This is a genomic window from Citrobacter sedlakii NBRC 105722, assembly GCF_000759835.1.
In the GTDB taxonomy this organism is placed as follows: domain Bacteria; phylum Pseudomonadota; class Gammaproteobacteria; order Enterobacterales; family Enterobacteriaceae; genus Citrobacter_A; species Citrobacter_A sedlakii.
Genome location: NZ_BBNB01000018.1, coordinates 1 through 57,671 on the forward strand (window position 1 = coordinate 1; position 57,671 = coordinate 57,671).

Genomic DNA, 57,671 nt, shown 5'->3' on the forward strand with positions numbered 1-57,671 from the left:
TATTTCGGGCTGACAAGAGGAAATTTAAAATAATTTATCAACCGCGCAATTTTTATTCTTTACGTTTATTTAACCGGCGATTTGACGGTTAACTGGGCGATTTCCCGGGCAAAACCTGCAACCTGCTCCCAGTCGGTATAGATCACTTCTTTGTTGGTGTCCGTTTCGCCGCCTGACATTTTCATAATCAGTTTGATCATTATGCGGTCATACCAGCGATAGCGCGGGTAAAGCAACGCGCCGGCGATCACCGCACAGCGGTCAGGGCGCCACTGCGAGCTCATTAAAAATTTACGCGCGTAACTGTTAGTCTGCGGCGTGCGCTTTTCCGGTTTACGCGCCACCAGATTTACGGAATAGAACGCGCTCGGCATCCCGTTCAGCCGCGTCGCATGTTTTTTTACGAACTCCTGAAAGGCTGTATGGTAATGCCCGTAACGTATAGACGCGCCAATAACTACGCGATCGTAGCTGTCCCATTCAGGTTCTTCGGTACGGTGCAAATTCACGACGTCTGCCCAGATGCCCAGTTCTTTCAGTTCTGACGCCAGATACGAAGCGATTTCGCGCGTTTGTCCATCCCGGGTTGAAAAAAGAATCAGTGTTTTCACGTGTTACTCCATTATTCACGCCAGAAGGTCGGGGTAAAAAGTACCAGCAAAGTGAAGACCTCAAGACGGCCAAACAGCATATTGGCAATCAGGATCCATTTCGCCACCGGATTCATACTGGCAAAGTTGTCCGCGACGACACCCAGCCCGGGTCCAAGGTTGTTAAGTGTAGCCACCACGGAGGCAAACGCGGAAAAGTCGTCCACGCCAGTCGCGATAATCGCCAGCATACTGACAATAAATACCAGAGCATACGCCGAGAAAAAACCCCAAACCGCTTCGAGGATACGTTCCGGCAGCGCACGGTTCCCCAGCTTAATACTGTAGACCGCATTCGGATGCACCAGTCGCTTCAGTTCTCGGTTCCCTTGTTTGAACAACAGGAGGATACGGATCACCTTCAGCCCCCCGCCTGTCGAACCGGCGCAACCGCCGATAAACGCGGAGCACAACAGCAGCACTGGCAGGAACAGCGGCCAGCGCGCAATACTGTCGGTAGTGAAGCCCGCCGTCGTCGCCATCGACACCACCTGGAAAAAGGCCTGGTTGAGCGTCGTTAGCGCAGAGTTATAAACATCATGGAACCACAGCACGATCGTGCAGATGACCACCAGCGTAAGCTGCACGCCAACAAACATGCGAAACTCCGGGTCACGCCAGTACACTTTGAGGCTACGTCCGCTTAACAAAGAGAAGTGCAAACCATAGTTACAGCCGGAGATTAATAAAAAGATAGCGATAATCGTGTTAATCGTTGGGCTGTCAAAATAGCCCACGCTGGCGTCGTGCGTAGAAAACCCGCCGATGGCGATAGTGGCGAAGCTGTGCCCGATAGCGTCAAACGCGGGCATCCCGGCAAACCATAGCGCCAGCGCGCAGGCCACGGTCAGCAGGACGTAGATCAGCCACAGCGTCTTTGCCGTCTCCGCAATACGCGGGCGCATTTTGTTGTCTTTTAGCGGCCCGGGCATTTCAGCGCGATACAACTGCATCCCCCCGACGCCAAGTATCGGCAGAATCGCCACCGCCAACACGATGATCCCCATCCCGCCAAACCACTGCAGCATCTGGCGATAAAAAAGAATCGCGTGCGGTAACGAATCCAGACCCACCAGTGTGGTGGCGCCCGTTGTGGTTAAACCGGAAAATGATTCAAAAAACGCATCGGTAATGGTGAGGTTCGGGCTTTCCGAGAAAATAAACGGTAACGCACCCACGCTACCCAGCACGGTCCAGAACAACACCACAATCAGAAACCCTTCGCGCGATTTCAGTTCACCTTTCTCGCGGCGGTTAGGCCACCACAGCATTGAGCCTATCGCCAGCGCGACAAAGAACGTTTGCGTAAATGCACGTCCCGCCCCATCACGATAGATGAGGGCTACCAGTCCGGGAATAATCATCGTCCCCGAAAATAAGATGACCAGTAGTCCAACGATTCGGGTAATGGCGCGAAAATGCATCTCTGCCGCTTCCTTAGTTCTTCAAAATGAGGGGGGATTATTCTTCAATCGCTAACAAATGCAATGAACCGCGGCTAAAATCCGCCAGCCTTGCTGAAAATTCGGCCACTTTCGCATAAGGAAGCGCCACCCTGAGCCGAACGAACGCCTGGTATTCACGCGTGACGATGTTGCCGTCATGCTGAGCCAGAAGTGTTTCCACCCCAGCCAACTGCGCGTATTCACACTGCAAAGTATATTCGGTTAACGGCGTCTTGCGCTGTGTTGTTAGCTGACGCAGCGCCTGGTTGACGCCGCCGCCGTACGCTTTCACCAATCCACCTGTTCCGAGCAGGATCCCACCGTAATAGCGCACCACCACGGCGGTGATTTCCCCAACGCCGCAGCCCATCAGTTGGGCAAGCATTGGCTTGCCCGCCGTGCCCGCCGGTTCGCCATCGTCGGAAAACCCCAATTGCTGCGAATCATCCGGCGCGCCTGCCACCCACGCCACGCAATGGTGACGGGCATCCGGATGCGCCGCTTTCACTGACCCGACAAAGGCTTTCGCCGCCTCAACGCCATCGGTATGCGCCAGAAGCGTAATAAAGCGGCTTTTTTTGATCTCCTCGACTACAGTGACCGGCGCCGCAGGAATTAACCAACTGTCCATTACGCCAGTTTCAGATCCCGCGTCATGTTTTCCACGCCGTTATCATGAATCACTACGTTATCTTCGATACGAATGCCGCCGAACGGTTTCAGCGCTTCAATTTTCTGCCAGTTGAAATGCTTGCTGTACTGCCCTTCGCGCCACGGCGCAAGCAGCGACTCGATGAAGTAAATCCCCGGCTCAATGGTCAGGACCATGCCAGGCTGGAGCACGCGGGTACAGCGCAGGTACGGATATTTTGACGGCGCGGCAAGATGCGTACCGCTGTCATCCTGCATAAATCCGCCAACGTCGTGTACCTGTAACCCCAACTGATGGCCGATTCCGTGCGGCATAAACGGCCCGGTAAGATTATTCTCCACCATCGCTTCTTCGCTCATATCCGTAACAATCTGGTGCTTACGCAACAGCTTGGCGATGCGTTGATGGAACTGGATGTGATAATCAACGTAGCTGACGCCCGCCTTCATGGTGGCGATCAGCGACAGCTGTTCATCGTTAACGTCTTTTACCAGTTGCGCATAATCGTTGTCGCTTTTCGCCGACCAGGTACGTGTGAGATCTGCCGCGTAACCGTTGTACTCCGCGCCCGCATCCAGCAAAAAGCTGCGGATTTCAGATGGCGCCTGATGATCCAGTTTGGTGTAATGCAGTACAGAGGCGTGTTCATTGAGTGCGACGATATTGCCGTAAGGCACATCGGTATCACGATGTCCGGTGGCGGTCAGGTAGGCCAGATTAATGTCGAACTCACTCATGCCGGAACGAAAGGCTTCCTCTGCGGCACGATGACCATTCACCGCCATTTTCTGCGCTTCACGCATACAGGCCAGCTCATAGTCTGTTTTATAGGCGCGATAATAATGCAGGTAATCAATCACCCCTTTCGGGTTGATATTGCTGGCCGCAATATCCAGTTGCAGCGCGCGCTCGGGAACCGGGCCAATATAGCCGATATTGCCGCGTGCAGCAGGCAGTTGGCTACCAATGCCCTCCGCTTTTGGCAGCGCAATGACTTCAATTTCTTCTGTCCAGAAGGAGGTCGGCAGCGGTTCCACATTGTGCCAGTAATCCACCGGTAAATAGAACCACAGTTTCGGTTTGTTTACGCCATCCACCAGCAGCCAGCAGTTCGGCACCTGCGTCACTGGCACCCACGCCTTAAACTGCGGATTCACTTTAAACGGATAGGGATGATCGTCGAGGAAAACGTTAACCAGCTCGCCGGAATGAATAAGTAACGCATCGAGTTTGAAGCGCGCCAGCGCGTCACGTGTCCGTTCCTGTAGGGTAACGATATGATTTTTATAGAGTGCGGCCAGTGATTCCATTTTCTATCCTTCTGCTTTTTTGACCTCAAGTCTCCGCATCTTAGCACAACGACCCGAAAGAGCGTGATTTCTGCCGACCGTGATCGGATCGGCATTTTTTTAATCACTTGTTTGCATTTCTTTAACACAAAATACACACTTCGATTCATCTGGTACGACCAGATCCCCATGCGGATTCAGGAGACTGACATGCTTTACAAAGGCGACACCCTGTACCTCGACTGGCTGGAAGATGGCATCGCCGAACTGGTGTTCGATGCCCCCGGCTCAGTCAATAAACTCGACACTGCGACCGTCGCCAGCCTCGGCCAGGCGCTGGATGTACTGGAAAAGCAGACAGATTTAAAAGGGCTGCTGCTGCGTTCTGAGAAAGCAGCCTTTATTGTCGGTGCGGACATCACCGAATTTCTTTCACTGTTTCTGGTTCCCGAAGAACAGTTAAGCCAGTGGCTACATTTTGCCAACAGCGTCTTTAACCGTCTGGAAGACCTGCCGGTCCCTACCCTTTCCGCCGTCAACGGCTATGCGTTGGGCGGCGGCTGCGAATGCGTGCTGGCGACCGATTACCGTCTGGCGACGCCCGATCTGCGCATCGGTCTTCCGGAAACGAAGCTGGGCATTATGCCAGGCTTTGGCGGCTCCGTCCGTATGCCGCGCATGCTGGGCGCCGACAGCGCGCTGGAAATTATTGCCGCCGGTAAAGACGTTGGCGCAGAGCAGGCGCTGAAAATCGGCCTGGTCGATGGTGTGGTGAAGGCGGAAAAACTGACGGAAGGCGCAATAGCGGTACTGCGCCAGGCGATTAACGGCGATCTGGACTGGAGAGCGAAACGTCAGCCAAAACTGGAACCCCTTAAACTCAGTAAGATTGAAGCCGCCATGAGCTTTACCATCGCCAAAGGCATGGTCGCGCAGACGGCGGGCAAACATTACCCGGCCCCTATGACAGCGGTGAAAACCATTGAAGCGGCGGCGCGCTTTGGCCGCGAAGAAGCGCTGAACCTGGAAAATAAGAGCTTTGTTCCATTGGCGCATACCAACGAAGCGCGCGCGCTGGTTGGCATCTTCCTGAACGATCAGTTCGTAAAAGGCAAAGCGAAGAAGCTGACCAAAGACGTTGAGACGCCAAAGCAGGCTGCCGTGCTGGGCGCGGGTATTATGGGCGGCGGTATCGCTTATCAATCGGCATGGAAAGGCGTGCCGGTGATCATGAAGGATATCAACGACAAATCGCTGACGCTGGGAATGACCGAAGCCGCCAAACTGCTGAATAAACAGCTGGAGCGCGGCAAGATTGACGGTCTGAAGATGGCGGGGGTGATTTCGACGATTCATCCGACGCTCGACTACGCTGGCTTTGATCGCGTGGACGTGGTTGTGGAAGCCGTTGTGGAAAACCCGAAGGTGAAAAAAGCCGTGCTGGCGGAAACAGAAGAAAAGGTCCGCCCGGATGCTGTACTGGCGTCAAACACGTCCACGATTCCCATTAGCGAACTGGCAAGCGTACTGAAGCGTCCGGAAAACTTCTGCGGGATGCATTTCTTTAACCCGGTGCACCGTATGCCGCTGGTCGAAGTGATCCGTGGCGAACAAACGTCTGATGACACCATCGCCAAAGTGGTGGCGTGGGCCAGCAAAATGGGCAAAACGCCCATCGTCGTTAACGACTGCCCGGGCTTCTTCGTTAACCGCGTGCTGTTTCCGTACTTTGCCGGATTCAGCCAACTGCTGCGCGACGGCGCGGATTTCCGCAAAATCGACAAAGTGATGGAAAAGCAATTTGGCTGGCCGATGGGTCCGGCGTATCTGCTGGACGTCGTGGGCATTGATACCGCCCACCATGCGCAGGCAGTGATGGCCGCAGGTTTCCCACAACGTATGCAGAAAGATTATCGCGACGCGATCGACGCCCTCTTCGACGCCAACCGTTTTGGTCAGAAGAACGGTCTGGGTTTCTGGCGCTATAAAGAAGACAGCAAAGGTAAACCGAAAAAAGACGACGACGCGGCCGTGGACAGCCTGCTCGCCGACGTCAGCAACGCGAAGCGTGATTTCAGCGACGACGAAATTATCGCCCGCATGATGATCCCAATGGTCAACGAAGTGGTGCGTTGTCTTGAAGAAGGCGTCATCGCCAGCCCGGCGGAAGCCGATATGGCATTGGTGTACGGCCTGGGCTTCCCGCCATTCCACGGCGGCGCGTTCCGCTGGCTGGATACGCTCGGCAGCGCGAAGTATCTCGACATGGCGCAACAGTATCAGTCTCTCGGTCCGCTGTATGACGTGCCGGAAGGGCTGCGCGACAAAGCGCGCCATAACGAACCCTACTATCCAGCAGTTGAGCCAGCCCGTCCGGTTGGCGAGCTGAAAACGGCTTAAGGAGTCACAATGGAAAAGGTTGTCATTGTTGATGCGATTCGCACCCCGATGGGCCGTTCAAAAGGCGGCGCGTTCCGTAACGTGCGCGCGGAAGATCTCTCCGCGCACCTGATGCGTAGCCTGCTGGCGCGTAACCCGGCGCTGGATCCTGCCGCGCTGGACGATATTTACTGGGGCTGCGTACAGCAGACCCTGGAGCAAGGTTTCAACATCGCCCGCAACGCGTCGCTGCTGGCGGAGATCCCGCACTCGGTTCCGGCAGTTACCGTTAACCGCCTTTGCGGTTCGTCAATGCAGGCGCTGCATGACGCCGCGCGGATGATCATGACCGGCGATGCGCAGGCTTGTCTTGTCGGCGGCGTGGAGCATATGGGCCATGTGCCGATGAGCCACGGCGTGGATTTCCATCCGGGTCTGAGCCGCAACGTCGCCAAAGCCGCGGGTATGATGGGGCTGACCGCAGAGATGCTCTCCCGCATGCACGGCATCAGCCGTGAAATGCAGGACGCGTTTGCCGCGCGCTCGCACGCCCGAGCCTGGGCGGCAACCCAGTCTGGCGCGTTTAAGAATGAGATCATCCCGACCGGCGGTCACGACGCGGACGGTGTGCTAAAGCAATTGACTTACGACGAAGTGATCCGTCCGGAAACGACCGTCGAAGCGCTGTCCACCCTGCGTCCGGCGTTCGATCCGGTCAGCGGTACGGTAACGGCAGGCACTTCGTCAGCCCTTTCCGACGGCGCAGCCGCGATGCTGGTGATGAGCGAGAGCCGTGCGCGGGAACTGGGCCTGAAAATTCGCGCCCGCGTACGTTCAATGGCGGTGGTGGGGTGCGATCCCTCGATCATGGGCTACGGTCCGGTTCCGGCGTCGACGCTGGCGCTGAAGAAAGCCGGGCTGACCGCCAGTGATATCGGCGTGTTTGAGATGAACGAAGCGTTTGCCGCGCAGATCCTGCCATGCATTAAAGATCTTGGGCTGATGGAGCAGATTGACGAGAAGATCAACCTGAACGGCGGCGCGATCGCCCTCGGTCATCCGCTCGGCTGTTCAGGCGCCCGCATCAGCACGACGTTAATCAATCTGATGGAACGTAAAGATGTGGAATTTGGTCTGGCGACAATGTGTATCGGCCTGGGGCAGGGCATCGCGACAGTATTCGAGCGTGTCTAGGTGAGTTCAAGGCCCGGCACGCTCCGGGCCACCAGAAAAATCACCGGAGGGCGTCTCCCTTCACCGGGCATTATTTAGTTGCCGTTCTTCCCGCCTGTCAGGGGCGGGTTTTTTATTGCTTAAATGAAAGCGAACGCATCGCCAAACAGACGATCGGCTCGCGCGCTGCGCTCGTTACAGAACAGGTCGCGCGCAATTTTCGCCATCTCAAAGCGACCCGCGATATAAATATCATGTTCTGCCAGCGTACCGTGATCCTGCAACACGGCGGTTAATACCGTCCCCGTGCGCCCGCGCCAGCCCGCTTCAGGCTGTTCAACCACCGGCTCCACGCGCAGGTTCGGGTGCTTCAGCGTCAGCGCTTCCAGCTCTGAGAGATCGTAGAGGTGCTTTTCTTCGCGGCCACCCCAATAAATGGTCACCTCACGGTTCGGGTTGCGCGCCAGGGCCGTCAACAGTATTGAACGCGCGTAAGAAAATCCGGTACCGCCGGCAATCAGGATCAGCGGGCGCTCTTCATCGTCGCGCAGCCACGCTTCACCGTGCGGAATATCAACGACGATCTCATGATCTTTAAGAATGCGATCCATCACCGCTTTGGCATAGAGGTTAATTTCAGACGCGCCAATATGAAGCTCAATAAACCCCTGTTCGTCCGGCGTTGACGCCATTGAGAACGGACGTTTATCCCGTTCGTCCATCACCACCATCAAATACTGACCGGCACGAAAGGAAAATGCCGCGTCGGGCACTAAACGAACGCGGTATACGGTATCGGTGATAGCTTCTACCGAGGTCACTTTACAGCTTAAGGTTGTCATGCGCTCCCTCTATGGGTCTATAGGGCAAAACGTTCGCGCCTCAGGCGCCTTTACCGTGATTAAAGATGGCCAGTTCATCCCATATCGCGTCAACACGCGCGATAACATCCGGGTCTTTTTTAATGGGACGCCCCCACTCGCGTTGGGTTTCACCAGGCCATTTGTTCGTGGCATCCAGCCCCATTTTTGAACCCAGCCCGGAGACCGGCGAAGCAAAATCCAGATAATCGATTGGCGTGTTTTCGACCAGCACCGTGTCCCGTGCAGGGTCCATACGGGTGGTGATCGCCCAGATGACGTCGTTCCAGTCGCGAGCGTTGACATCGTCATCGCAGACGATAACAAACTTGGTGTACATAAACTGGCGTAAAAATGACCAGACGCCCATCATGACGCGTTTCGCATGTCCCGCGTACTGTTTTTTCATCGTCACGACGGCCAGACGGTATGAACAGCCTTCCGGCGGCAGGTAAAAGTCGACGATTTCCGGAAACTGCTTTTGCAGAATGGGGACAAAGACTTCGTTCAACGCTACGCCAAGTACCGCCGGTTCATCCGGTGGACGACCGGTATAAGTGGAGTGGTAAATGGCGTCTTCACGCCGGGTAATATGCGTGACGGTAAAGACCGGGAAGCTGTCCACCTCGTTGTAATAGCCGGTATGGTCGCCGTATGGGCCTTCCGGCGCCATCTCACCGGGCTCAAGGTATCCTTCCAGTACGATCTCCGCGCTGGCTGGCACTTCGAGATCGTTAGAAATACATTTAACCACTTCGGTTTTTGTACCGCGCAGCAGACCGGCAAAAGCATATTCGGACAGCGTATCCGGCACTGGCGTCACTGCGCCAAGAATCGTGGCCGGATCGGCCCCCAGCGCCACGGAAACCGGGAAGCGCTCGCCAGGGTGCGCCGCACACCACTCCTGATAATCAAGTGCGCCGCCGCGATGCGACAGCCAGCGCATGATGAGCTTATTTTTACCAATCAACTGCTGACGATAAATGCCCAGATTCTGCCGCTCTTTATGCGGCCCACGGGTCACGGTAAGCCCCCAGGTAATGAGCGGCGCAGCATCTTCCGGCCAGCAGGTCATAATGGGAATGCGGTTCAGATCGACGTCATCACCCGTAATAATCTTCTGCTGACAGGGCGCGCCACGAAGGCGCTTCGTCGGCATATTCAGCACCTGTTTGAACTGCGGAAGTTTGTCAAAGAGATCGCGAAAGCCCCTCGGCGGTTCCGGTTCTTTCAGAAAGGCCAGCAGCTTACCCACTTCACGCAGTGCGGAGACATCATCCTGCCCCATCCCCATCGCGACGCGCTTTGGCGTGCCAAACAGGTTACAGAGCACCGGCATGGAAAAGCCTTTAGGATTTTCAAACAGCAGCGCGGGTCCGCCAGCACGCAGCGTGCGGTCAGCAATTTCAGTGATTTCCAGGTACGGGTCAACTTCAAGCGTGATGCGTTTAAGTTCGCCCTGTTGTTCAAGCAGCGTCAGGAAGTCGCGTAAATCGTGATATTTCATGGCGTCCATTATAGCCTCTGGGTAAGCGCCTCATTATACGGCGTTCATCATCGTGATGCTGTATTTTTGTTAAATTAGCGTGAACTCAGGCAGCCAACAAAGAAGCAGCCGGAATTACGCCGGGTATAATTAACTTAGCGCATAGCTTTTGCTATGCTTGCGCCCCGAACAAGCGGATAAGAGTCATTATGCAATCCTGGTATTTACTGTACTGCAAGCGCGGGCAACTTCAGCGTGCCCAGGAACACCTCGAAAGACAGGCGGTCAATTGCCTGACGCCGATGATCACCCTGGAAAAGATGGTGCGTGGAAAACGTACCGCAGTCAGCGAACCGCTGTTCCCCAACTATCTGTTTGTGGAATTTGATCCGGAAGTGATTCATACCACAACGATTAACGCCACGCGAGGCGTCAGCCACTTCGTTCGTTTTGGCGCTTCCCCGGCCACCGTGCCCCCCAGCGTCATCCATCAGCTCTCCGTGTATAAACCGGAAGGCATTGTGGATCCGGAGACGCCTTACCCGGGTGACAGCGTGATCATCACCGAAGGCGCCTTTGAAGGGCTTCAGGCAATCTTCACCGAACCAGACGGCGAAGCGCGCTCTATGCTGCTGCTTAACCTGCTGAATAAAGAGGTGAAGCAGAGTGTGAAAAACACGGGTTTCCGTAAGCTATAACGCTCTTGCCGACCCGCATCCGGTTCACAGCGCGATGCCGAACAGCGTTCTGACATTGGTATCCGTTGTGGCGGCAAGCCACTGCGGATCGTCCCCGCGCCAGTGCGCGATACGCGCGAAAATATGCGGCAGATGCGCCGGTTCATTGCGCCGCGACGCCGGTTTCGGCGACAGATCGCGCGGCAATAAATAGGGTGCATCGGTTTCGATCAGCAGCTTATCCGCAGGAATAAACGGCAGTATTTCACGCAACGCCAGCCCGCGGCGCTCATCACACACCCAGCCCGTAATGCCTATGTATAACCCTCTGTCGATGCACGCCTGCATCTCCTGGCGTGTGCCGGTAAAACAGTGCAGTACAGCGCCCGGGAGCTTATCCAGCCACGGATCGAGCAGCGCCAGGAAACGCGTATGCGCGTCACGGCAATGCATAAAAACCGGCATCTGTAATTCGGCGGCTATCCGCAACTGTGCGTCGAAAGCTCGCTCCTGCTCTTCTGGCGTGGAAAAGTTGCGATTGAAATCAAGACCGCACTCGCCAATCGCCACCACCTCCGGTAACGCCGCCAGGGCGACAATGGCTTCCTCCGTTGACGGTTGCCATTGGCTACTGTCGTGCGGGTGAACGCCGGCGGTGGACCAACATTGGGGATAATGTTGCGCAAGACGCTGCGCCTGCTGACTTTCATGGAGATTCGTGCCGGTAAGAAGCATGCCGTTCACGCCAGCGGCAAGCGCTCGCGCCACCACCTCGTCCCGGTCTCTGGAGAACTGCGAACTGGTCAGGTTTACGCCAATATCAAACATGCTTCTCTCCATATGAAAACCGCCCTGACGGGCGGTTATATTTAATCTTCGGTCTTTCCGGCTCTTGCAGCGTCTGCTTCTGCTTCCGCCTCGTTATCTTCATCCCGCGTTTGTCGTTTGCCGACGTAAAAACGCGAAAAGAAAACGCCGACTTCAAACAGGCAGTACATAGGTATTGCCAGCAGCGTTTGAGAAAAAACGTCCGGCGGCGTAAGCAGCATGCCAATTACAAAGGCGCCAACCAGCACGTAGGGACGTTTTTTACGCAGATCGTCCGGCGTGGTAATACCTACCCAACACAACAATACGATGGCAACCGGCACCTCAAAGGAAATACCAAACGCCATAAACAGCGCCATGACAAAGCTGAGATAGCTGGCAATGTCGGTCGAGACCTGTACGCCTTCCGGCGCAGTGTTAGCCAAAAAGCCAAACGCCAGCGGGAACACCACGAAATAGGCGAACGCCATACCAATATAGAACAGCAGCGAACTGGAGATCAGCAGCGGTACCACCAACCGTCGCTCATGTTTATACAACGCTGGTGCAATAAACGCCCAGACCTGATACAGGATCACTGGTGCTGACAGGATCAGCGACACCATGAAGGTCAGTTTGATTGGCGTGAAAAAGGGTGATGCGACGTCCGTCGCGATCATGGTCGCACCCTGCGGCAACTGTTTTATCAGCGGCGCGGAAACCAGGTGATAGATGTCATTAGCAAAATAGACCAATGCCAGAAAAATCACGATAACCGCAATGATGCAGTTAAGCAGGCGTTTGCGCAGCTCGATCAGGTGCGTGATAAGCGGTTGAGTATCTTCTACAGCCATGTTTACGGTTTATCACTCGACGTGGTGGAGGCGCCTGCAGCAGGCGCAGCGGATTTCGGTTCAGCGTCTTTCACGCCAGCGACAGGCTTCTCCGCCGCCACAGGTTTTTTATCCTCGGCAACCGCAGCCGTTTCCAGAGCCTCGGGGGCCTGTTCAGGCGCGCTGGCCTGGACTTCTGCCGTCGCCGGGGTAACCCCTTCATGCTGCTCTTCGTTCCCTTTGACTATCGGGTTATGGATAGTATGCGCTTCATCACTCGCCTTTTCCGGCTCGTTAGCGCTGTAGGAACGTTTCATCGACTCTGCCGCCTGACGCAGTTCGTCCATTGAGGCCTTCAACTCAGGCGTCAGGTTTTCGAGGCTCGCTTTCTCAACTTTTTTCAGGCTGTCCTGAAACTCCTGGAGCTTCAGTTCCTGCGTCAGTTCATTCTGAACGGTCGTGGCGAGAGAGCGCAGCGCGCGAACCCAGCCCGCTATCGTTTTGACGGCTACCGGCAGTCGCTGCGGCCCCAGCACGACGAGGCCGATAATAAATACCAGTAACAGTTCGCTAAAACCGATATCAAACACGAATTACACCTGCTCTTTATCGTGGCGCTTGGCGTCTTCTGTTTTAGCGTCTGCGGGTTTGTCAGTGATTGACTTCGCGGTGAAGTCAGCATCCTGACTGGTTTTTTCCTGTTTCGCATCATCATCACTCATGGCTTTTTTGAAGCCTTTAATGGATGCGCCGAGATCGGAACCGATAGAACCGAGCTTTTTGGTGCCAAACAACAGGACAACGATGACGGCAATGATCACCAACTGCCAAATACTGATACCACCCATACATGTTCCTCAGTGATAGATGATGAAATAATTAGGCCCGTAGTATACGTTACATAGCCCGCGATGAGCGATGAAAAAATCAGCGAGTTTTGCGCCAGCCAACGATCCAGGCGACGAGGCCGCCCGCCATTAACCAGCCGGGCATATAGCCCCATTCAGGACGACTAATCAGCAGGAAGGTCCCACTTAATAGCAGCGTGGCGCCAATACCGAATAAATAACGGGACTGACCCTGACGGACATGGTTCTCATGAAGCTCGCGCGCAATCTTATCAACACTGTGCTGTAAATATTTGCCCTGGCGCAAACTGTCGTACACCAGTTCAGGCAGTTCCGGCATTTTTTCGACCCAGAACGGCGCTTTTTCCTTAAAGGCTCTGACCAGAGCAGGAATACCGACCTGATCTTTGATCCAGGATTCGAGAAAAGGTTTCGCCGTTTTCCAGAGATCGAGCTGCGGATACAGCTGACGACCCACGCCTTCAACGTACAACAATGTCTTCTGCAATAATACCAGTTGCGGCTGCACTTCCATGTTGAATCGACGCGCCGTATTGAAAAGGTTTAACAACACGTGGCCAAACGAGATCTCCGCCAGCGGCTTTTCAAAGATAGGCTCACAGACCGTGCGGATAGCGAACTCAAACTCTTCGACGTTGGTATCCGGCGGAACCCAGCCTGAATCGACGTGTAATTCCGCCACTTTGCGGTAATCACGGTTAAAGAAGGCGATGAAATTTTCCGCCAGATAACGTTTATCTTCTTTGTTTAACGAGCCGACAATACCGCAATCAATACCTATATACTGCGGATCTTCCGGGTGCTCATAGCTCACGAAGATATTGCCGGGGTGCATGTCCGCATGGAAAAAGCTGTCGCGAAACACCTGGGTGAAGAACACTTGCACACCGCGTTCTGCCAGCAGTTGCATGTTGGTGCCGTTCTTTTCCAGCGCCACGACATCGGAAACCGGAATACCGTAAATGCGCTCCATCACCATCATGTTCTCACTGCAATAGTCAGAATACACTTCCGGGACGTAGAGCATCGGGCTGCCTTCAAAGTTTCGGCGCAGCTGGATAGCATTAGCCGACTCGCGCAGCAGGTTCAACTCATCGATTAGCGTCTTCTCGTACTCGCGTACCACTTCCGTTGGACGCAGACGACGACCATCCGGCAGCAAGCGGGGCACCCAGCGCGCCAGGCGGTAAATAAGCTTAAGATCCGCTTTGATGATCGGCAAAATGTCCGGGCGGATAACCTTAATGACCACCTCTTTGCCGTTCGATTTCAGCCTGGCCGTATGCACCTGGGCGATGGACGCTGACGCAAGCGGCTTGATCTCAAAATCGTCAAACCAGGCTTCAACGGGCAGTCCGCCCATCGCCGCTTCGATTTGCGCTTTCGCCAGCTTGCCGTCAAACGGCGCGACTTTGTCCTGCAACAGCGCAAGCTGGTCAGCAATTTGCGGCGGGAAGAGATCGCGGCGGGTAGAGAGCATCTGTCCGAACTTGATCCACACTGGCCCTAACTCTTGCAGTGCCAGTCTCAGCCGCTCTCCCAGCAGTTTGTCTTTATGACGGTTTGGCATCCAGAACAGGCCATATCGCCATAACCGTAGCGGCAGCGTGATCCGCATTCTGGGGATGAGCTCATCAAGTCCGTAGCTTAAAAAGGTGCGAATGATGAAATATAGGCGCCGTACTTCACCTGGCGTCATTTAGCCTCCAGTTTTTCCAGCCGCTTCGTCAGCGCATCAACAGCGCGTTCCACCGCTGCCGTTTCTTCCGCAAACCAGGCGACCTCAAGGGGTCCGGGCGCCATTCGCCACTCTTCCGTGATTGCTTCGGCGACATAGCGCTGTTGGCGTTGAATGCCGTGACGGAGAAATCTGGCCCCACCGCGCAGGGCTTTACCGATCCCTTCCGCCGCGATATCGCCAGTGTAGGGCGCGATCAGCTCGGCAGGATCGAATTCCGCTAAATCGGCAAGGGCGACAAAATTCTGAACGACCTGAATATCACCCTGAACTTCCAGTTCGCCACTGCGAATCAGCGCGGTGAGCTGCTGACGGTCGCGCAGTTCAGGCAGCACGCTGGCGTAGGTAATGACGGTGCAATCAGCCTCGCCCGCCCACTCACCCAGCACATCAACCTGACGCTCGCTGAAAACCAGAATCAATGATGTCGAAAAGCCTTTTAGTTCCACGCGCAGCACTTTACCCAGCAGGCGCGTTCGCGCGGTTTTCAGCGCTGGTGAACGGTACAGGAACGTATTGAGCAGACTTTCCATTCCTGCGGTCACTAAGGGTTTAAAAGGCATCCCCGCTCTCCTGTCAGAACTTATAGCCGCGATGCAGCGCTACCACACCCGCCGTCAGGTTGTAATAATCGACGCTTTCAAACCCGGCGTCCTGCATCATCGCTTTCAGCGTGTCCTGATCGGGATGCATACGAATAGATTCCGCTAAATAGCGGTAGCTGTCCGCATCGTTCGCCACCATGGATCCGATGCGTGGTAGAACGTGGAAAGAGTAGGCATCGTAGGCTTTGCTCAGCGGCTCGATAATCGGCTTAGAAAATTCCAACACCAGCAGGCGTCCGCCGGGTTTCAGCACGCGGAACATGGAGCGCAGGGCTTTGTCTTTGTCCGTGACGTTACGTAGACCGAAGGAAATGGTGATACAGTCAAAGGTGTTGTCCGGAAAGGGCAGCGCTTCCGCGTTAGCCTGAACGTATTCGACGTTGCCGATAACCCCGATGTTACGCAGTTTTTCACGGCCCATCTTAAGCATGGAGTCATTGATATCCGCCAGAATCACCTTGCCGGTTTCACCGACCAGGCGAGAGAACTTGGCCGTCAGATCGCCCGTCCCTCCGGCCAGATCAAGCACCGTCTGACCGCGGCGTACGCCGCTGCAGTCGATAGTGAAGCGCTTCCACAAGCGATGAATGCCAAATGACATTAAATCATTCATGACATCATATTTTGAGGCCACAGAATGAAAAACGTGGGCCACCATGTCTGCTTTCTGTTCTTTAGCGACAGTCTGAAAACCAAAGTGCGTCGTTTCTTGTGAATTATCCACCATCTCAGTGCCTGCTCATCAAAAAATTGTTCGAGAAGTGTAACAGATTGGGGCTATTTGCCCTACCCTTCTACCCGTTCCGGCGACGCCAAACGGGCTAAATCGATTGCTGTTTGACGCCGCTATCGTCTGAATGAAGCGTGTTTTCAGGTGCTTCGGGCACCGCGCGCAAACGGTATTCTTCATCCTGCGACGTCGCCTGTTCCGCCAGTTCCGGATTAATCTCGCGTTTGATTTCCACGCCTAACCCCCGAAACGCTTCTGCCTGCGCCAGCACGTTGCCACGCCCCGACGTCAGCTTTTTCATCGCCTGACGGTAGTTGTCCTGCGCTTTCTCGAGGCTTTGCCCGACAGACGACATATCATCCACAAACAGCCGCATCTTGTCGTACAGTTTACTGGCTCGTTCGGCAATTTGCTGCGCATTGCGGCTTTGATGCTCGTAGCGCCACAGGTTGGCGATGGTCCGTAACGCCACCAGCAACGTCGTAGGGCTGACCAGCATAATGTTATTTCTCAATGCCTCGGTAATCAGTTCGGGCTGTCTGTCCAGCGCCAGCAAAAAAGCAGGCTCGACGGGGATAAACATCAGCACATAGTCCAGCGAGCGCAGCCCTGGAAGCTGCTGGTAATCTTTACGCCCAAGCAGGCGAATATGGTTACGCACGGATGCGATATGCTCCTGGAGCGCGCTCTCACGGGTGACGTCATCTTCCGCGTTGAAATAGCGCTCATAGGCCACCAGTGTCATTTTAGCGTCGATCACGACATCTTTGCCCTGCGGTAAGCGGACAATCACGTCGGGCTGCATCCGCGAACGGACATCATTTTCTATGCTGACCTGCGTTTCGTACTCATAGCCTTCGCGCAGGCCGGAAGCTTCCAGCACGCGGGTAAGCACCACCTCACCCCAGTTGCCCTGGGTTTTATTGTCGCCTTTCAGCGCGCGCGTGAGATTGACCGCTTCCTGCGCCATCTGCGCATTGAGCTGTTGCAGATTACGAATCTCATGCGCCAGCGTATGCCGCTCGCGCGCCTCCTGACCAAAGCTGTCCTGAACCTGGCGGCGAAAACCGTCCAGTTGCTCACGCAACGGCGTGAGCAGGCTGTTAAGGCTCTGTCGGTTTTGCTCGTCGACCCGGCGGTTGCTTTGCTCAAAAATCCGGTTCGCCAGGTTTTCGAACTGCTCGCTGAGGCGCTGTTCGCTGTTGATCATCTGACGAATTTTGTCTTCCGCATGCTGCTGCGTCGCTTCCATTCGCGTCGTGACTTCCCGCAGATCCGCTTCCAGCGAGGTGTTAATACTGCGCAGACTGCGAAGCTCATTGTTCAGCAGTTCGCACTCGTCGCGCCAGTGATCGCTTTGGGCAAGCTCCTGTCTGGCCGCGCTTAGCGCCGCCACCATCTCTTCACGCTCGCTAAGCTGATCGGCTTTTTGCTGTGCATGTTGATAACTGGCGATCAGCCAGCCCAGCGCAACGCCTACCAACGCTAGCACTGCATAAATTATGAGAGAGATATCCAAAATGCCTCCTGCCGCAACCACTCACCAGCACAAAATAGAATTGTGCTGTATAAACGTCCAGTTTGAAAGGGATTTCCTGCGAGGCGTTACGCAAAATAAAAAGGCCGAACGCGTCGGCCCTGGAGGGAAAAACAGAAAATTAGATCAGGCGACGCGCCGCTTCCACCACGATTTTCACCGCATGGCTTTCGGTTTGCTTCATGGTCTCGGCGTTCGGTATCTCTTGCTGAGTACGGTTGACGATAACCCCGGCAACCATTCCCGCACGCAGACCCTGGCTGGCGCACATGGTCAGCAAAGTTGCGGACTCCATCTCATAGTTCATGACGCCCATCGCCTGCCATTCTTCCATCGAGCCTTTAAAGCGGCTCACAACGCGACCAGAATAGGTGTCGTAACGCTCCTGCCCTGGATAGAAAGTGTCAGAGGACGCGGTTACGCCTACGTGCGTGGTCGCCCCTATTGATTTCGCCGCCTCGACCAGCGCGGTGGTACAGTCAAAATCTGCCACCGCCGGGAATTCCATCGGCGCGAAGTGCAGGCTTGCACCGTCGAGACGCACAGATGCCGTGGTCACCAGAACATCGCCCACATTGATATGCGGCTGAATCGCGCCGGTGGTACCGATACGCAGGAAAGTACGAATGCCCAGCTGTGCCAGCTCTTCTACGGCGATGGAGGTGGACGGGCCGCCGATACCGGTCGAGCAGACAATCACAGACTTGCCGTCCAGCTCTGCGCGCCAGGTCGTAAATTCGCGATGCGATGCCAGCTTAACCGGCTTATCCATCAGCGCGGCGATCTTTTCCACACGCTCCGGATCGCCTGGAACGATTGCAAGCGTAGCCCCTTGTAAATCGCTTTTGGTGAGGCCGAGATGAAAAACATCAGACTTGGACATATAAAACTCCTCTGTGATTCGGTTTTAGTCAGAAGAAGCAAAAAGATACTCTACCGAAGGATGCAGGTGATTTTCGTGACCATAATCACCATGAGGGAAAACAGTTGCATTGAATTACGCCGATTAAGTGATTCCGATCACAATTAGTTGTCAACCCTGCCTTCCATTGCACAAAAATTGAGCCAATTCAGGCAGTGTGCTTTAGTGAAGGCTGTCTATAGTTAACATTGCGCTATGTATTTTAAGGGTACGGAGAATACCATGACCTCAACACAACAAACGGGCTTTGCACCTGCGGCCTCTCCCCTCGCCTCTACAACGGTTCACACTCCGGACGACGCCATTATTGCCGGTTTTACCTCCATCCCTTCTCAGGGAGAAGATATGCCGGCTTATCAGGCGCGACCAAAACAAAACGATGCGCCCCTGCCAGTGGTCATTGTAGTGCAGGAAATTTTTGGCGTGCATGAACACATTCGCGATATTTGCCGCCGGCTGGCGCTGGAAGGATATCTGGCTATTGCGCCAGAGCTCTATTTTCGCGAGGGCGATCCGAATGATTACAGCGACATCCCGACGCTGTTCAGCAATCTGGTCAGCAAAGTGCCGGATGCACAGGTGCTGGCCGATCTTGACCACGTCGCCAGTTGGGCGGCCCGCAACGGCGGCGATCCGCACCGTCTGATGGTGACCGGTTTTTGCTGGGGGGGACGCATTAGCTGGCTGTACGCCGCGCATAATCCACAGCTCAAAGCTGCCGTCGCCTGGTATGGGAAACTGATGGGTGAAAAGACCCTGAACTCACCGAAGCATCCGGTCGATATCGCCACGGATTTAAATGCGCCAGTGCTGGGGCTGTATGGTGGTCAGGATACGGGGATCCCGCTCGATACGGTTGAGACAATGCGCCAGGCGCTGCGGGCGGCAAACGCGAAAGCAGAGATTGTAGTCTATCCGGATGCCGGACACGCATTTAATGCCGATTACCGTCCGAGTTATCATGCGGAATCCGCGAAAGATGGCTGGCAGAGAATGCTGGCGTGGTTCAGCCAGTACGGTGGGAAGAGAGCGTAATGATTAAAAGCCCGGTGGCGGCTACGCCTTGCCGGGCCTTTGTTACAGGGTTGGCAAAGGTATTAACCCTGACGCAAATTCTGCGCTGCCTTCACCATGTTCGCCAGCGCCGCACGCGTTTCCGGCCAGCCGCGAGTTTTCAGGCCGCAGTCCGGGTTGACCCACAAACGTTCCGCCGGGATGCGCTGGGCCGCTTTTTGCAGCAGGGCTTCAATCCACTCCACGCCTGGCACGTTCGGGGAGTGAATGTCATACACGCCCGGCCCAATTTCGTTCGGGTAGTCGAACTCTTCAAATGACTCCAATAGCTCCATGTCTGAACGCGACGTCTCAATGGTGATCACATCCGCATCCAGCGCGGCAATCGAGTCCATGATGTCGTTAAACTCGCAGTAGCACATGTGGGTGTGGATCTGCGTGTCGTCCTTAGCGACGGCGGCGCTGATGCGGAACGCTTCCACGCCCCACTGTAAATAGGCATCCCAGTCGCTGCGACGCAGCGGCAGACCTTCACGTAGCGCCGGTTCGTCAATCTGGATAATACCAATGCCCGCCGCCTCCAGATCCGCCACTTCATCCCGCAGCGCCAGCGCGATCTGTTTGGCGATGGTTTCGCGGGTTACGTCTTCGCGCGGGAAGGACCAGCAGAGAATGGTCACCGGACCGGTTAACATGCCTTTTACCGGCTTGTCGGTCAGCGACTGAGCGTACTTCGCCCAGTCGACGGTAATCGGCGCAGGACGGCTGACATCACCAATCACCACCGGCGGCTTCACGCAGCGCGAGCCGTAACTCTGCACCCAGCCGTTCTGGGTAAAAACAAAGCCGTCAAGATGCTCACCAAAGTACTCCACCATGTCGTTACGCTCAGCTTCGCCATGGACCAGCACGTCCAGCCCTAATCGCTCCTGTTCAACAATCGCCTGCTTAATGTGTTCGGCAATACCGGTGCGGTAGTGATTCACATCCAGATTACCTTTTTTGAAGTCCAGTCGCAGGCCGCGGATTTCCGTGGTTTGCGGGAAGGAACCGATGGTGGTCGTCGGCCAGGCGGGTAATTTGAAACGCGCACGCTGGGCTTCGGCGCGCACTTCATACGGATTCTGACGTTGACTGTCCTGCGCGGAGATCGCCGCCAGACGTTTTTCTACCGCCGCATTATGTACGCGTGTTGACTGCTGACGCGCCTGAATCGGTACGCTCCACTCGCGAATCGCCGTCGTGTCGCCGCTGTTCAGCGCATCGCGCAGCAGGGCCAGCTCTTCACATTTTTGCAGAGCAAAGGCAAACCAGCTTTTCACCTCCGCATCCAGACGGGTCTCTACGCTCAGATCGATCGGGCTGTGCAGCAGGGAGCAGGAAGAAGCGATCCACAGCTCACGTTTGTCCACGATGTCCTTAATTTGTGCGTATTTTTCCGTTAGATCGGCGCGCCAGACGTTACGACCGTTTACCAGACCTGCAGACAGTAGCCAGTCAGCGGGCAGACGCGTATGCAGTTCCGCCACATCGTCTTTACCGTGTACCAGGTCAACGTGCAGACCCTGTACCGGCAGCGCAGTAATGGTGTCGAGATTCGGCGTCACGCCCTCGAAATAGGTGGTGAGCAGCAGCTTCACCTGTCCGGTGAGCGCGTCATACGCCGGTTTAAAGGCATCGAGCCAAACCTGGGGCAGCTCCAGCACCAGCGCAGGCTCATCGATTTGTACCCACTGAATGCCGCGTTTGCCCAGCTCAATCAGCACCTGTTTATAGACCGGCAGAATATCGTTCAGCAGGCTGAGACGGTCAAATTGCTCGCCTTTCACTTTACCCAGCCACAGGTACGTTATCGGACCCAGCAGGACCGGTTTCACCTGGTGGCCCAGCGCCAGCGCTTCGTCTACTTCGTCCAGAAGCTGGGTCCAGGTCAGTTTGAACTGCTGACCTTTTACGAATTCCGGCACCATGTAGTGATAGTTAGTGTTAAACCATTTGGTCATTTCTGCCGCCGCAGCCGGTTCACCGGTCGGCGCGCGACCGCGACCGATGCGGAACAGGGTATCGATATCAACAGAGCCGTCTTTATTCTGATGACGCGCCGGCACGTTGCCAAGCAGCAGGCTGGTGGTCAGCACATGGTCGTACCAGGCGAAATCGCCTACCGGCAGCAGGTCAATACCGGCCTGTTTTTGTTGATCCCAGTGGCGCGCGCGCAATTCACGCCCTACCGCCAGCAGCTCTTCACGGGACGCGTTGCCCGCCCAGTAGCTTTCTTGCGCTTTTTTCAGCTCGCGACGCAGGCCGACGCGAGGAAAACCGAGGGTGTGATTAATAATTGTCATTTTTATAACCTCATAATGTGTAATCCGAAGGATTTCGGATTTAGGGAAGGCGGCAAACTTGCTCATCCCCAGCAGCTTACTGAAGTAAGTGACTGGGGTGAGGAAGTGCAGCCAACGCACCATAAATTCGAAAGACGCAGGATTTAGACGTCCAGATGTTTACACATCTATATTTGGCGGTTACTGTATATTCCTCAAGCGCAATTTGCTCATGCCGAAGTGAAGGACTTTCATGATCGAGATTAAACACCTGAAAACGCTCCAGGCGCTGCGGAATACCGGGTCGCTCGCCGCCGCCGCCGCGACGCTGCATCAGACCCAATCCGCCTTGTCTCACCAGTTCAGCGATCTGGAACAGCGCCTTGGCTTTCGGCTGTTTATCCGTAAAAGCCAGCCGCTGCGCTTTACGCCGCAGGGTGAGATATTGTTACAGCTCGCCAACCAGGTATTGCCGCAGATTAGCCGCGCGCTGCAGGCCTGTAATGAACCGCAGCAAACACGCTTGCGCATCGCGATTGAGTGCCACAGCTGTATTCAGTGGCTGACCCCGGCGCTGGAGCAGTTCCGCGCGAAGTGGCCGCAGGTAGAGATGGATTTTAAATCCGGGGTGACGTTTGATCCGCAGCCAGCGTTGCAGCAGGACGAACTGGATCTGGTACTGACCTCCGACATTCTGCCGCGCAGCGGGCTGCACTATTCCCCGATGTTTGATTTCGAAGTGCGGCTGGTACTGGCGCCCGATCACCCGCTGGCCAGTCAAATCCAGATCTCACCGGAAGATTTAGCCAGTGAAACGTTGCTGATCTATCCGGTACAGCGCAGCAGACTGGACGTCTGGCGACATTTTCTGCAGCCCGCAGGCATCAGCCCGGCGCTGAAAAGCGTTGATAACACGCTATTGTTGATTCAGATGGTAGCGGCAAGAATGGGCATCGCCGCCCTGCCGCACTGGGTGGTGGAGAGTTTTGAGCGCCAGGGTCTGGTGGTCACCAAAACTCTGGGCGATGGGCTCTGGAGCCGCCTTTACGCCGCCGTGCGCGACGGCGAACAGCGCCAGCCAGTGACCGATGCGTTTATTCGCTCGGCGCGCAGTCATGCCTGCGATCACCTGCCGTTTGTGCGGAGCGCGGAGCGACCCACTTTCGATGCACCCACAGAGAAGCCAGTATCACAACCGCGCCTGTGATAAAGCTCGGCCAGTGAGGCTGTTGATGCCAGATCGCCAGATTAACCAGCAGCCCGGCAGGCACATGCATGTTATTCATAATGCCTAACGTGCCGGCATCCACCTGCGTCGCCCCCACGTTCCACATGAAATAGCCGATACCTGACGCCGCCACGCCGAGGAAGACCAGAATGCCCCACTGCAGCGTCGTTTCTGGCATCTTCTGCGCATTGCCAAGCAAAGACCACGCCGCCACCGCCACCAGAAACGCGCCGACGTAGAACCAGGCGAACGCGTTGTACTGCGGCATAGGGCGGGTTTCCATTAGACGCTTGTAGCCCACCATGCCGATGGCAAAGCTGATATTGGAAAGCTGCACCAGCAGAAGGCCGGTCCAGAAGTGATCGGTGACCTGATCATAACGGATAATACCCGCGCCGATCACCGCCAGAAGGGCGCTAAACGCATATCCCCAGCGCAGGCGGCGTTTGCTCATCACGTCATAAATCAGCGTGATATAAAGCGGCGTCAACACGGTAAACAACAACAGTTCCGACACGGTCAAATACAGATAGGCGTGGAAACTCAACATATACATAATGCCGAGCTGCATCGCGCCCACCAGCATATACAGCCCGACAGTTTTCAGGCTGTGGCCGCGCGTGCGCAGAAACGGTAAAAAGACCAACGCCGCCAGGCCAACCCGCACCAGCACGGCGAAATAGCTGTCGACGTGTCCGGCAAGGTATTCGCCGAACAGGCTAAAAGAAAACGCCCACAGGATGGTGGTAATGATGAGTAACGCCACAATGGAACTCTCCGGGTTCAAGGAGTATCCATTGTAGCGAAGAGTTAGGTTGACAACTGACTAACTAACGAACAATCACCTTAACGCAAAAACAGATTGCGCAGATAATGCGGCACCGCATCATCGGCATTAATCCCAATCACTTCCAGCTCAGCATGTAAATCTTTCAGACGCTGGTGGGCGTTGCCCATAATGCAGCCCTTGCCAGCCATCGACAGCATTTCCGCGTCGTTCATGCCATCACCAAAGGCGATGCAGTCGGTCAGGCTGTAGCCCATCGCCTTCGCCACGGCTTCCAGCGCGTGGCCTTTCGATACGCCGCCTGCCATCACCTCCAGACAGGTGAGCGTGGAAAAACTGACGTTCACGCGGTCCCCCCAGCGCGCGTTGATCGCCTGTTCCAGTGGCAGCAGCACCTCATGGCTGTCGCTGGTGAAGAATACCTTGCTGATGCCTTCCGGCTCCAGCAGCGCCGGCTCAAACAGGGAGTAGTTAAAGACTGCCTCTTTGAAAAAACGCATTTCATCCGGGCGGTGACGGTTCATAAACCATTCATCGTCACGATAGACATTCGTGATGATATCCGGGCTTGCGTTCACCACACCAAACAGATCGCTGGCGATATCGCGATCCAGATTATGGGTAAACACCAGATTGCCGTCCATATCATGCACCCGCGCACCGTTAGAGGTGATCATGTAGGACTTAATTTCCAGATTATCGCGGATTTGTCCCACGTCGACGTGGTGGCGACCGGTGGCAAAAACAAAGTTAACGCCACGCGCGGTCAGCAGTTTCAGTGTCTCTTTAGCGTAAGGAGATAGGGTATGGTCGGGCGAGAGCAGCGTGCCATCTAAATCAGACGCAACAACCTGATACATATAAAAATTCAACCTCTAAGCAAAGCGGTTTCCGCTGGTGAGTTATGCTTGTTGAAAAAATCAACAATAGCGTGAAGCGCGACTGAGCGCATGGCGTCCTTTTCAAAAAGGATCTCATGGTACGCGCCTTTGATGACAAGCGGTTGACCCCCTTCGACCGGGTGTCCCGCCGCGGCGCGGATTTCACAAAAACGGTAATGCATGCGGTTATCCACCACACGCTCTTCTTCGGCCTGGATCAGCAATGTTGGCGTGGCGTCGTCGCCCGCCCCGGCCAGCACGTGTTCTGCCGCCAGGATGCCTTCACGTACCCAATGGTAGGTCGGGCCGCCCACGCGCAGCTGTGGCTCATCGGCGTAAAACCGCAGGTTACGCCGATAACGCTGCCGACTGTGCGTTAACAAATTCATGCCAAACGGCAACGCCCGCCAGCGCCCGGTGCCAATCGCATAACCTTCACGGATGCGGGGATGCCCCTCGGCCCAGTCGAGAATATGGCGAACCATCCAGTCGGGCAGGCGCATCACAATACCAAACATCGGCGCGCACAGCGCGATCGCGTCGCACTGGTTTGGATGACGTTGCAGAAACAAAGTCGCAATCGCGCCGCCCATTGAGTGCGCCAGAATGTAGCGCTTCCGCCACGGTCCCGGCTGCACTTCCTGTTCCCAGAACGCCGTTAAATCATCAACATAATCGTTGAAGTTATCGACATGACCACGGTGCGGATCCGATAACATGCGCCCGGAACGGCCCTGCCCCCGGTGATCAATGATCAGGACATCAAAGCCAAGATGAAACAGGTCATAGGCCAGTTCGGCATATTTAACGTAGCTTTCAATACGCCCCGGACAAACCACGATCACCCGATCGTTTTGCTCTGCGCGAAAACGGACGAAACGTACCGGCACGCTGTCTACGCCCGTAAATTCCGCTTCCTCCCGCTGGCGCCAGAAATCGGTCAGCGGTCCCATTGAGAACGCCGCGAACGCATTTTCTCTCGTTTCCCAGTCTTTTTGCTGCTGAAACATCAGGTATCCAGCCTCGTTTACCAGGTAAAATCATTTTTTTGTCGTTGCCTGACACAACCGCACAACAGTAGCGTATTGTGGCATAAAAATAGACAATCAGGGAGTTTCCGATGACTTTCGAATGGTGGTTCGCCTACCTTTTGACGTCCATAATTTTGAGCCTTTCACCGGGCTCCGGCGCCATCAATACCATGACCACCTCCATTAACCATGGCTATCGTGGCGCAATGGCCTCTATCGCCGGGTTACAGGCGGGCCTGGCTATCCATATCGTGCTGGTCGGCGTCGGACTGGGAACGCTGTTCTCACGGTCGGTACTCGCATTTGAGATACTGAAATGGGCGGGCGCGGCCTATCTGATCTGGTTGGGCATCCAGCAGTGGCGTGCAGCGGGGGCCATTGATTTGACCACCATGGCGAATACCCAATCCCGCGGACGTCTGTTTCAGCGCGCCGTCTTCGTCAACCTGACCAACCCGAAAAGCATCGTTTTTCTCGCCGCGCTGTTTCCGCAGTTCGTCATGCCGAAGGAGCCGCAGCTGATGCAGTACATCATTCTCGGTGTGACGACGATTGTCGTTGATATTGTGGTGATGATTGGTTACGCGACGCTGGCGCAGCGAATCGCGCTCTGGATCAAAGGACCGAAGCAGATGAAGGCGCTGAATAAAGTGTTCGGTTCGCTGTTTATGCTGGTAGGCGCGCTACTGGCTTCGGCAAGGCATGCGTGACAAACGGAGTCGCGCTCGCAATACCTTGTTGACGATCAGAACGGTGGAATATAGACCGTCGAACCAGACAGCAAAGAAAGAAACAGGGTTCATTCTTTGCTGTTGAACGCAGTGTTGCTGGATAGACTGACTCAGCGGTTTATGCTGGAGCAGATGAGCGGACAACAAATTACCGTGCTGGTAAGGCGGGAAATAAATCAGCGCGAAATGATCAAATGGATGCCAAAGCCCGCAAACAGCGCGCCGGCAAAGCCGTCGATCCATTTCGCCAGCCGCTGATAGCCGCGACGCATCTGTGGCAGCGCAAACAGACTCGCCACCACCGTAAACCACGCGAATGTTTCCACGATAATCAGCACAAAGATACCCCAGCGCGCGGCGGTACCCACGTTATCGCCAACAAACAGGGAAAACACCGAACCGAAATAGATTATCGCTTTTGGGTTCGCCAGATTGGTCAGCAATCCCTTCAGAAAACTGCGTCCGCTCTGCGCCAGTTCAACCTGCGGCGCGGGCGCGGCAGTATCCTGCTTTTTCAGCGCGCCGCGTAGCATCTGGTAGCCCATCCAGCACAGATACAGACCGCCGCCGACCATAATAATAGTATGCAGCCAGGCCATTTTTTCAATAATCAGATGCAGGCCAAGCAGCGCGATACCCGCCCAGACCATAACGCCACAGGTAATCCCCAGCACGCCCATCATCGCTTCTTTACGCGAGCGGCTGACGGCAGTCTGCGAGACGAAAAAGAAATCCGGACCCGGACTCATGAGCGCGACAATGTGCACCATCGCCACGGTGAGAAATAACATTAGCATGATCGAAATACTCGCGGGGGAAACAGTTCAGTGAGTCACCATCCTGGCACTTTTTTGCCTGGCTGACTACTCCTCGTCGTCACCGTCTACGTGAGCGCGAATCAGCGCCATAAATTCTTTACCGAAGCGTTCGAGTTTACGCATCCCGACACCGTTGACGCTGAGCATTTCGCTGGCGGAAACCGGCATCTGTTCGGCCATCTCAATCAGGGTGGCATCGTTAAACACCACGTACGGCGGGATATTTTCTTCGTCGGCGATCGCCTTACGCAACTTGCGCAGTTTTGCGAACAACTTGCGATCGTAATTGCCGCCGAAGGATTTCTGCATAACCCGCGGCTTAAGGGCTACGATACGCGGTACGGCAAGCTGAAGCGGCACTTCGCCGCGCAGCACCGGACGCGCCGCGTCGGTCATTTGTAACGCGGAATGCTGGGCGATATTTTGCGTCACCAGGCCCAGGTGGATCAGTTGACGGATCACGCTGACCCAGTGCTCATGGCTTTTCTCGCGTCCCATACCGTAGACTTTGAGCTTGTCATGTCCCAGTTCACGGATGCGCTGGTTGTTGGCGCCGCGGATCACCTCAACAACATACCCCATGCCAAAACGCTGGTTCACCCGGCCTATCGTCGAGAGGGCAATTTGCGCGTCCTGCAGGCCATCGTACTGTTTAGGCGGATCAAGGCAGATATCACAGTTGCCGCACGGCTCCTGCCGCCCTTCACCAAAGTAGTTGAGCAATACCAGGCGACGACAGGTTTGCGCCTCGGCAAACGCGCCCATCGCATTCAGCTTATGTCGCTCGATATCCTGCAGTTGCCCCTGCGGTTTTTCTTCCAGGCAACGGCGCAACCACGCCATATCCGCCGGATCGTAAAACAGCATGGCTTCCGCAGGCAGGCCGTCACGACCCGCGCGTCCCGTCTCCTGGTAATAGGATTCAATGTTGCGCGGAATATCAAAATGCACCACAAAACGCACGTTGGGTTTGTTGATGCCCATGCCGAACGCCACGGTCGCCACCACGATTTGCAGGTCGTCGCGCTGGAATTTCTCCTGCACGTCCGCACGCACGTCATTTTCCAGCCCCGCATGGTACGCCGCAGCGCTAAGCCCACGGCTTTGCAGGCGTGCGGCGGTATCTTCCACTTTCGCCCGGCTGTTGCAGTAAATGATGCCGGACTTGCCGCGCTGCTCCTGCACGTAGCGCATCAGTTGATCGAGCGGCTTAAATTTCTCCATCAACATGTAGCGAATGTTGGGCCGGTCAAAACTGCTGATCTGAATTAAGGGGTCGTTGAGGCCTAATAAACGGACGATATCCAGCCGGGTGGTTTCATCCGCCGTGGCGGTCAACGCCATGAACGGCAGCGCGGGGAAGCGCTGGCGAAGCTGGCCTAACGCCGCGTATTCCGGGCGAAAGTCGTGGCCCCACTGCGAAATACAGTGCGCTTCATCAACGGCCAGTAAGACGGGATTCCAGTGGGCAAGATGCTCGAGGAAGTTATCCAGCATCAGACGTTCAGGTGCGATATAGAGCAAACGAATCTTCCCGGTACGGCATCCTGCCATCACCTCATGTTGCTGTTCACGCGTCTGGGTCGAGTTCAGGCAGGCCGCCGCCACGCCGTTCGCCAGCAGCTGATCGACCTGGTCTTTCATCAGGGAAATCAGCGGCGAGACCACCACCGTTAACCCATCAAGGAGCAAAGCAGGGATTTGATAGCACAGGGATTTCCCGCCGCCGGTCGGCATAACCACCAGGCAGTCGCGTCCGGACATCGCAGTGTCGATGATCGCTTCCTGGCCCGGGCGAAACTGTTGGTAGCCAAAGGTCTCCTGCAAAACCTGTTTAGCTCCGGACTCCAGATTCAACACTTCCGCCTGCGCCACATTCACCCCGTTCGCCATCAAATAAAACAGGCGCTATTTTCAGCGCCTGAGAGAGAAACTGCAATGTTTAATCGATCAGAAGATATCGTTAAGCATCACGCCGACACCCACTCGCGTCTGGTTGAAGTTGTAATCGATAAGCGACTCGCCATAGCCGCTGTATACCTGGGTGTAAAGCCGAACGTGCTTCGTCAGCGGATAGCTCAGACCCAGTTCAGCGCCGCCGTAGCCGGTGTTCCAGTTATACTGTCCTTTCGCGCTCAGCACCGCATCGCCGAGGTGATACCCGATTTTCAACTGGTAATAGCCCATATATTTGGTGATATCGGGGTTATCGTCGGTGCTGCCGATGACGTACCACGGTTTCACCTCCACCAGCCAGTTGCCGTTTTCCGCCATCAGGCGCGTGTAAAGACGGTTCCAGCTACGTGAGGTTGGGTCCGAACGCCCGTTGGAATCATGGTTGTACCCCATTTCCACGTCGCGCAGCGTCCAGCCCGCAAAGCGATAATCGGTTGCAAAGCCGAGAAAAAGTTGTGGCTCGTAGTTGGTTTCACGAAACGGCGAGGACTCTTCGCTGTTGGAAAGCTGCCACCAGGATTTCTGAGTATACGACGCCCCCAGGACTGAATGGGGTCCCAGGATCCCTCGCCACAGCGGGAATGCCAGGCTCAACTGGAATTTCACTTCGTCTTTGCGGGCGTTTTCAGACCAGTTATAAGTGCTGATCGCTTCTTTATTTAAGTCGCTGGTACTGGTGTAGATCAGGTAGTTGGTGTCGTAAGGGTAAAGCGTGAACGGATTGTCATGCTCCACCAGCATATTGGCGATGATACTGCCCTGTACCGACGGCGTGTCATGCACCTCTTTTACTGTCGCTTCTTGCGCAAAAGCGACCACTGGCAGCATAGCTGCCGTCCATAAACCACCCAGAATCGCCCGCATTCTTGTTGTTCTCCTGAACGAAATAGTTAAGTTTTGAATAAAAATTGTTTCCGCCATTCTACATATTTACTGGTGTTGCGGTTAGTTATCCCGTCTTAAAGTAGAAATCAACAAACAAGAAGCATAACATCAACATTTCATTAACCAATGGAGTGACGGAATCGTATGTCTGCTGTACTCACCGCGGAGCAAGCCCTGAAGCTTGTGGGCGAAATGTTTGTCTACCACATGCCGTTTAACCGGGCGCTGGGGCTGGAACTCGAACGCTACGAAAAAGAATTTGCCCAACTGGCGTTTAATAATCAACCGATGATGGTCGGTAACTGGGCGCAAAGTATTTTGCATGGCGGAGTGATCGCCTCAGCGCTGGATGTTGCCGCCGGACTGGTTTGCGTAGGTAGCACGCTGACACGCCATGAAACCATCAGCGAAGACGAGCTACGTCAACGGCTGTCGCGAATGGGGACCATCGATTTACGCGTCGATTACCTGCGTCCGGGCAGGGGTAACCGTTTCACCGCTACCAGCAGCTTGCTGCGCGCCGGGAATAAAGTCGCCGTGGCGCGGGTGGAATTACACAATGAAGAGCAGTTATACATTGCCAGCGCCACCGCCACTTATATGGTAGGGTAAAACACGATAAACTGTTGTTACATTTCAGACACGAGTTTTCCCGATGGATGCAAAGCAAACGCGGCAGGGCGTGTTACTCGCTCTTGCCGCTTATTTTATTTGGGGCATCGCCCCTGCGTACTTCAAACTGATTCATTACGTTCCTGCGGATGAAATCCTGACGCACCGGGTGATCTGGTCATTCTTTTTTATGGTGGCGCTGATGAGCGTCAGCCGTCAGTGGTCCGGCGTCAAAACGCTGCTGCAGACACCGAAAAAGGTGTTCCTGCTGGCGTTGTCTGCCGTGCTGATTGGCGGTAACTGGCTGTTGTTTATCTGGGCGGTGAACAATCACCACATGCTGGAAGCCAGCCTCGGTTACTTCATTAATCCGCTGGTCAATATCCTGCTGGGAATGATTTTCCTCGGCGAACGCTTTCGCCGGATGCAGTGGGTGGCCGTGATTCTGGCGGTGTGCGGCGTGCTGGTGCAGTTATGGACCTTTGGGTCGCTGCCAGTCATCGCGCTGGGGCTGGCGTTTAGCTTTGCCTTTTACGGTCTGGTCCGTAAAAAGATTGCCGTGGAAGCACAAACCGGCATGCTGTTTGAAACGCTGTGGCTGTTGCCAGTGGCGGCGATTTACCTGTTTGGTATTGCGAACAGCACAACCAGCCACATGGGGCAAAACCCGCTGTCACTTAATCTATTGCTGATCGCCGCAGGCGTCGTGACTACCGTCCCGCTGCTGTGCTTTACCGGCGCCGCAACCCGTTTGCGCCTCTCAACGCTGGGCTTCTTCCAGTACATTGGCCCGACGCTGATGTTCCTGCTGGCAGTCATGTTTTACGGCGAAGTGCCGGGGGCAGATAAGATGGTGACGTTCGCGTTTATCTGGGTGGCGCTGGCGATTTTTGTCGCCGATGCGATTTATACCCAGCGCCGGACGCGTAAAGGCATGTGATTTACCCGTCCCCCTGACCCTCTCCTGTCTGGAGAGGGAACCCGCCAGGTTTTACAGCCAGTTCTTACGTTTAAAGTACAGATACGGCGCCAGCCCCGCGAGGATCATGAAGATAATCGCGCCAGGGTAGCCAAAGCTCCATTTTAGCTCCGGCATAAACTCAAAGTTCATCCCGTAACTGGATGCCACCAGCGTCGGCGGCAGGAACACCACGGAGACCACCGAGAAGATCTTGATGATGCGGTTCTGCTCGATGTTGATAAAGCCCATCGCCGCCTGCATCAGGAAGTTCACCTTCTGGAACAGAGATTCGTTGTGCGGTAGCAGGGATTCGATATCGCGTAAGATCTCGCGCGCCTGCTCCAGTTGACCACCCGGCAGACGCGCTTTGCGTACCAGGAAGTTCAGCGCGCGCTGGGTATCCATCAGACACAAACGCACCTTCCAGCCGATATCCTCCAGCTCCGCCAGCGTCGAAAGCGCTTCATCATATTCATCGCCCTGATGCCCTTCCATGATCACACGGCTAAGCTGTTCCAGGTCGCTGTAGATGTTTTCAATTTCATCCGCCAGCTGTTCGATTTTGGTTTCGAACAGATCGAGCAGCAGCTCATAGGCGTTACCGTCGACCATCGCCTGGCTACGGGCGCGCATGCGGTATAAACGAAACGCGGGCAGTTCGCGCTCACGCAGGGTAAACAGACGGCCATCGCGAATGGTAAACGCCACGGTGGAGTTACCGGCGTGATCTTCCGCGTCTTCAAAGAAGAAGAAGGAGTGGATGTGCAGGCCGTCTTCGTCTTCAAAAAAACGCGCGGATGCTTCGATGTCTTCCAGTTCGGGGCGGGTTGCCAGGCTCTGCCCCAGCTCGGATTGTACGCGCAAACGCTCGTCATCGTCCGGTTCGACCAGGTCGACCCACACGGCATCAATCAGGGTTTGTGATTCTTCGACTTCCAGCCGGCTCAGTCGATTGTTTTCCAGTTGAAATGCGCTCAGCATGACCGGGACTCCCAATGCGTAAAAATATCGGACAGTTCGGTGGGCACACAGAAACAAATTGGGTTTCAGACCATAAAAGCCTGACTCAGCGCGACGGGAAAAAATGCAGGTCGCTGACAACCGCTAAGGCCATCAGCAAAAAGGGATAGCCTTAGGAGTTGATCCTGGATGACAGGATAATGAGCCAGTATCTACTGGGTGTGTCCAAGGCGAATGTCCTCTTAGCGTAATCGTGCGCGCATGTTACGCCAGCAAAAATTTGCCGTCAACTCGCAACGGAACGCGAAAAAGTAATAATTTCCCCTTATGTAAAAAGGTTAGCAGAGAGGGGGGATTTATCTATGATTTCAGAATATTAAGCGGCGTTGTGGAAGCGAAAAGCGTCTGTCTGATAAGACTGCCGTCATCCGGGAATAAGCCAGGCCGGACGATGGCATAACTCCCTTATCCGGCCTAAGAATCAATGCGTTAGCGCCATCAGACCGTTTCCAGCTTCGCGTATGCCGCGACCAGCCATTTTATCCCCTGTCCCTGGAAGGCGACCTGTAACCGGCTGTGCTCGCCGCTGCCTTCCAGATTCACAATGGTGCCGTCACCGAACTTCGCATGGCGCACGCGCTGGCCCAGCTTATACCCGGTATCGTTTTCTGCAAGGGGCGCGCCCATCCGCTGATGGCTGACCGGACGGCTGACCGTCGCCCGCAGGCGGACTTCTTCCACACACGCTTCCGGTAGTTCGCCGATAAAGCGCGACGGGCGGTGATAGACCTCTTTACCATACAGACGGCGGGTTTCGGCGTAGGTCAGGGTAAGTTTTTGCATCGCGCGTGTTACGCCAACGTACGCCAGGCGGCGCTCTTCTTCCAGACGCCCCCCTTCATCCAGCGACATCTGGCTGGGGAACATCCCCTCTTCCATGCCGACGATAAACACCTGTGGGAATTCCAGCCCTTTCGCGGAGTGTAACGTCATGAGCTGAACCGCGTCCTGCCAGGTATCCGCCTGCCCTTCTCCCGCTTCCAGCGCCGCGTGGGAAAGGAACGCCTGCAGCGGCATTAAATCTTCATCTTCTTCGTTGTAGCTGAACTGACGCGTCGCCGTCACCAGCTCCTCTAAGTTTTCAATACGGGTTTGTCCTTTCTCGCCTTTTTCCTGCTCGTACATAGTGCGCAGCCCGGAATCTTTAATCACCCGGTCAGTCTGCACGTGCAGCGGCATATCGGCGGTTTCCTGCGCCAGCGCGTCAATCAGCTCCATAAAACGCTGGAGCGCACTGGCGGCGCGTCCGGCCAGCGCTTTTTCTTGCAACAGGTCGCGACAGGCCTGCCAGAGAGTAAGCTGGCGATCGCGCGAGGTCTGGCGCACCACGTCAAGGGTGCGATCGCCAATTCCGCGGGTTGGCGTATTGACCACGCGTTCAAAAGCGGCGTCGTCATTGCGGTTCGCGATCAGGCGCAGGTAAGAGAGTGCGTCTTTAATTTCCTGACGTTCGAAGAAGCGCATACCGCCATAAATTCGGTACGGCATGCTGGCTTGCAGCAAGGCTTCTTCCAGCACGCGCGACTGGGCGTTGCTGCGGTAGAGAATGGCGCACTGTTCCAGCGCCCCACCGTTGTCCTGCCAGGTTTTGATGCGGTTAACCACAAACCGCGCTTCGTCCAGTTCGTTGAAGGCGCAGTAAAGCGAGATAGGCTCACCGTCAACGCCGTCGGTCCACAGTTTTTTCCCCAGTCGACCGTTGTTATTTTCAATCAGGGCGTTGGCCGCGCTCAGGATGTTGCTGGTCGAACGGTAGTTCTGCTCCAGACGAATGGTTTGCGCGCCGGGGAAGTCGTTGAGAAAGCGCTGGATATTTTCTACCTGCGCGCCGCGCCAGCCATAAATGGACTGGTCGTCGTCGCCCACAATCATCACTTTTCCGCTATCGCCCGCAAGCAAACGCACCCACGCGTACTGGATGTTATTGGTATCCTGAAATTCGTCCACCAGAATATTGGTGAAACGCTCGCGGTAGTGCTGAAGGATATGCGGTTTATTAAGCCATAGCTCATGGGCGCGCAGCAGCAGTTCGGCAAAATCCACCAGTCCGGCGCGATCGCACGCTTCCTGATAGGCCTGATACACCTTCTGCCAGGTCTGCTCTACCGGATTTCCAAAACTCTGTAGGTGGTGTGGCCGCAACCCTTCGTCTTTCTGGCTGTTGATGAACCACATGGCCTGGCGCGGCGGCCACTGCTTCTCGTCAAGGTTCATCGCCTTGATCAGGCGCTTGAGCAGACGCAACTGGTCTTCACTGTCCAGGATCTGGAAATCCTGCGGCAGGTTGGCGTCCATGTGGTGCGCACGCAGCAGCCGGTGTGCCAGCCCGTGGAAGGTCCCCACCCACATTCCGCCCTGGCTGGTGCCCATCAGTTGGCCGATACGGTGGCGCATTTCCGCCGCCGCTTTGTTGGTGAAGGTCACCGCCATAATCGAATACGGCGAGTTGTTCTCCACGGTCAGCAACCAGGCGATACGGTGTACCAGAACGCGGGTTTTACCACTCCCCGCCCCGGCGAGAACCAGCATGTTGCTGCGTGGCGCGGCCACCGCTTCGCGCTGTTTGTCATTGAGGCTGTCGAGCAGGTAAGAAACGTCCATTGGCACCGCCGCGTATAAGTAGGTAGGGCGGATAAGCGTAGCGCCTTCCGCCAAAAAAAGCTGGGTATATATACAGAGTTCTGCTGGTGATTATATCAGCGTCGTGAGGGATGCCAACCGTGAAATTTCCATATGCGGCAACAAGCGGCTGTCATAGGTCTGCATCAGGTCGGCATTTTGCGGTTTGATCCAGCAGGCCTGCAAACCGCTGCGGATCGCTCCGGCAACATCGGTGGTCAGATCGTCGCCCACGTGCAGTATCTCGCCGATCGGTACGTTGAGTTTTTCCGCCGCCAGAAAGTACATGTCGCTAAACGGCTTTGAGCGACCATCCGGACCTGCGCGCAGCACAAATTCAAAATAGTCGCCAAGACCAAACAGTTCCGGCTGGGCGTTACCGTTGGTGATCGCCACCAGCGGCCATTTCTTCGCTAACGCCTTCAGCGTGTCATGCGTGGCTTGCGGCACATCGACCTGACTGCGCCATTTAGCAAAGTTCATCATCGCCGCATTTGCGCCTGCTATCGCGTCTTCCGCCGGGAGGCCTGCGTTGAGCATTGCCCGTTCCACCGCGCGATGCCGCCAGCGGGTCACATCGTGATAGATGTCCGGTTCCGCCTCGCGCACAACCTGGCGCAGGCGTTGCAGATCGGCATTCTGAATCGTGCGCAGCGCCGGATGATAATTTTGCACAAAGGCAAGCGCTTCCTGCTCGGTGCGCAGGATAACCGGACGGTTATCATAAAGGGTGTCATCGAGATCGAAGGTGATCGCGGAAATGTGCCCTAAAGGCCGGTAAAAACGCATTATTTCCCCCGTTTGGCGCGCGGGTGCGCCGCATCGTACACCGAGGCAAGGTGTTGAAAATCCAGATGAGTATAGATTTGCGTGGTGGAGAGGTTAGCGTGTCCTAACAGCTCCTGTACGCCACGCAGGTCGCCGCTTGACTCCAGCATGTGGGTCGCGAACGAATGACGTAACTTGTGCGGGTGGACGTGGCTGTTCAGTCCCTGTTTGATCCCCCACTCGGCAAAACGCTTCTGCACGTTACGCGCGGAGATCCGCTTGCCAAGCTTCGACAGGAACAGCGCGTCTTCTTCACTGCCAAACAGACCGCGCAGATCCAGCCAGTGTTCAATCCACGCCACTGCGTTCCGGCCAATGGGCAAACGGCGCTCTTTGCTGCCTTTCCCCATCACCCACACTTCGCCAGTGTCGAGATCGAGATGCTTAATATCCAGCCCCACCAATTCGGACAAACGCAGCCCCGCGCCGTACATCACCTCCAGCATCGCCCGGTCGCGCACGGCGAGCGGATCGTTAAGGTCGATGTCCAGCAAACGGTTCATGTCGTCGACGTCGATATTTTTCGGCAAATGGCGAGGCGTTTTCGGCGCAGAAACGCCTTTAGCCGGGTTGGCGCTCAGTTTTCCTTCGCTGACCATCCAGTCGAAGAAACTGCGCAACGCGGAAAGACGTAACGCCAGGCTGGCAGGGCCAAGCCCCTGTCGACGGCTGCGCGCCGCGAAACTGCGCACCATCGCCGCGTCACAGTGTTGCCAGCTCTCCAGTCCCGCCGCGGTAGCAAGGGCGATAATGGCATCCAACTGACGCTGGTAGTTTTTCAGCGTAATGGGGCTAAGCTGGCGCTCCACGCCGAGATAGCGCAGGAAACGGTCGACATCGGTGTTGAAATCGCTCATACGCGTTCAATCCAGCGCTCCAGCAGATCCGGTAGCATCAGCGCGACCTCCTGCAGCAACTGCGTCCCCTGTCCCTGTTGATAATGATGCACATCGCGGCTGCTGAATACGATCACGCCCAAATCGCCGTCGCGCCCCAACATCGACATCGCGACCGAGCCAATCGCTTTGGCTTCCGGCAGCACCACCAGCAACTCCGGACCGTTTAAAGGCCCAAGATAATGGTGTGCCTGCCCCAGTCGTTGAATACGCAGCGGTTCAAAGGCTTGCCGGTTTAGCGCCAGATGGGTGTAGCTCGACGGCGCGCCGAGTCGCCAGCGATCGGGAAACAAACGGACGGTCGCGCCCGCCAGCCCCAGATCCCGCGCCCAGCGATGAAAGCGCATTAACATATCATCCAGGCTGGTTGCAGCGACCAGCCGCCCCTGCAAATGCAGAAGACGGTAAAACAGGCTTTCGTTCGCTGTCGCCTGCGCCACCAGCAGCGACATGTTTTCTTCAAGAACGTTGATGTGATTACGCGCGCGCGCCATATGCCACTCAACCAGCGATACCGTGCCCCGCACCGGATGGGGAACACGCATCGCTTCCACCGCGTGCGCGTTGCGGATAAAGAATTCAGGATTCTTTTGCAGATAGTCGACGACCGCCCGGTCATCGAGTTCCATAAGCGTTTCCTGTAGTTCTTCCCCTGGCTGCTTCATAGATGGATAAACCCGTCGTAAACATGTGCCGCCGGACCTGTCATGTATAACGGATGGCCCGGACCTTTCCAGGCGATATCAAGGCGACCGCCCGGTAATTCGACGCGAACATCTTCCGCCAGCAGACCCTGTTGAATGCCGACGGCGACGGCCGCGCACGCACCGCTGCCGCAGGCTTGCGTCTCGCCCGCGCCGCGCTCGTAAACGCGTAAACGAATATGCTCACGCTTCACAACCTGCATAAAACCAATATTTGCCCGCTCGGGGAAACGCTCGTGGCTTTCCAGCACCGGTCCAAGCGTTTCCACTGCCGCCGTGTCGACGTCATCGACCTGAATCACGCAGTGCGGGTTTCCCATTGAAACCACGCCGCACAATATTGTCTGCTCGGCGGCGCGCATAATATAGGTCTTTTCCGCTTTGTTCGCGCGAAACGGCACTTGAGACGGCTCGAAATTGGGTTCCCCCATGTTCACCCGCACCAGCTCGTCGTCCGTTACGCTCAGCACCATTCGGCCATTGGCCGTACTGACGCGAATATCGCGTTTATTGGTCAGCCCTTTCAGGCGCACAAAACGCGCGAAGCAGCGCGCGCCATTACCGCACTGGGACACTTCGCTGCCGTCGGCATTGAAGATGCGATAATGAAAATCCAGCTCCGGATCGTACGGCGGCTCGACCACCAACAATTGGTCAAATCCCACGCCCAGATGCCGGTCAGACAGGCGGCGGATGAGTTCCGGTGAAAAAAAGACATTCTGCGTTACCGCGTCGACGACCATAAAATCGTTGCCAAGGCCATGCATTTTAGAGAATTGCATTATTCACTCCGTTCACGCGGGGACAGAAACACACCGTCAGTAGTTCACCTGCGTTGGCCCGTCTCCCGTTGCGCGATCGTTTTGATCGGGCGTCGTTGATTGCGTTTGCGGATCAACAGGTTTGGTCGGCGGCGGCGCGTTTTTATCGGCTGGCGGGAAATAAAGCGGACCTTTTAAGCCACAGCCCGTCAGGCTGAACAGAGTCAGAAGTACAGCGAGTGCCTGAAACACGTTTTTCATTATGGATTGCCTGTAAGTTCATGCTTTCTGCTTTCTATCATCGCAGGAGAAGACGTAAAAGCAAGAGTTTGCCAGTAATCTGCAACACGTTTTGTTTCGCGTTATACTGCCGCCATCACGAAAAAAACGGGAAACGACAATGAACGACAGTGAATTTCATCGCCTGGCAGATACCCTGTGGATGACCATCGAAGAACGTCTGGACGATTGGGACGGTGACAGCGATATCGACTGCGAGATCAATGGCGGCGTGCTGACCATTAGCTTTGAAAACGGCAGCAAAATTATTATCAACCGTCAGGAACCGTTGCATCAGGTATGGCTGGCAACCAAACAGGGCGGTTACCATTTTGACCTGAAAGGCGACGAATGGGTGTGCGATCGCAGCGGCGAAACCTTCTGGGATCTGCTGGAACAGGCGGCAACGCAGCAGGCGGGCGAGACGGTCAGCTTCCGCTAAGTTTGTTTCAGGTTCGTCCGAATGTCGGCCCGATAAGCGAAGCGTCATCGGGCGCGATAATTACGAAAAGTACTGTTGCAGCAGCGGCGCGTCGTTATCCTGGTTGGCCGGCGGGACGTTGCTGATAGATTGCGCGCGGAACGGGATCACCTGGGCGCGCCCGTCGGTTTTCACAATCTGATAAAACTGCGGCAGGTTGAAATTTATGAAGCTGGAGCCGTAAGTAAAGCGGTCATGCGACGACGAGTAGAAGCGGCTGACGTCACGCACCAGCTCTTCCTTACTGCCTTCGCAGTGATGATACACTTCCGCACGGTTGCTCTCGTCCAGAATGTAAATATTAAAGCCCTTCTCATCGCCGGTTTCTTCAAAGAAGAACTGGATGATCCCTTCGCTGGCAAAGCCATCCACCACCGGCGGCAGCTTCACCTGGTTCGTTTCCACCTGCACGGAAAGGCCGTGCAGCTTGTTATGCGAAATCGCGCCGTAAAACTCAATGGCGTTTTCCAGCTTCTGCACCGACACGTTAAGGCGCTCAAAGAACAGGCCCCAGGTCTGGCCGGAAACGCGCAGCGCCTTAAAGCGTCCCGTTTCCTGGCGGGTGCTGGAAAGACGCAGTTCAATGCACTCGGAAACCAGTTGCTGTACGCGGGTACGAATTAAGCCGCGCAGATGCTGGCTGTAGCAGAACACTTCCACGCTGTCCGGCGGCGCGGCATCCTGGTGCATTTTGCCGAGAATCGTCTTCAGCGCTTCGATCATCGCCTGTTCGCCGTTAAAGTGCAGGGTACGCACTTCGTTCCACGAGTTGCGGTACAACAGGTCAACGCTGCCGACCAGGCAATTTTGCTCTTCGCCAAAGCTGAACACATCCAGTTTACGGAAGTCGAAATGCACCACCTGATTGCGGAACGCCGCCGTCGGGTCATATTCAAGGTTAACGATAATCGCCAGATGGCGAATTTCACACGGACTGTAGAGCGCTTTCGGCGTCGGCGCTGGCAGACGCAACGGGAAGTGATGCGAAACATCCGCCACCATCTCCTGCAGCTTCGGCAGGTCCACAATACCGTTGCCCTTAATAAACAGATGCGTCCGCGAGGTCAGCAGGCCGTTAAACCACGCCCAGGCCACCAGTTTGTTCAGATAGCGGTTATATTCCAGCGGTTGATGGCTGATGATCGAATCCATGTTCGGCGCGCGGTTATAAAGATACCAACCTGAACGGTTGGCGCGGCCCGGCGGCACATGGATAAAGGTTAAATTCGGTTCAGAGAGATCGGGCGAAATCTGCGGGTTCACCAGCGTGACTTTACCCGGCAGGGCTTCAAACGCCGCGTACAGTTTACGGGTGAGAACGCCGATATCCTGCGGACTGGCGCTAACACTAAGGTTATTCCTGCGCGCAAAGCGGATAAGATTACGATAGCTTTGCATCATGGCGTCGAGCAGCTCGTTATGCGCTTCACGCACCTGATCGATCTTCCAGTTTGCCCGGTTATCGAGCATAGCCAGACGGGCGTCGTCCCATCCCCATTCATTCACTAACTGGCTGAGTACCTCACGTCGCCAGCCCACACAGGCGCGCTCGCGGCTCAGTTTCTCGCACACTTTCAGATAGAAACATCGACGCACCAGATCCAGGCGCGTCGGATCTTCAATCGCCGTGAGATATTCAGTAACGCGCTCCAGCATCATGCAGTATGGATCGAGCCCAAATGAGACAATTTCGCCGTCGTGCAGGCGCTGTTTAATGTCTTTTGCCAGCAGGCGCGGATTGGGGTATTCCCAGGAATAAGCCTCAAGCAGCAGCGTTTTGAGCACCGCTTTGTAGGGGGAATCAATGCTTTTATACAGTTGCCACAGGCTGGCGCCGAAGTATTCTTCGGCGGAGAGTGAGCTTAAGCCGCCCAGATCCAGCCATTCGTTCGGCGTAAGCACGCCCTGCGCGTAGAGCGTCATCACGTAGTCATCGTAATGCTCTTCTTCGTCGCCCGGCACCATATTCCACAGAATACGCTTACCGGCGAGGCGCACAGCAGTGCGGTAAAATTCGTCGAGCAGCAGGATGTGCTGGGTGGAGCCACAGTCTTCTCCCCCCAGGCTACCGCTTTCATTGTGACGGAAACGGTTTTCATCGATCAGGAAGAAGCTGACTTCCACCCCCAGCGAGGCGGCCCAGCTTTCCAGCAGGCTACATTTTCGTTGCAGTAGTTGGCGCTCTTCACTGTCGAGCCACGACTGGTGGCATACCCAGATATCCAGGTCAGACGAACAGCTTTGCCCAACGGAGGAGGTGCTGCCCATTGAGTAAACGCCAGTGATAGGCAATTCGCCCTTCGGCGGATCCTGCGGCGCGAGTCCGCGGTGCAGTTCCAGTTCGTTCAGGTAGTGGCGTTGGGTTTCATCAGGCGTGTAGAAGCAAATGCCTCGGGGAACGTTACCATCGAGGTACCCCGGCATCAGCGGATGGTGGTAATGCAATAATGTCGGCAGAAGACTGTACACCTGCTGAAAAGCAGGTCCCATGGCAGCAAGCGCGCGATCCACGCGCAATTGATTTATGGCATCCAGTCTCTGTTTCAGAGTCTCAATATAGAGGTACAAGACGTATCGCCTGATGTTGCTACCCGTCATGTTGTCGATCGTCGCAGTAAGAACGCCTGCGCGCGACCTTCACCATTCGGGATAAACCGTATGTCAAAAAAACCGTTACCCTTTTCGTCCGTATTTTTGTGCTTACCGACGAAAAAATGGTCTAAAACGTGATCAATTTAACACCTTGCTCATTGACCGTAAAGAAAGATGCACTACATACAAGTGTAGCACCAATCGCTGCGCGTAAATTCTGTAATACGATCGGGCGGCTTCTCGTCATTATTTACTGCCAGCTGTCGCGCTGCGTCTTATCCTTTACTTACCTTTGACCGTAACACTGCCATCCCACTTGTAAGGATGTTAGGATGAACCACGGACGATAATGACGGTAACAAGCATGTTAGACAATGTTTTAAGAATTGCCACACGCCAAAGCCCCCTTGCGCTCTGGCAGGCACATTATGTCAAAGACGCGCTGATGGCAAATCATCCCGGCCTGGTGGTGGAACTGGTGCCGATGGTGACGCGTGGCGACGTCATTCTTGACACCCCGCTGGCCAAAGTGGGCGGTAAAGGCTTGTTCGTGAAAGAACTCGAAGTCGCGCTACTGGAAAAACGCGCCGATATCGCAGTGCACTCAATGAAAGATGTCCCGGTCGAATTCCCTGAAGGGCTGGGGCTGGTGACTATCTGCGAACGCGAAGATCCGCGTGACGCCTTTGTTTCAAATACCTTCAATACACTCGACGAATTGCCCGCAGGCAGTATTGTGGGCACGTCGAGCTTACGCCGCCAGTGCCAGCTCGCCGAGCGCCGTCCGGATCTTATTATCCGTTCCCTGCGCGGCAACGTCGGCACGCGTTTAAGCAAACTGGATAACGGCGACTACGACGCGATTATTCTTGCCGTTGCAGGCCTCAAACGCTTAGGACTTGAATCACGCATCCGCACCGCGCTGCCGCCGGAAATTTCGCTCCCTGCAGTGGGCCAGGGCGCGGTCGGCATTGAATGCCGTCTTGATGATACGCGCACCCAGGCGCTGCTGGCGCCGCTGAATGACGAGATCACCGCGCTGCGGGTGAAAGCTGAGCGCGCCATGAACACCCGTCTGGAAGGCGGCTGCCAGGTGCCGATTGGCAGCTATGCTGAAATGATTGATGGCGAAATTTGGCTGCGTGCGCTGGTTGGCGCCCCGGACGGTTCGGTGATGGTGCGCGGTGAACGTCGCGGTGCCGCCGATCAGGCCGAGCAGATGGGCATCTCGCTTGCCGAAGAGCTGCTGGACAACGGCGCCCGCGCTATTCTGACGGAAGTGTATAACGGAGAGTCTCCCGCATGAGCATTCTGGTCACCCGCCCGTCTCCCGCAGGGGAGGAATTAGTGAGCCGTCTGCGCGCACTGGGGCAGGAGGCCTGGAGCTTTCCGCTCATCGAATTCACGCCGGGGCGCGATCTGTCGCGACTCCCCGAGGCGCTGGCGGCGCTGACGGATAACGATCTGCTGTTTGCGCTGTCGCAACACGCGGTCTCTTTCGCCCATGCGCACCTGGAGCGGCAAAGGGAGAAGTGGCCCGCTGAACCGCGCTATTTCGCCATTGGCCGCACCACCGCGCTGGCGCTTCATACCGTCAGCGGTCACGATATTCGCTATCCGCAGGATCGGGAAATTAGCGAAGTGTTGCTACAATTACCTGAATTACAAAATATTGCAGGTAAACGGGCGCTGATCTTACGCGGTAACGGCGGTCGGGAACTGTTGGGGGAAACCCTGACGACGCGCGGCGCTGACGTGGCGTTTTATGAATGTTATCAACGCAGCGCTAAACATTACGATGGCGCGGAAGAAGCGATGCGCTGGCAGTCGCGCGGGGTGACGACGGTGGTTGTCACCAGCGGCGAAATGCTGCAACAGCTTACCGCGCTGATTCCGCAGTGGTATCGCGAAAACTGGTTACTACGCTGCCGGCTTATTGTCGTCAGTGAGCGTCTGGCGCACCTCGCCCGGGAACTGGGCTGGCAAGATATTCAGGTCGCCGATAACGCCGACAACGATGCGCTACTGCGCGCATTACAATAACTCTCATAATGGGAAGCCATAATGACGGAACAAGAAAAATCCTCCGCCGTGGTTGAAGAAACCAGGGAGGCCGTGGACACCACGCCACAGCCAGTAAAAGCTGAAAAAAAGAGTAACAACAGCACCGCGCTGGTCCTGAGCGCAGTGGCTATCGCGATTGCGCTGGCGGCGGGCGTTGGGCTTTATGGCTGGGGAAAACAACAGGCAACCACCCAAAGCGCCGCGAACGATGCGCTGGTTAATCAACTGACCGCGCTGCAAAAGGCGCAGGAAAGCCAGAAAGCGGAGCTGGAAGGCATTATCAAACAGCAGGCGACACAGCTTGAGCAGGCCAATCGCCAGCAAGCCGAACTGTCCAGGCAACTGGATGAAGTGCAGCAAAAAGTCGCCACCATTTCCGGTAGCGATGCAAAAACCTGGCTGCTGGCGCAGGCGGATTTCCTCGTCAAGCTGGCAGGGCGTAAGCTGTGGAGCGATCAGGATGTCACCACGGCGGCGGCATTGCTGAAAAGCGCCGACGCCAGCCTGGCGGACATGAACGATCCAAGCCTGATCGCTGCTCGTCGGGCGATTACCGACGATATTGCCAGCCTCTCCGCGGTTTCCCAGGTGGATTACGACGGCATTATCCTGAAGGTCAATCAGCTGTCTAATCAGATCGATAACCTGCGTCTGGCCGATAACGACAATGACGGTTCGCCGATGGATGCAGACAGCCCTGAGCTTTCCAGTTCGATCAGTGAATGGCGCATTAATCTGCAAAAAAGCTGGCAGAACTTTATGGACAGCTTTATTACCGTTCGTCGTCGCGACGACACCGCCGTGCCGCTACTGGCGCCGAATCAGGATGTCTATCTGCGGGAGAACATTCGCTCTCGTCTGTTAGTCGCCGCGCAGGCAGTGCCGCGTCATCAGGAAGAAACCTACCGCCAGGCGCTGGATAATGTCTCAACCTGGGTACGCGCTTACTACGATACTGACGACGCCACCACCAAAGCCTTCCTCGAAGAAGTGGATAAGCTCAGCCAGCAGAACATCACGATGGACGTGCCGGAAACGCTGCAAAGCCAGGCCATTCTTGAAAAATTAATGCAGACCCGTGTGCGTAACCTACTGGCGCAACCAACCGCGACAACAACGGAAGCCGCGCCTGCACCTGCCGCACCGCAGGCTGAAGCCCCGGCAGCCGCGCCGCAAGGAGAATAATGATGCTGAAAGTATTATTGCTCTTTGTGCTGTTGATAGCCGGGATCGTGGTGGGGCCGATGATCGCCGGCCACCAGGGCTACGTGCTTATCCAGACCGATACATATAACATCGAAACCAGCGTCACCGGGCTGGTCATCATCCTGATCCTTGCGATGGTGGTGCTGTTTGCCATCGAATGGGTGCTGCGCCGAATCCTTCGTACCGGCGCCCATACGCGCGGCTGGTTCGTTGGCCGTAAGCGTCGTCGCGCGCGTAAGCAAACGGAACAGGCGCTGCTGAAGCTGGCGGAAGGCGACTACCAACAGGTTGAAAAGCTGATGGCGAAAAACGCCGACCATGCCGAACAACCGGTCGTAAACTATCTGCTGGCGGCGGAAGCGGCGCAACAGCGCGGTGATGAAGCGCGCGCTAATCAGCATCTGGAACGCGCGGCGGAACTGGCAGGTAACGACACCATTCCGGTGGAGATTGCCCGCGTACGCCTGCAGCTGGCGCGTAATGAGAACCATGCGGCGCGTCACGGCGTTGATAAACTGCTGGAAGTCACGCCACGTCATCCGGAAGTACTGCGTCTGGCGGAACAAGCCTACATCCGCACCGGCGCGTGGAGTTCGCTGCTGGATATTATCCCGTCAATGGCGAAAGCCAACGTCGGCGACGAAGAACATCGCGCCGCGCTGGAGCAGCAGGCGTGGATTGGTTTGATGGATCAGGCGCGAGCCGATCAGGGCAGCGAAGGGTTACGTGAATGGTGGAAACACCAGAGCCGTAAAACACGCCATCAGGTCGCCCTGCAGGTGGCAATGGCTGAACACCTGATCGAGTGTGACGATCACGATATGGCGCAGCAGATTATCATCGACGGCCTGAAGCGCCAGTATGACGATCGTCTGGTGCTGCCAATCCCTCGTCTGAAAACCAACAACCCGGAACAGCTGGAGAAAGTGCTGCGTCAGCAGATCAAGACCGTGGGCGATCGTCCGCTGTTGTGGAGTACGCTGGGGCAATCGCTGATGAAGCACGGTGAATGGCAGGAAGCGACTATCGCCTTCCGCGCCGCGCTTAAGCAGCGTCCGGACGCGTATGATTACGCCTGGCTTGCCGACGCGCTGGACCGTCTGCATCAGCCGGAAGAAGCGGCCACCATGCGCCGCGACGGCCTGATGCTGACCTTGCAGAACAATCCCCCGCAGTAATACCTCTCTCACGCCCGGTGACGCTTCGCTTACCGGGCCTGCAATGCCCGTACGCTAATCACATAAAAAAACGCCTGCTCTTTTAGGGAGCAGGCGTCAAAACAGGTCTGTATGACAACATAAAGGGGTGCTTCACTCAACGTTATGTCCATGGTGTTTGATGAGGCCGAAGCGACATCTGTCAGTGGACGATAAGCACCGTAAACGGCTCTGCATCATTCCTGAGTTTATGAGGCACTATGGCGAGCATAAGAGATGGAATGAGCATCTACGCGTATATTATTGCACATTGCATGCCAGAATTGCACCGCCAAAAATAGGGATTAAGACTTTTTACCAGGCCTGTAATGGCGCGCGATGGCGACTGTTAACGGCGGGATCGTCTGCGCTATCGCGCACAGATTGTCGCCAGGCAGAGACATCTATCAGGCTATTAAAGTAAATAGTTTATTTTCAAAGGATTATCTGTCACTGATTGACGACAATAAACATGCGGGATGTCGTCTGGCGACAACAGCAGGCGGTGAAGCGCAGAAAACAAAAAACCCCGCCGAAGCGGGGTTCAAAATTGGTCGGCGAGAGAGGATTCGAACCTCCGACCCACTGGTCCCAAACCAGTTGCGCTACCAAGCTGCGCTACTCGCCGATGTACTGCTTTTTTGAATTTTTAGTTCAATTCATTAAGTCGTGGTGCGAGGGGGGGGACTTGAACCCCCACGTCCGTAAGGACACTAACACCTGAAGCTAGCGCGTCTACCAATTCCGCCACCTTCGCATTTCACAACTTTTAATAATGGGGTGGCTAATGGGATTCGAACCCACGACAACTGGAATCACAATCCAGGGCTCTACCAACTGAGCTATAGCCACCACTGCAAATCTGTATTACGCGGTATCGAGACCACCGCAGCTCCAGCACCGGGTGAATGGTGCGCCCGACAGGATTCGAACCTGAGACCTCTGCCTCCGGAGGGCAGCGCTCTATCCAGCTGAGCTACGGGCGCTTAGCGCCGTTGCGGGGGTGGATAATACGGACTTCACACCCCGCTGTCTAGTGCCTTTTTAAATAAAATGCGCGTTTGGTTACGCTTTGCGCGTTTTGTCCGTTATTCCTGCGTTTTCTGCGCGATACCGTGGCGGTTAAGGCCAAAAACCTTATAAACGAGCGTCACGCCAAGCAAGAACAGAATGCCGACAAACAGCGACATACGCGTCTCTTCGTTAATGTACATGCCAATCAGCACGCACACCAGGAAAGCCATTGTTATCCAGTTTGCCCACGGGAATAACATGGAGCGGAACGGATGCGAAGCGATCGCCTCTTTATGTGCCCGACGAAAACGCAGCTGGCTAATCAGGATCACAAACCATGGCACCATCCCCGGCAGCACGCTGGCGCTGTAGACATACACAAACACCCGTTGCGGATTAGGAATGATGTAGTTCAGGCAGGAGCCAACCAGCAGAATCAGAATCGACAGCGCCACCCCGGCTACCGGTACGCCATGACGCGACACTTTCGCCATCGCCGCAGGCAACTGACGGTTCTTTGCCAGCGCGTAAAGCATCCTCCCGCAGCTGTACATTCCGCTGTTACAGCCAGACAGCGCTGCCGTCAGCACCACAAAATTAATAATACCCGCAGCGGCGGTAATGCCGATTTTGGCAAAGGTCAGCACGAACGGGCTGCCATTGCTCCCGATTTCATTCCACGGGAAAATCGTGACGATAACGAAAATCGCGCCCACGTAAAAAATCAGGATTCGCCATAGCACTTTACCGACCGCGCTGCGCAGAGTAACTTGCGGATTCTTCGCTTCACCGGCGGTAATACCGATGAGCTCCACGCCCTGATACGACGCGACCACAATACATAGCGCGGTAAGGAAGCCTTTCCAGCCACCGGCAAAAAAGCCGCCGTGCTCAGTCAGGTTACCAAAGCCAATCGCCTGACCGCCGTTGCCAAAGCCGAAGAAAATCACCCCCAGCCCGATAACAATCATCACGATAATAGTGGTGACTTTGATCATCGCGAACCAGAACTCGATTTCGCCATACAAACGCACGGCCGCAAGGTTGGCCAGCGCCACCAGCCCGACGGCGATAAGCGCAGGTATCCACTGCGCCATCTCCGGGAACCAGAACTGCACGTAAACACCAATGGCGGTAATTTCTGAGATCCCCACAGCCATCCACATAAACCAGTATGACCAGGCGGTAAGGTAGCCGAAAAACGGGCTCATGTAGCGGTGCGCGTAAACGGCGAACGAACCGGTCACCGGCTCCAGGAACAGCATCTCGCCCATTGAGCGCATAATGAAAAAGACGAACAGGCCGGCGATGATATACGCTAATAAAACCGACGGTCCCGCCCATTTCAGCGTGCTGGCGGCCCCCATGAACAGACCAACGCCAATGGTGCCCCCGAGGGCAATTAATTCGATATGACGAGCCTCCAGCCCACGCTGTAGCTCTGCTTTATTCTCTGCCATACATCCTCTTGTCGTGTTTGCTTACCATCCGGCTTTACCGGTTATTGTTATGGGTACATCGATGGGGGCGCATGGTTTCGCAAATTTGGCAAAATGGCAAATGAAGCATTAAAAAAATGCATGATTTGTGTAAAAAAGGAACGGATGCAGGGATGAAAGGCAGCGTTGTCAGCAGAATACGCTGCCTGCAAGGAAAGGGAGATCAGAGATCGCCGGTATAGTGCCAGCGCAGATAGCGCAACAAGCGAAGCTGACGGGTAATGCGGCTCGGTTGAGACAGCAGACGATAAAGCCACTCCAGCCCCAGGTTTTGCCACACTTTCGGCGCGCGCTTGACGTGCCCGGTAAACACGTCGTAGGTCCCGCCCACCCCCATATACAGGGCTTGAGGATGCACCTGACGGCAGTCACGCATGAAGATTTCCTGTTTCGGCGATCCCATCGCCACGGTGACGATCTGCGCACCGCTGGCGTGAATACGCGCAAACAGCGCCTGCCGCTGCTCTGGGGTAAAATAACCGTCCTGGCGACCCACAACATTAACGTTCCACTGCGCGCGCAGTTTCGCTTCGGTTTGCGCTAACACGTCAGCCTTTCCACCCACCAGAAATACTGGCGTACCTTCCTGCCCAGCGCGCGCCATCAATTCTTCCCACAGATCGGCTCCCGCTACGCGTGACACCTCCGCTTCCGGAAATTTTTTGCGAATCGAGCGCACAACGCTGATCCCATCGGCATATTTGTATTCTGCCGCGTTAATCAACGCCCTGACTTCAGGATTATCTTCCGCCGTCAGCACTTTTTCGGCGTTGATCGCCACCAGGGTGCCCTGCTTCAACTTACCGCCAGCATAAAGGTAATCCAGCGCATGTTGCATGTTGCGCCAGCCTATTAGCTGAAGCCCGCGCAGCGCATAGAGCGGCGCCGTTGTTTTCTCAGTCATTGCTATCCTTCAACCTGTTTTCGCGGCAGGGTTTTTATACGTTTATGGATCAGTCCGGCGCTGTCGAACAGCCAGAACAGGAGTTTAGCGATCAGCAGACTGGCGCCAAAAACCACCATGAAAAACACCACGCGAGAGACAAACGAGTCCAGCCCCTCACGCGCCAGCACGATCATGTTGAATATCGCGCCAAAGCAGAAACTGTGCAGAATGGCCGCCTTATAGCGATTCGTCTCGCGGTTACCCAACTCATACAGCCAGTCAAACCATTTGATGATCAGGCCCACCACGATCGCCCCCAGCGGGATAAACAGCGCGCCGCCCATCACCACCAGCGAACCAATTAACGTTGGAGAGATTGCCAATCCGGAGTGGTTGTTCAGCACTTCCCAGGTAAAATAGTTAGCGGCGTTCAGCACCATGCCGGGACGCCCTGGCCACAGCCAGGAAGGGATGAACACGTAAAAGTCGCGGACAATGGGCGCCAGCCCCTGAAATTCGATTTTGTCGTAATTTTGCAGCAGCAGCGCCAGGTTTTCCCACGGTGAAAAGGTGTCGCGGGTCAGATAAAGGAAAGTGTAAAACGCCTCATCACCGCTGACGTTCAGCCCATAGCGTTTTAGCGCCAGCCAGAACATGCCGACAATCCCCAGCACGCCCGCCGCCGCCAGCATCCACAGTGAAATCCAGCCGCGAATGATGCCAATAAACAGGAAAATAGCGAAAGCGATGATGATATTGGCGCGGGTGCCGCCAACGATCATATAGGTCAGTAGTCCAAACGCGACGGTACTGACCAGAAAGAACAACCAGGCTTTGCTGTCCTGACGCAGGAAATAAACCACCAGCATCGCCGGAATGAAAAAGTAAAAGAAGCGCTTTAACGCCACGCCGGAAACTTCGCTGGAAAAAATCTGGCTGTAGGAATGCAGACGGAACAACAGGAAACCGTTGTGCATAAAGAAAACGCCAACGCTCACCAGCGCGATGCCCATCAGAATCACCCACGTTAAATGGGTTTCCACGCGGTTCATGGTAAACAGCGGTTTGCGCGGTACGTCTGATGTCCGCTTACGCAAGCGGGTCTTATAGGTCACATAATAGACCGCATAAAAACAGGCGGCGGACAACAAGGCCTGTAACAAAATTTCCGGCGGCGCGACGCCCACATCAAAGCGGAACACCAGCACACTGGTCAGTGGAAAACCGAAAAAGAAGGTCAGCAGAAACAGCAGCGAGAAAAAGACGTTGAAGTTAAAGCGCACGCGGCGAAATTCGAACCAGGTCAACGTGGCAATGAACAACGTCGCCAGTAGCCAGACGGCGAACAGCCCACTGAACTGCATCAGGCTCATACGGCCTCCCCTGCGGCGATTCTGATCGCCTTGTGCCAGGGTTGCAGGTAGTTCGGGCTAAAGAAAGTGATCGCGTTTTTATCAACCGATGCCAGCTGGCGCTGCGCTTCTCGCACCACCTGTTCATTCAGCGCATCGCTGGTAAACAGTACCGGCAGTTGCTGTTCCACCATATCCTGCCAGAACGGGTTTTCGCGGTTCAGCACGCACGGCACCCCGGCCTGGATAAGCAGGCACAGCGTACCAATCCCCTGCTGACGGGCAAAAATAAAGTAGCCGAGGTCGCACTGGCGAAGCAGCGTCAGATAGGCGTCGAATGCCAGTTTTTCCTCAAGCACCTGCAAATTTTCCGCGCGGAACAGCGCCAGACCGGCCTGTTTCACTTCAGCAATATAGGCGTCGTTATTGGCCGGATACCCCATCGGGACGATGACGTTGACCGTATCGCCAAACTGCTGATGCACCGCTTTCAGCGCGGCAATATGCTCGTTGCTGCGATCGCCGGAATTCCCCACCAGAACGGTCATTTTCCCGCTACGCTGCCGATCGTTCGCCATATTATTTAGCGCGGGATCCATTCGCGTCGGGAAATACAGCAGTTCACCAGGAACGCGTGGATGCAGCCCGGCGAAATAGCGCAGATCGCCACGGGTAGCAAATACGCCGCCAACGCGGTTCTGCGCCAGACGGCGAACTGGATAGAACAGCTTAAATTTCAGACCGCCGGACACTTCGTACAGATCCGCTCCCCAGATATGCCAGTAAAACTGACCGGGCTTAATGCCGCCGCTGAGCAGCGCCAGCCATAGCGCGGTATTGAACTGCCCGTGAAAAAAGAACCGCTGCTGGCGGTTCGCTTTGGCTTTCGCGATAACCGCCTCGGCCAGCGATTTTTTACCGTTGTAAAACGAAAGGGAGAGCGACGGACAACTTTCCGTCAGTCCGGTGTCCTGACCGGCAACCATAAAGAGACGGGCATGCTCGCTGGTTTGCGCCAGCGCGTCGTTAAAAAACCGCAGCACGGTTTGATTATGGTGAGGGATATCCGATCCCAGTACGTGAATCAGTACAGTCATGCCCGCCTACGCCAGAGTAAAAATACGCCACAACAGAGTGAAAAATAGACGACATAGGTGGCCATATACGCCTGCGCCGCACCCAGCGCGCCGTGCGTCGGGATCAGCCAGTGCGCAAATGCCGTCAGTAAAATGAACTGGCTGATTTCAGCCAGTATGTAAAACCGCAGCGACGCTTTCGCGATCACCAAATAGCCAAATACATATGCGCCGACTTTCAGCACATCCCCGACCAGTTGCCAGGCAAACAGATCGCGCATGGCGCTGAACTTGTCAGAGAAAAGCAGCCAGATAGCAACATCGCGCAGCAACCAGACGGTAAAACTTGCCGCCGCCACCGCTGGCAGCACAAACTTCAGCGACCTGATCACTTCCCGCGTAATATCGCGTTTCTCGGTCAGTCGCGACAGCGTGGGCAGCAGCCAGACGCTGAACGAGGCGGTAATAAATTGTAGATAAGCGTCGGAAATGCTGCTCACGCCCTGCCAGATGCCAACGTCATTCCAACTGTAGTGCGCCGCCAGCAGGTTTCGCATCATGACATAAGCCACCGGCAGCGTGACGGAAGTGATTAGCGCCATCAGGGTGAATTTGCTGAGCTGACCCGCCAGTCCGTTATCCCAGGACGGCTTCAGGTAGCGCAGCGGGATCGTCCCCCGCTTCATCAGTATCACAGCCGCCGGAATGACCACCAGCGCGGGCACCAGCGCCAGGCCAAGCAGCGCGCCTTCATAACCGCCTACCCGGTAGCAGCCGTAATAGGCGACGACCCCCACCAGGCTGCCGACAATCAATGACAGCGCGTTTCCGGCTGCATCACGAAAGCCCTTCATCAGCGCCAGCAGCAGGTTAGCCCAGGCGATACCCATCTGCACCAGCGCCACTAAACGTACCAGGCCCTGATACTGAGTATGACCGAAAAACCCCTGACTTATCGGCGCAGCCGCCACCAGGAACACCAGCGCCAGCAGCATGGAAAATCCGAGCACCATCGCTGAAGAGGTACCGACGACTTTTCGCAACTGCGCCGGGTTGTCGTGCGTCTGCGCAACGTATTTAGTGACGCCGTTGAAAATCCCGGCGCCCGCCAGCACGCCGAGTACGGTGACCATCTGGCGGAAGTTTCCCGCCTGCCCGACGCCCGCCGGGCCGAATGTCACCGCCAACAGTTTAACGACCAGTAACCCGGCGCCAATTTTGACCAGCGTACTGGCCGCCGTCCACAGGGACGCTTTCGCAAGCGACATATCAGGCGAAATAATTCAGCAATGTGGTAATCACCGTGCGTTGATTCACTGCCGACAGGTTATAGAACAGCGGCAGGCGCAGCAGGCGTTCACTCTCTTTGGTGGTATAGCGATCTTCGCCGTGGAATTCACCAAACTTCTCCCCTGCCGGGCAATCGTGCAGCGGGATATAGTGAAACACCGCCATGATTTCCGCTTCTTTGAGGAAGTTGATCAGCGCGCTCCGGTCATCAATATTACGCAGCTTGATATAGAACATATGAGCGTTCTGTTTGCAGTCGCCCGGAATGGACGGCAGTTCAATACGCCCGGCACGCGCCAGGGGCTGTAGCGCGTCATAATAGGTTTGCCACAACGCCAGACGCTGTTGGTTAATGCGATCTGCGGCTTCCAGTTGCGCCCACAGATAAGCGGCCTGGAGATCGGACATCAGATAGCTGGAGCCGATATCGCGCCAGGTATATTTATCCACCTGACCGCGGAAAAACTGGCTGCGGTTAGTACCCTTTTCACGGATGATCTCCGCGCGTTCGATCAGTTTGCGATCGTTAATCAGCGTCGCGCCGCCTTCGCCGCCCGCGGTGTAATTTTTGGTTTCGTGGAAACTAAAGCAGCCGATGTGACCGATTGTTCCCAACGCGCGGCCTTTGTACGTCGACATCACCCCCTGCGCGGCATCTTCGACCACATACAGATGATATTTTTCCGCCAGCGCCATGATAGTGTCCATCTCACAGGCCACGCCCGCATAATGAACTGGCACAATCGCCCGGGTTTTATCGGTGATCGCCGCTTCAATGCGCGTTTCGTCGATGTTCATGGTATCCGGGCGGATATCCACAAAGATGATTTTCGCGCCGCGCAGCACGAAGGCATTTGCCGTCGATACAAAGGTATAGCTCGGCATGATCACTTCATCGCCCGGCTGGATATCCAGCAGCAGCGCCGCCATTTCCAGAGAGGCGGTGCAGGACGGCGTCAGCAATACTTTTGCGCTGCCAAAACGCTGCTCCAGCCACTGCTGACAGCGCCGGGTAAAACCGCCGTCGCCGCACAGTTTGCCGCTGCCCATCGCAGACTGCATGTAGTCAAGTTCGCTTCCCACCACCGGCGGTGCGTTAAACGGAATCATGTTGTCACCTGTATAACCAGTACGCGGTGCTTTCCACGTTCGCACCGCTTTGTATATAACGTTTAAGCGCGGCGGTGTTGCCCATTTGGGTCGCCACCCGCAATGTCGTTTTGCCATGCGCCCGCGCCCAGCCGAGCGCCGCCTGCACCAGCTCAGCGCCTGCGCCACGCCCGGCCAGTAAGCCGATGCGCGCCTCGCTGTCATTCAGTTCTCGCAGCGAAACATAGCCGCGGATATCGCCGTTCGCCGCCCGCAGAACCAGACACTGGCGATCAAACGTGCCGCGCACCGCGTTTTCTATCCACTGCGCATAGAAGCGCGCGCTGGCGTCTGGCGCATACCACGGCGCGCGAAAGCGGCTTTGTGCGAAGGCGACAGCGGCATGGTCGCGCAGCGCAGGAATGTCTGCCAACTGTGCAATTTCCGCGCCATTCTGCGCGCATTCTGCCGTCACGGGCAGCGCTAAATCGACTTCGCCCTCGACAAGGGAAAAACCCAGTTGTTGCAGCGCATCCAGCTCAACCGTATTCGCCGCCGGAATTTTCGCCTGCACACGTGACCATCGCTGCAGCGCTGCCACCGTTAAAGGCGACGCCGCAGGGTTAATGCGCACAATGGCGCTGTTCACGCCAAAGAAAGCGTTTTCCCAGCTTAACGGCTCAATACTGGCGCGGATCCTCACCGCCAGACCCCTTTGGTATCAACGATATATTGCTGACGAACCGCATCACCGCGCATCGCTTTGAACTCATTATGATCGACCAGCATCACCAGCACGTCGGCGGTTGCCAGCGCATCGTCCAGCGTCGCCAGCGCGCATAGGCCATCCAGCTTTTTCGGTAACTGATGGATATTCGGCTCCACCGCCAGCGTTTCACCGCTGTGCCATTGGGCGATATTCTGCGTAATTTCCATTGCCGGACTTTCGCGGAGATCGTCGATATTCGGTTTGAAAGCCAGCCCAAAGCAGGCGATTTTCACTTCGCTGGCGCGCTTATCGGTCGCAGCCAGGCAATCCGCCACGGCGGCTTTCACCTGGTCAACAACCCAGTGCGGCTTACCGTCGTTGACTTCACGCGCGGTACGAATCAGACGCGACTGCTGCGGGTTTTGCGCCACGATAAACCACGGATCGACGGCGATGCAGTGCCCGCCAACGCCCGGTCCGGGCTGGAGTATATTGACCCGAGGATGGCGATTCGCCAGTTGGATCAGTTCCCAGACGTTAATCCCCTGATCGGCGCAGATCAACGACAGTTCATTCGCAAAAGCAATATTGACATCGCGGAAACTGTTTTCCGTGAGCTTACACATTTCCGCTGTGCGGGCGTTCGTCACCACGCACTCACCTTCAAGGAAGATCTTGTACAGTTCGCTGGCGCGCGCCGAGCATACCGGCGTCATACCGCCAATCACGCGGTCATTCTTAATCAGTTCGACCATCACCTGACCCGGCAGTACGCGTTCAGGACAATAGGCCACATTGACGTCAGCCTGCTCTCCGGCCTGCTGCGGGAAAGTGAGATCCGGACGCATCGCCGCCAACCAGGCAGCCATTTGCTCTGTCGCACCGACTGGCGAGGTAGACTCAAGGATCACCAGCGCCCCTTTTTTCAGTACCGGCGCCACGGATTTCGCCGCGGCTTCGACATAGGCCATATCGGGTTCGTGATCGCCTTTAAACGGTGTGGGAACGGCGATCAGGTATGCGTCAGCGTCAACCGGCGTAGTGGTGGCGCGCAAAAATCCACCCTCAACCGCCGTTTTTACCACCTTACCCAGATCCGGCTCAACGATATGAATTTCACCGCGGTTGATGGTATCTACCGCGTGCGGGTTAACGTCCACACCAATGACCTGCTTTTGGCGCGACGCGAAGGCAGCCGCCGTTGGCAAACCGATATATCCCAGACCAATAACAGAAATGGTAGAAAAACTCATAGCGATACCCGACTGTTTTTTAAAGCGTCTAAAATTCGGCCACAGGCCTGCCCGTCACCGTAAGGGTTATGGGCGCGACTCATGGTCTGATATTCATTTTCGTCATGCAGCAAGCGCGTGACTTCCGCAACAATGCGCCGGGAGTCAGTGCCCACCAGGCGCACCGTCCCCGCCGTCACGGCTTCTGGGCGTTCGGTCGTTTCACGCATCACCAGTACCGGTTTGCCCAGCGACGGCGCTTCTTCCTGAATCCCTCCGGAGTCGGTGAGGATCAGCCAGGCGTGATTCATCAGCCAGACAAAAGGTAAATAGTCCTGCGGTTCAATCAGCATCACGTTTTCAACATGACCGAGAATACGGTTGACCGGCTCACTGACGTTGGGGTTCAGATGGACCGGATAGACAATTTGCACGTCCTGGTTGGCGGCGGCAATATCCGCCAGCGCATGGCAAATCTGCTCAAAACCACGGCCAAAACTTTCACGTCGATGCCCCGTCACCAGAATCAGCTTTTTATCTTCGCACAGGAAAGGGTAACGTTCGGCCAGCGCTGAGCGCAGCTTATCGCTGGCCAGGACGCGGTCACGCACCCAAATAAGCGCATCGATCACCGTATTGCCGGTGACAAAGATGCGGCTGTCAGCGATATTTTCACGCAGCAGGTTTTGCCGTGAGTTTTCAGTCGGGGCGAAATGGTACATCGCCAGATGGCCGGTCAACGTCCGGTTTGCCTCCTCCGGCCATGGCGAAAAAAGATCGCCAGTGCGAAGTCCGGCTTCCACGTGCCCGACAGGGATGCGTTGATAAAATGCCGCAAGACTGGTGGCGATAGTGGTGGTGGTATCGCCATGTACCAGTACCACATCAGGCTTGAAATCAGACAGGATAGGCTTCAGCCCTTCCAGAATTCGACAGGTTATTTCAGTCAGCCCCTGACCCGGTTGCATAATATTAAGATCGTAGTCAGGAACAATGGA

The 57,671-nt window shown here is 55.7% G+C and carries 53 protein-coding genes, 4 tRNA genes and 1 pseudogene (1 of these 58 running past the window's edge); 14 read left to right on the plus strand and 44 right to left on the minus strand.

The window, feature by feature from the left end; translation table 11 throughout:
- Window positions 1–65: 65 nt before the first annotated feature.
- Genes hemG through pepQ form a run of 4 tightly spaced genes read right to left on the minus strand, consistent with a single transcriptional unit; the run spans window position 66 to window position 4,057 of the window.
- Complete coding sequence (hemG, locus tag CSE01S_RS20755) at window positions 66–611, minus strand: menaquinone-dependent protoporphyrinogen IX dehydrogenase (RefSeq protein WP_042292697.1); 546 nt, start codon at window positions 609–611, stop codon at window positions 66–68.
- Window positions 612–622: 11 nt separating this feature from the next.
- Window positions 623–2,074: a Trk system potassium transporter TrkH gene (trkH, locus tag CSE01S_RS20760; RefSeq protein WP_042292700.1), complete on the minus strand. Its 1,452-nt coding sequence runs from the start codon at window positions 2,072–2,074 to the stop codon at window positions 623–625.
- A gap of 37 nt (window positions 2,075–2,111) precedes the next feature.
- Complete coding sequence (locus tag CSE01S_RS20765) at window positions 2,112–2,726, minus strand: IMPACT family protein (RefSeq protein WP_042292704.1); 615 nt, start codon at window positions 2,724–2,726, stop codon at window positions 2,112–2,114.
- Window positions 2,726–4,057, minus strand: a complete 1,332-nt coding sequence (gene pepQ, locus CSE01S_RS20770; protein ID WP_042292707.1) for a Xaa-Pro dipeptidase — start codon at window positions 4,055–4,057, stop codon at window positions 2,726–2,728. Before pepQ ends, CSE01S_RS20765 begins: the two co-directional genes overlap by 1 nt.
- 189 nt (window positions 4,058–4,246) lie before the next feature.
- On the opposite strand from pepQ, the gene fadB reads away from it, so the two are divergent.
- Window positions 4,247–6,436, plus strand: a complete 2,190-nt coding sequence (fadB, locus tag CSE01S_RS20775) for a fatty acid oxidation complex subunit alpha FadB (RefSeq protein ID WP_042292710.1) — start codon at window positions 4,247–4,249, stop codon at window positions 6,434–6,436.
- Between the two features lie 9 nt (window positions 6,437–6,445).
- A complete protein-coding gene (gene fadA, locus CSE01S_RS20780; protein ID WP_042292712.1) occupies window positions 6,446–7,609 on the plus strand; it encodes an acetyl-CoA C-acyltransferase FadA in 1,164 nt (387 codons plus the stop codon).
- Between the two features lie 119 nt (window positions 7,610–7,728).
- Here the strand turns inward: fadA and fre are convergent, their stop codons facing one another.
- Together fre and ubiD are read right to left on the minus strand one after the other, a co-directional pair.
- A complete protein-coding gene (gene fre, locus CSE01S_RS20785) occupies window positions 7,729–8,430 on the minus strand; it encodes an NAD(P)H-flavin reductase (RefSeq protein ID WP_042292715.1) in 702 nt (233 codons plus the stop codon).
- Window positions 8,431–8,470: 40 nt separating this feature from the next.
- On the minus strand, window positions 8,471–9,964 hold the full coding sequence (gene ubiD / locus CSE01S_RS20790) for a 4-hydroxy-3-polyprenylbenzoate decarboxylase (RefSeq protein ID WP_072015045.1): 1,494 nt from the start codon (window positions 9,962–9,964) through the stop codon (window positions 8,471–8,473).
- 179 nt (window positions 9,965–10,143) lie between these two features.
- Here ubiD and rfaH point away from each other — a divergent pair, with 179 nt between their 5' ends.
- Window positions 10,144–10,632: a transcription/translation regulatory transformer protein RfaH gene (gene rfaH / locus CSE01S_RS20795; protein WP_042292718.1), complete on the plus strand. Its 489-nt coding sequence runs from the start codon at window positions 10,144–10,146 to the stop codon at window positions 10,630–10,632.
- A 24-nt stretch (window positions 10,633–10,656) separates the two neighbouring features.
- Here the strand turns inward: rfaH and tatD are convergent, their stop codons facing one another.
- The 9 genes from tatD to udp all read right to left on the minus strand — a co-directional run bounded on the left by tatD (window position 10,657) and on the right by udp (window position 18,613).
- Window positions 10,657–11,439: a 3'-5' ssDNA/RNA exonuclease TatD gene (tatD, locus tag CSE01S_RS20800; RefSeq protein ID WP_042292721.1), complete on the minus strand. Its 783-nt coding sequence runs from the start codon at window positions 11,437–11,439 to the stop codon at window positions 10,657–10,659.
- A gap of 41 nt (window positions 11,440–11,480) precedes the next feature.
- On the minus strand, window positions 11,481–12,272 hold the full coding sequence (gene tatC / locus CSE01S_RS20805; protein WP_042292723.1) for a Sec-independent protein translocase subunit TatC: 792 nt from the start codon (window positions 12,270–12,272) through the stop codon (window positions 11,481–11,483).
- Window positions 12,273–12,274: 2 nt separating this feature from the next.
- A complete protein-coding gene (gene tatB / locus CSE01S_RS20810) occupies window positions 12,275–12,841 on the minus strand; it encodes a Sec-independent protein translocase protein TatB (protein ID WP_042292725.1) in 567 nt (188 codons plus the stop codon).
- Between the two features lie 3 nt (window positions 12,842–12,844).
- Window positions 12,845–13,099, minus strand: coding sequence for a Sec-independent protein translocase subunit TatA (tatA, locus tag CSE01S_RS20815; RefSeq protein ID WP_042292727.1), 255 nt, complete (start codon window positions 13,097–13,099; stop codon window positions 12,845–12,847).
- A 79-nt stretch (window positions 13,100–13,178) separates the two neighbouring features.
- Window positions 13,179–14,819 (minus strand): ubiquinone biosynthesis regulatory protein kinase UbiB, encoded by a 1,641-nt coding sequence (gene ubiB, locus CSE01S_RS20820; RefSeq protein WP_042292730.1) that lies wholly within the window; start codon window positions 14,817–14,819, stop codon window positions 13,179–13,181.
- Complete coding sequence (ubiJ, locus tag CSE01S_RS20825) at window positions 14,816–15,421, minus strand: ubiquinone biosynthesis protein UbiJ (protein WP_042292733.1); 606 nt, start codon at window positions 15,419–15,421, stop codon at window positions 14,816–14,818. Before ubiJ ends, ubiB begins: the two co-directional genes overlap by 4 nt.
- Window positions 15,422–15,434: 13 nt before the next feature.
- Entirely contained in the window at window positions 15,435–16,190 is a 756-nt protein-coding gene (ubiE, locus tag CSE01S_RS20830) for a bifunctional demethylmenaquinone methyltransferase/2-methoxy-6-polyprenyl-1,4-benzoquinol methylase UbiE (RefSeq protein ID WP_042292737.1), read from the minus strand.
- A gap of 94 nt (window positions 16,191–16,284) precedes the next feature.
- A complete protein-coding gene (gene rmuC, locus CSE01S_RS20835; protein WP_042292740.1) occupies window positions 16,285–17,712 on the minus strand; it encodes a DNA recombination protein RmuC in 1,428 nt (475 codons plus the stop codon).
- A gap of 139 nt (window positions 17,713–17,851) precedes the next feature.
- Window positions 17,852–18,613 (minus strand): uridine phosphorylase, encoded by a 762-nt coding sequence (gene udp / locus CSE01S_RS20840; RefSeq protein WP_042292742.1) that lies wholly within the window; start codon window positions 18,611–18,613, stop codon window positions 17,852–17,854.
- A gap of 261 nt (window positions 18,614–18,874) precedes the next feature.
- On the opposite strand from udp, the gene CSE01S_RS20845 reads away from it, so the two are divergent.
- The gene (locus CSE01S_RS20845; protein ID WP_042292744.1) at window positions 18,875–19,687 is read left to right on the plus strand and encodes a dienelactone hydrolase family protein; all 813 of its coding nucleotides are present in this window, start codon (window positions 18,875–18,877) and stop codon (window positions 19,685–19,687) included.
- A gap of 62 nt (window positions 19,688–19,749) precedes the next feature.
- On the opposite strand, the gene metE is transcribed toward CSE01S_RS20845, so the two are convergent.
- On the minus strand, window positions 19,750–22,011 hold the full coding sequence (metE, locus tag CSE01S_RS20850) for a 5-methyltetrahydropteroyltriglutamate--homocysteine S-methyltransferase (protein WP_042292862.1): 2,262 nt from the start codon (window positions 22,009–22,011) through the stop codon (window positions 19,750–19,752).
- Between the two features lie 232 nt (window positions 22,012–22,243).
- Between metE and metR the strand changes: the two genes are divergently transcribed.
- Entirely contained in the window at window positions 22,244–23,197 is a 954-nt protein-coding gene (metR, locus tag CSE01S_RS20855) for an HTH-type transcriptional regulator MetR (RefSeq protein WP_042292748.1), read from the plus strand.
- On the opposite strand, the gene CSE01S_RS20860 is transcribed toward metR, so the two are convergent.
- The 3 genes from CSE01S_RS20860 to pldB all read right to left on the minus strand — a co-directional run bounded on the left by CSE01S_RS20860 (window position 23,085) and on the right by pldB (window position 25,896).
- Window positions 23,085–23,984 carry a carboxylate/amino acid/amine transporter gene (locus tag CSE01S_RS20860; protein WP_042292751.1) on the minus strand — a complete coding sequence of 300 codons (900 nt, stop codon included), beginning with the start codon at window positions 23,982–23,984 and terminating at the stop codon, window positions 23,085–23,087. The genes metR and CSE01S_RS20860 overlap by 113 nt on opposite strands.
- Window positions 23,985–24,064: 80 nt before the next feature.
- Window positions 24,065–24,865: a sugar/pyridoxal phosphate phosphatase YigL gene (gene yigL, locus CSE01S_RS20865; RefSeq protein WP_042292754.1), complete on the minus strand. Its 801-nt coding sequence runs from the start codon at window positions 24,863–24,865 to the stop codon at window positions 24,065–24,067.
- Between the two features lie 8 nt (window positions 24,866–24,873).
- The gene (gene pldB, locus CSE01S_RS20870) at window positions 24,874–25,896 is read right to left on the minus strand and encodes a lysophospholipase L2 (protein ID WP_042292755.1); all 1,023 of its coding nucleotides are present in this window, start codon (window positions 25,894–25,896) and stop codon (window positions 24,874–24,876) included.
- 110 nt (window positions 25,897–26,006) lie between these two features.
- On the opposite strand from pldB, the gene rhtB reads away from it, so the two are divergent.
- Window positions 26,007–26,627 carry a homoserine/homoserine lactone efflux protein gene (gene rhtB / locus CSE01S_RS20875; protein WP_042292759.1) on the plus strand — a complete coding sequence of 207 codons (621 nt, stop codon included), beginning with the start codon at window positions 26,007–26,009 and terminating at the stop codon, window positions 26,625–26,627.
- A 108-nt stretch (window positions 26,628–26,735) separates the two neighbouring features.
- A pseudogene (locus CSE01S_RS23435) lies at window positions 26,736–26,810 on the plus strand (hypothetical protein); the annotation flags it as partial.
- 14 nt (window positions 26,811–26,824) lie between these two features.
- On the opposite strand, the gene rhtC reads toward CSE01S_RS23435, so the two are convergent.
- The 3 genes from rhtC to pldA form a co-directional block, all read right to left on the minus strand.
- The gene (gene rhtC, locus CSE01S_RS20880; protein WP_042292762.1) at window positions 26,825–27,445 is read right to left on the minus strand and encodes a threonine export protein RhtC; all 621 of its coding nucleotides are present in this window, start codon (window positions 27,443–27,445) and stop codon (window positions 26,825–26,827) included.
- A gap of 66 nt (window positions 27,446–27,511) precedes the next feature.
- Complete coding sequence (recQ, locus tag CSE01S_RS20885; protein ID WP_042292863.1) at window positions 27,512–29,341, minus strand: ATP-dependent DNA helicase RecQ; 1,830 nt, start codon at window positions 29,339–29,341, stop codon at window positions 27,512–27,514.
- A gap of 75 nt (window positions 29,342–29,416) precedes the next feature.
- Entirely contained in the window at window positions 29,417–30,286 is an 870-nt protein-coding gene (gene pldA, locus CSE01S_RS20890; RefSeq protein ID WP_042292764.1) for a phospholipase A, read from the minus strand.
- A 165-nt stretch (window positions 30,287–30,451) separates the two neighbouring features.
- Here pldA and yigI point away from each other — a divergent pair, with 165 nt between their 5' ends.
- Together yigI and rarD are read left to right on the plus strand one after the other, a co-directional pair.
- Entirely contained in the window at window positions 30,452–30,919 is a 468-nt protein-coding gene (gene yigI, locus CSE01S_RS20895; RefSeq protein ID WP_042292767.1) for an acyl-CoA thioesterase YigI, read from the plus strand.
- Between the two features lie 43 nt (window positions 30,920–30,962).
- Complete coding sequence (gene rarD, locus CSE01S_RS20900; protein ID WP_042292770.1) at window positions 30,963–31,859, plus strand: EamA family transporter RarD; 897 nt, start codon at window positions 30,963–30,965, stop codon at window positions 31,857–31,859.
- Window positions 31,860–31,910: 51 nt separating this feature from the next.
- Here the strand turns inward: rarD and corA are convergent, their stop codons facing one another.
- The 8 genes from corA to lptM all read right to left on the minus strand — a co-directional run bounded on the left by corA (window position 31,911) and on the right by lptM (window position 38,969).
- Window positions 31,911–32,861, minus strand: coding sequence for a magnesium/cobalt transporter CorA (gene corA, locus CSE01S_RS20905; RefSeq protein WP_042292773.1), 951 nt, complete (start codon window positions 32,859–32,861; stop codon window positions 31,911–31,913).
- A gap of 151 nt (window positions 32,862–33,012) precedes the next feature.
- The gene (gene ysgD / locus CSE01S_RS23325) at window positions 33,013–33,069 is read right to left on the minus strand and encodes a YsgD/CorL family protein (RefSeq protein WP_212723238.1); all 57 of its coding nucleotides are present in this window, start codon (window positions 33,067–33,069) and stop codon (window positions 33,013–33,015) included.
- A gap of 269 nt (window positions 33,070–33,338) precedes the next feature.
- A complete protein-coding gene (gene uvrD / locus CSE01S_RS20910; RefSeq protein WP_042292776.1) occupies window positions 33,339–35,501 on the minus strand; it encodes a DNA helicase II in 2,163 nt (720 codons plus the stop codon).
- A 90-nt stretch (window positions 35,502–35,591) separates the two neighbouring features.
- Entirely contained in the window at window positions 35,592–36,308 is a 717-nt protein-coding gene (yigB, locus tag CSE01S_RS20915; protein ID WP_042292778.1) for a 5-amino-6-(5-phospho-D-ribitylamino)uracil phosphatase YigB, read from the minus strand.
- Window positions 36,308–37,204, minus strand: a complete 897-nt coding sequence (xerC, locus tag CSE01S_RS20920; protein ID WP_042292780.1) for a tyrosine recombinase XerC — start codon at window positions 37,202–37,204, stop codon at window positions 36,308–36,310. The genes yigB and xerC overlap by 1 nt, the downstream gene beginning before the upstream one ends.
- Complete coding sequence (locus CSE01S_RS20925; protein ID WP_042292783.1) at window positions 37,201–37,908, minus strand: DUF484 domain-containing protein; 708 nt, start codon at window positions 37,906–37,908, stop codon at window positions 37,201–37,203. Before CSE01S_RS20925 ends, xerC begins: the two co-directional genes overlap by 4 nt.
- Window positions 37,905–38,729, minus strand: a complete 825-nt coding sequence (gene dapF, locus CSE01S_RS20930; RefSeq protein ID WP_042292786.1) for a diaminopimelate epimerase — start codon at window positions 38,727–38,729, stop codon at window positions 37,905–37,907. Before dapF ends, CSE01S_RS20925 begins: the two co-directional genes overlap by 4 nt.
- 36 nt (window positions 38,730–38,765) lie before the next feature.
- The gene (gene lptM, locus CSE01S_RS20935) at window positions 38,766–38,969 is read right to left on the minus strand and encodes an LPS translocon maturation chaperone LptM (protein WP_042292789.1); all 204 of its coding nucleotides are present in this window, start codon (window positions 38,967–38,969) and stop codon (window positions 38,766–38,768) included.
- A 139-nt stretch (window positions 38,970–39,108) separates the two neighbouring features.
- Between lptM and cyaY the strand changes: the two genes are divergently transcribed.
- Window positions 39,109–39,429, plus strand: a complete 321-nt coding sequence (gene cyaY / locus CSE01S_RS20940) for an iron donor protein CyaY (RefSeq protein ID WP_042292793.1) — start codon at window positions 39,109–39,111, stop codon at window positions 39,427–39,429.
- Between the two features lie 60 nt (window positions 39,430–39,489).
- Here the strand turns inward: cyaY and cyaA are convergent, their stop codons facing one another.
- Entirely contained in the window at window positions 39,490–42,036 is a 2,547-nt protein-coding gene (gene cyaA / locus CSE01S_RS20945) for a class I adenylate cyclase (protein WP_042292797.1), read from the minus strand.
- Window positions 42,037–42,424: 388 nt separating this feature from the next.
- On the opposite strand from cyaA, the gene hemC reads away from it, so the two are divergent.
- From hemC to hemY, 4 genes are read left to right on the plus strand one after another with little or no spacing between them, the layout of a single operon-like run.
- Window positions 42,425–43,366, plus strand: a complete 942-nt coding sequence (gene hemC / locus CSE01S_RS20950; RefSeq protein WP_042292864.1) for a hydroxymethylbilane synthase — start codon at window positions 42,425–42,427, stop codon at window positions 43,364–43,366.
- A complete protein-coding gene (hemD, locus tag CSE01S_RS20955) occupies window positions 43,363–44,103 on the plus strand; it encodes a uroporphyrinogen-III synthase (RefSeq protein WP_042292799.1) in 741 nt (246 codons plus the stop codon). The genes hemC and hemD overlap by 4 nt, the downstream gene beginning before the upstream one ends.
- Window positions 44,104–44,124: 21 nt before the next feature.
- On the plus strand, window positions 44,125–45,309 hold the full coding sequence (gene hemX, locus CSE01S_RS20960; protein ID WP_042292800.1) for a uroporphyrinogen-III C-methyltransferase: 1,185 nt from the start codon (window positions 44,125–44,127) through the stop codon (window positions 45,307–45,309).
- Window positions 45,310–45,311: 2 nt separating this feature from the next.
- Window positions 45,312–46,508, plus strand: a complete 1,197-nt coding sequence (gene hemY, locus CSE01S_RS20965; RefSeq protein ID WP_042292802.1) for a protoheme IX biogenesis protein HemY — start codon at window positions 45,312–45,314, stop codon at window positions 46,506–46,508.
- Between the two features lie 569 nt (window positions 46,509–47,077).
- Here the strand turns inward: hemY and CSE01S_RS20970 are convergent.
- The 13 genes from CSE01S_RS20970 to wecB all read right to left on the minus strand — a co-directional run.
- Window positions 47,078–47,154 (minus strand) — tRNA-Pro (locus tag CSE01S_RS20970).
- A 42-nt stretch (window positions 47,155–47,196) separates the two neighbouring features.
- Window positions 47,197–47,283 (minus strand) — tRNA-Leu (locus tag CSE01S_RS20975).
- 19 nt (window positions 47,284–47,302) lie between these two features.
- Window positions 47,303–47,378, minus strand: a tRNA-His gene (locus CSE01S_RS20980).
- Window positions 47,379–47,435: 57 nt separating this feature from the next.
- A tRNA-Arg gene (locus tag CSE01S_RS20985) sits at window positions 47,436–47,512 on the minus strand.
- 102 nt (window positions 47,513–47,614) lie between these two features.
- A complete protein-coding gene (thrP, locus tag CSE01S_RS20990) occupies window positions 47,615–49,000 on the minus strand; it encodes a bifunctional threonine/serine APC transporter ThrP (RefSeq protein WP_042292806.1) in 1,386 nt (461 codons plus the stop codon).
- Between the two features lie 202 nt (window positions 49,001–49,202).
- Window positions 49,203–49,943, minus strand: coding sequence for a lipopolysaccharide N-acetylmannosaminouronosyltransferase (wecG, locus tag CSE01S_RS20995; RefSeq protein WP_042292808.1), 741 nt, complete (start codon window positions 49,941–49,943; stop codon window positions 49,203–49,205).
- Window positions 49,944–49,945: 2 nt separating this feature from the next.
- The gene (gene wzyE, locus CSE01S_RS21000; RefSeq protein ID WP_042292809.1) at window positions 49,946–51,298 is read right to left on the minus strand and encodes an ECA oligosaccharide polymerase; all 1,353 of its coding nucleotides are present in this window, start codon (window positions 51,296–51,298) and stop codon (window positions 49,946–49,948) included.
- Entirely contained in the window at window positions 51,295–52,374 is a 1,080-nt protein-coding gene (locus CSE01S_RS21005; protein WP_042292811.1) for a TDP-N-acetylfucosamine:lipid II N-acetylfucosaminyltransferase, read from the minus strand. The genes wzyE and CSE01S_RS21005 overlap by 4 nt, the downstream gene beginning before the upstream one ends.
- Complete coding sequence (gene wzxE / locus CSE01S_RS21010; RefSeq protein ID WP_042292813.1) at window positions 52,371–53,621, minus strand: lipid III flippase WzxE; 1,251 nt, start codon at window positions 53,619–53,621, stop codon at window positions 52,371–52,373. Before wzxE ends, CSE01S_RS21005 begins: the two co-directional genes overlap by 4 nt.
- A gap of 1 nt (window position 53,622) precedes the next feature.
- Entirely contained in the window at window positions 53,623–54,753 is a 1,131-nt protein-coding gene (rffA, locus tag CSE01S_RS21015) for a dTDP-4-amino-4,6-dideoxygalactose transaminase (protein WP_042292814.1), read from the minus strand.
- 4 nt (window positions 54,754–54,757) lie between these two features.
- Entirely contained in the window at window positions 54,758–55,435 is a 678-nt protein-coding gene (gene rffC / locus CSE01S_RS21020; RefSeq protein ID WP_042292815.1) for a dTDP-4-amino-4,6-dideoxy-D-galactose acyltransferase, read from the minus strand.
- Window positions 55,432–56,694 (minus strand): UDP-N-acetyl-D-mannosamine dehydrogenase, encoded by a 1,263-nt coding sequence (gene wecC / locus CSE01S_RS21025; protein ID WP_042292816.1) that lies wholly within the window; start codon window positions 56,692–56,694, stop codon window positions 55,432–55,434. The genes rffC and wecC overlap by 4 nt, the downstream gene beginning before the upstream one ends.
- A protein-coding gene (gene wecB / locus CSE01S_RS21030; protein WP_042292817.1) for a non-hydrolyzing UDP-N-acetylglucosamine 2-epimerase crosses the window boundary here: on the minus strand, window positions 56,691–57,671 show its 3' portion. Its footprint extends 150 nt past the window's final position; only the last 981 of its 1,131 coding nucleotides appear in the window; its start codon lies off the right edge, out of view; it ends in the stop codon at window positions 56,691–56,693. Before wecB ends, wecC begins: the two co-directional genes overlap by 4 nt.

Bases quoted from the DNA above. Each gene is read 5' to 3' on its own strand.
- trkH (WP_042292700.1), bottom strand. From the start codon at position 2,074: ATGCATTTTCGCGCCATTACCCGAATCGTTGGACTACTGGTCATCTTA.
- CSE01S_RS20765 (WP_042292704.1), bottom strand. From the start codon at position 2,726: ATGGACAGTTGGTTAATTCCTGCGGCGCCGGTCACTGTAGTCGAGGAG.
- pepQ (WP_042292707.1), bottom strand. From the start codon at position 4,057: ATGGAATCACTGGCCGCACTCTATAAAAATCATATCGTTACCCTACAG.
- fadB (WP_042292710.1), top strand. From the start codon at position 4,247: ATGCTTTACAAAGGCGACACCCTGTACCTCGACTGGCTGGAAGATGGC.
- fadA (WP_042292712.1), top strand. From the start codon at position 6,446: ATGGAAAAGGTTGTCATTGTTGATGCGATTCGCACCCCGATGGGCCGT.
- fre (WP_042292715.1), bottom strand. From the start codon at position 8,430: ATGACAACCTTAAGCTGTAAAGTGACCTCGGTAGAAGCTATCACCGAT.
- ubiD (WP_072015045.1), bottom strand. From the start codon at position 9,964: ATGGACGCCATGAAATATCACGATTTACGCGACTTCCTGACGCTGCTT.
- rfaH (WP_042292718.1), top strand. From the start codon at position 10,144: ATGCAATCCTGGTATTTACTGTACTGCAAGCGCGGGCAACTTCAGCGT.
- tatD (WP_042292721.1), bottom strand. From the start codon at position 11,439: ATGTTTGATATTGGCGTAAACCTGACCAGTTCGCAGTTCTCCAGAGAC.
- tatC (WP_042292723.1), bottom strand. From the start codon at position 12,272: ATGGCTGTAGAAGATACTCAACCGCTTATCACGCACCTGATCGAGCTG.
- tatA (WP_042292727.1), bottom strand. From the start codon at position 13,099: ATGGGTGGTATCAGTATTTGGCAGTTGGTGATCATTGCCGTCATCGTT.
- ubiB (WP_042292730.1), bottom strand. From the start codon at position 14,819: ATGACGCCAGGTGAAGTACGGCGCCTATATTTCATCATTCGCACCTTT.
- ubiJ (WP_042292733.1), bottom strand. From the start codon at position 15,421: ATGCCTTTTAAACCCTTAGTGACCGCAGGAATGGAAAGTCTGCTCAAT.
- ubiE (WP_042292737.1), bottom strand. From the start codon at position 16,190: ATGGTGGATAATTCACAAGAAACGACGCACTTTGGTTTTCAGACTGTC.
- udp (WP_042292742.1), bottom strand. From the start codon at position 18,613: ATGTCCAAGTCTGATGTTTTTCATCTCGGCCTCACCAAAAGCGATTTA.
- CSE01S_RS20845 (WP_042292744.1), top strand. From the start codon at position 18,875: ATGACCTCAACACAACAAACGGGCTTTGCACCTGCGGCCTCTCCCCTC.
- metE (WP_042292862.1), bottom strand. From the start codon at position 22,011: ATGACAATTATTAATCACACCCTCGGTTTTCCTCGCGTCGGCCTGCGT.
- metR (WP_042292748.1), top strand. From the start codon at position 22,244: ATGATCGAGATTAAACACCTGAAAACGCTCCAGGCGCTGCGGAATACC.
- yigL (WP_042292754.1), bottom strand. From the start codon at position 24,865: ATGTATCAGGTTGTTGCGTCTGATTTAGATGGCACGCTGCTCTCGCCC.
- pldB (WP_042292755.1), bottom strand. From the start codon at position 25,896: ATGTTTCAGCAGCAAAAAGACTGGGAAACGAGAGAAAATGCGTTCGCG.
- rhtB (WP_042292759.1), top strand. From the start codon at position 26,007: ATGACTTTCGAATGGTGGTTCGCCTACCTTTTGACGTCCATAATTTTG.
- rhtC (WP_042292762.1), bottom strand. From the start codon at position 27,445: ATGCTAATGTTATTTCTCACCGTGGCGATGGTGCACATTGTCGCGCTC.
- pldA (WP_042292764.1), bottom strand. From the start codon at position 30,286: ATGCGGGCGATTCTGGGTGGTTTATGGACGGCAGCTATGCTGCCAGTG.
- yigI (WP_042292767.1), top strand. From the start codon at position 30,452: ATGTCTGCTGTACTCACCGCGGAGCAAGCCCTGAAGCTTGTGGGCGAA.
- rarD (WP_042292770.1), top strand. From the start codon at position 30,963: ATGGATGCAAAGCAAACGCGGCAGGGCGTGTTACTCGCTCTTGCCGCT.
- corA (WP_042292773.1), bottom strand. From the start codon at position 32,861: ATGCTGAGCGCATTTCAACTGGAAAACAATCGACTGAGCCGGCTGGAA.
- uvrD (WP_042292776.1), bottom strand. From the start codon at position 35,501: ATGGACGTTTCTTACCTGCTCGACAGCCTCAATGACAAACAGCGCGAA.
- yigB (WP_042292778.1), bottom strand. From the start codon at position 36,308: ATGCGTTTTTACCGGCCTTTAGGGCACATTTCCGCGATCACCTTCGAT.
- xerC (WP_042292780.1), bottom strand. From the start codon at position 37,204: ATGAGCGATTTCAACACCGATGTCGACCGTTTCCTGCGCTATCTCGGC.
- CSE01S_RS20925 (WP_042292783.1), bottom strand. From the start codon at position 37,908: ATGAAGCAGCCAGGGGAAGAACTACAGGAAACGCTTATGGAACTCGAT.
- dapF (WP_042292786.1), bottom strand. From the start codon at position 38,729: ATGCAATTCTCTAAAATGCATGGCCTTGGCAACGATTTTATGGTCGTC.
- lptM (WP_042292789.1), bottom strand. From the start codon at position 38,969: ATGAAAAACGTGTTTCAGGCACTCGCTGTACTTCTGACTCTGTTCAGC.
- cyaY (WP_042292793.1), top strand. From the start codon at position 39,109: ATGAACGACAGTGAATTTCATCGCCTGGCAGATACCCTGTGGATGACC.
- hemC (WP_042292864.1), top strand. From the start codon at position 42,425: ATGTTAGACAATGTTTTAAGAATTGCCACACGCCAAAGCCCCCTTGCG.
- hemD (WP_042292799.1), top strand. From the start codon at position 43,363: ATGAGCATTCTGGTCACCCGCCCGTCTCCCGCAGGGGAGGAATTAGTG.
- hemX (WP_042292800.1), top strand. From the start codon at position 44,125: ATGACGGAACAAGAAAAATCCTCCGCCGTGGTTGAAGAAACCAGGGAG.
- hemY (WP_042292802.1), top strand. From the start codon at position 45,312: ATGCTGAAAGTATTATTGCTCTTTGTGCTGTTGATAGCCGGGATCGTG.
- thrP (WP_042292806.1), bottom strand. From the start codon at position 49,000: ATGGCAGAGAATAAAGCAGAGCTACAGCGTGGGCTGGAGGCTCGTCAT.
- wecG (WP_042292808.1), bottom strand. From the start codon at position 49,943: ATGACTGAGAAAACAACGGCGCCGCTCTATGCGCTGCGCGGGCTTCAG.
- wzyE (WP_042292809.1), bottom strand. From the start codon at position 51,298: ATGAGCCTGATGCAGTTCAGTGGGCTGTTCGCCGTCTGGCTACTGGCG.
- CSE01S_RS21005 (WP_042292811.1), bottom strand. From the start codon at position 52,374: ATGACTGTACTGATTCACGTACTGGGATCGGATATCCCTCACCATAAT.
- wzxE (WP_042292813.1), bottom strand. From the start codon at position 53,621: ATGTCGCTTGCGAAAGCGTCCCTGTGGACGGCGGCCAGTACGCTGGTC.
- rffA (WP_042292814.1), bottom strand. From the start codon at position 54,753: ATGATTCCGTTTAACGCACCGCCGGTGGTGGGAAGCGAACTTGACTAC.
- wecC (WP_042292816.1), bottom strand. From the start codon at position 56,694: ATGAGTTTTTCTACCATTTCTGTTATTGGTCTGGGATATATCGGTTTG.